This window comes from Pseudomonas sp. YuFO8, assembly GCF_035065025.1.
Lineage (GTDB): Bacteria > Pseudomonadota > Gammaproteobacteria > Pseudomonadales > Pseudomonadaceae > Aquipseudomonas > Aquipseudomonas putida_AE.
Genome location: NZ_JAXDEQ010000047.1, coordinates 1 through 45,768, shown reverse-complemented (window position 1 = coordinate 45,768; position 45,768 = coordinate 1). Strand labels below are relative to the sequence as shown.

Sequence of the window (45,768 nt, the reverse complement as noted above, 5' to 3'; positions counted from 1 at the left end):
CGAAGCGGTAGGTGGTGTTTTTACCGGAGCAATCCTGGAAGCGTTCGACCTGGGCCAGGGAGTTCCACCACAGGTATTTGGACTTGCCGGTTGCATCGATGATGGTGTGTGGCAGGCCGTCGTCGCCATTGAGGTATTCGGTGACATGCCCGAGGGCGTCTACTTCGGCGATGAGGTTGCCCATGTCGTCGTAGCGGGCTTGCCAGGTGCTGCCGTCGGGGTAGTCCACCTGCGTGACCAGCGGGGTCAGGTGGTGATAGCGGTATTTGATCGAGCGCCCGAGCGGGTCGGTCTCTTCGAGCAGGCGCGAGTATTCGTCGTACTTGAGGGTGATCCTGTTGCCGTCAGGTAACGTCAGGCCGGTCATGTTGCCCTTGTCATCGATGTCGATGACGTAGTGCTCGCCACCGAAGTCGCGACTGGCGATCACGCGGTGATCGGTGTTGTAGTGAATCTCGGCTTCGCGCCCGAGCACGTCGGTGACTCGTGTGGTGCGCGCCTTGATGTCGTAGCGGAAGTGGAAACGTTCGCCATCGCTGGTCCAGTGCTCCACTACCCGGTGCTGGCCGTCGATGGATTCCCAGCGGTAGTTGCAGGTCAGGCCCAGGGCGTTGCTGTGGCTGGCCATTACCCCGTCGATGTAGCTGAAGCGGCGCACGGAATCGCCGTTGCGGTTGATCACCTCGGCGAGTTGGCCATTGTCGTCATAGCGATACTGCACCAGGGTTTCAACGGCTTCGTTGTCGACCACGCGCCTGACGTCGGTCAGGCGGCCCAGCGGGTTGTCGTAATGCAGGTGCACGCGCACGCCACCGGTGGCGCTGATGTCGGTGAGCGAACCTTGGGCGGTGCGGGTGAAATGCAGGAAGTGGCCCAGGGCGTTTTCGATGCGTTGCAGCGGCACCGGGTTGTTGTCGTCCGCGACTTCGCCGAAGTAGAAAAAGGTGTTGTCGAGGGTTTGCAGCAGGTAGTGGCCGCCTTCGGTGCAGACCAGATAGACCTGTTCATGGGGGTTGTAGATGCGCTCCCCCGGTTGCACGTCCACGAATGGAACGCTGCGCCCCTGATTGTCGGTGAGATAAACGAAGGCGCCACTGCGACGCAGGCTTTGCTCCCAGGGCAGGACCCAGCCCTTGCCGAGCACGCTGTCGACGCTCAGGTCGCTGGCATAAAACCGCGACCATTGGATCGGCATCAGGCCCGGCAAACTGAAGTCGGTTTCGTCGGTTATGACCTTGCGGCCGGTGGTGGCGTCGACGGGGTTGCCGATCAGGCCACCCACCGCTCGCTCGATGGCCGGCCCCACGACATAACGTGAGGCCACCTCACCGGCGACAAACCCGGCGGTGAATTTCAGTGCGCAAGGCATGATGGCTTTCATGCCGGCCTGGGTCCCGGCCTTGATCAATTGGGCGATACCACCCGCTGCGCCGGCGACCGCCATGAGGATGTCGACCGTGGTCCGCAACCAACCCGGGATCTCGTCGTCCACCGGCAGGTAGCGATGGGTACCGCCACCGATGAAGACATTGTCCGAGCCGCTGGAGAGTGTCGCGCCGCAAGTCATCTTGTCGCCCTTGCGGGCGGCCGCCGTGCCGTTGATGAAGACGTTGGTCGAGCCTTCGGCGACCTTCACCGGGCCGGGATGCTTGTCGCAGGCTCCCGTGCTTTTTTCGACATGGGCGGCCTTGCGGCTATTGATGAACACGTTGGGCGACGCGGTGACGATGGTCCCCGCGGGTGAAGAAAACATACTGCCGATTTTCTCCCCGGCCGCGGTGAGCAGGCTACCTCCGACGCCTGCGACCAAACCCGCCAACAAAGCCACGCCAAACCCACAGGTGAACGTCGCGATCGCCACCGTGGCGACCAGCGCAATGCCGAGCGCTGCGCCGATGAGAAACCCACCCAGGGCGCTGGTGTGCGACAGTTCATCGCCAAACCTTGCGGCTTCAAACATGACCGTTACTCCTGTGTGCTGGAGTCGGTCTTGGTGCCGCCGGGCTGGCGAGGCTGAAAGCTGGCCAGCAGGTCATTCCAGTTCTGATTCTGCTCGCTGCTGAAATCAGCCTGGGCTGTGGTGGAAAAAATCAGCGCGCGTCCAGGCTCGATCAGGAACGCCGCCTGGCGCTGGTAGAAAGGTCGGCCATCGGTCATGTAATACGCATCGATCTGCACGCCGTCGATCGGTGCCGACGTCGACAGCGCAACGGCCTTCTTGCCCAACAGCGTATAGCCACGCAGCTTGGACGCGAGCATCTTGACCTGACGCTCGACGTAGGCCTTGAGCGCCTCACCGGGCAGCAATGTGTCTCGGGAAACGGTGATGCTCAACGGTGCCGGAATGCTTGCCCCCAGCACGAACATGTTCACCGTGCGGTCCTGGAACCCTTGCGGCAGCGCGATGCTGCCTTCCTGCAACTCATAATCCATTCTGGGTAACTTCCTTGAATCAAAAAAATGTGGCGTTCAGCGCACGGCAAGGCCGTCGAGCATGCCGTCAAAATCAACCAGCCAGAGACTGAGAGCGGGCCGGGCCGGATCGATCTCGCAAGCGATACTCAGCCACTGGCCATCGTCACGCCCGGCGACGGGCACCAGGGCACCCACCAGGCGCGCGTGACGATCGGCATGACCGCACTTGAAATGCAGATCCACCGACTTCGCCGCACTGCCGGCCAAGCTGACATCGCGCTGGCGGATGATGCGCACGTCCGGGTGCTCCCGGCGAAACGCCTGCACCGAGGCTTCGAATAACTGATCCAGCGTCTGTCCCTGTTGCACGTCACGACGCTTGATCGTCAGGCTGATCGGCTCGCCCTGGTGCTCGAGGGTGGTCTGGACCTCACGGAAATTGAAGCCCGCCGGAAAAGCCAGGTTGAAACCCCCGAAGGAGAAACTGCTGGGCGTGTCTTGCAGCGCCAACACAGGCTCGGGCTCGAGTTCCGGCTCGGGCTCAGGCTGCACGAGGAGCGCGTTCTGTTGAGCCAGGCGTTCGGCTTCCTCCCGCGCAATACGCTTTTCGGAAATGCGATCGTAGAGACTGACCCTGGTCATGACACCGTTACCTCAGTCATTGACCCTGACCTCGGAACCGGTGATCTGGGTCGTGCCGGTGCTGGTGGTGGTGATCGCCTTGCCTTTGATCTCGATGCCGTCCGGCGTGAGGGTGATGCTGCTGTCCCCCACCTGGAGAATGATGTGCTGGTTGGCGCTGACCTGAATGAACTGGTTGTCGACCTGAATCGTCAGCGAGCCTTCCTGGATATTCATCACCGTGTCTTTCTTGATGGTTTCGGTGTGCGTGCCACCGACCGTGATCGTGCGGTTGCTGCCGACACTGTGGGTCTCGTCGACCTCGATCTCGGTGTCCATGTTGCGCTCGGCATGCATGATGATCTGCTCGGCGCCGGACTTGTCTTCGAAGCGGAAGAAGTTCGCCGTACCGCCGTCGCCCTTCATCGACCGCGTCAGGAACCCGCTCTGGGTCTTGTTTGCCGGCAACGACCACGGCGGGGTGTTCTGGCTGTTGTAGAGGCTGCCCATGACCAATGGGCGGTCGGGGTTGCCATCGAGGAACACCACCACGACTTCATCGCCCACACGGGGAATCTGGATGCTGCCGAAACCGCCGCTGGCGCCGGCCTGGGCAACGCGGACCCAGCAGGAGCTCTTGTCGTTGTGCTCGCCCTTGCGGTCCCAGTGGAACTGCACCTTCACGCGGCCGAGTTCGTCGGTGAATATTTCCTCCCCCGGCGGGCCGACGATGATCGCGGTTTGCGGGCCGGAGATGGTCGGTCGCGGGGTGGTGAGCTGAGGGCGGAAGACGATCTTTTTGCGCACGCAGGAGAAGGTGTTGTAGTAGCTCGCCTGCTGCCCGCTGAGGTAGTTGTTGTGGCCTTCGCTCTCGACGCTCATCAGCAGGAACTGACGATCATCGGCGGGGCCTTGATCATGATCGTAATGCTGCAGCAGTTCGAAGGTGTAGCCGGGTTTCATCGCGCGGCAGTTGCTGGCGCCATGAAAACTCTTGCCCTTGAGCTCTAGCGCTTCGACCCGCAACCGTAGCAGCGCCTCGCCTTCGTCATAGGTACCGTGGGTGTATTGGCCGGGGAAGTCGTAGATTTCAAACTCGTCGACATCGCCCTGCTTGTTCAGGCTCTTCATGGCGACCGGTAAGCGATTGGACGGCTGACGATAATCGAAGGTCTGGACCGCGATTTTCCCCGACTGCAACTGGCGGTTGCCGCTCCATTGGGTAATGGAGTCGGCGGTCTCGGTGACCGATGCCGTGTGGAAGCGGATCTGCGGTTGCTCAGGCAACGGCACCAGCGTGCTGGAGTCGTCGCAGATGATCATGGTGTGGCCTTCGGCGGTGTGCTCGAAGTAGTAGAACATCCCCTCTTCTTCCAGCAGGCGCTGGACAAAGTTGAAGTCCGATTCGCGGTACTGGGTGATGTAGGTGTAATGCTTGAGCGGCTTGCTCAGACGGAATTCGTGCCGGGAAAACGCGGTGCACAGGGCAAACACCTGGGTGACGACATCCTCGACTGTGCAACCCTGGAAAATGCGCGTGTCGAAGCGGTTCTTCAGCATGGAGAACCAGGGGTTCAGCGTCGCCGTATAGCGGGCCATGCCGCCGTCGCTGCCGATGCTGGCAAACCGCGTCAGGTAGCCTGCCAGGTAGCGAGGCGTGGCGTCTGCCAGTTCGATTTCCAGGACCACGTGCTGGCCCATCATCGACTTCAACTCGACGCCGGAGTCCTGGCACACCAGCAGCAATTCAAAGTTGTACGCGCGGGACAGACCTTCGGTCCCCTTGAAGGACTCAAGCAACAATTGCTGTTCGGGGTTGGCGAAGTTCTTGAACTTGAACAGGCGCCGATTCTGCGGGGAAAGCATTGCGGCAAGGTCCATCAACATGTGTATCTCCTTGAAAACAGTGGAAAGCTACCGCCCTCTCTCAACCACTGCGCACGAATCAGATAAAAGGGTCAAAACCCTGTTTGCCGCAACTATGAATTCTTGATTTTCATCGATTTTTTAAACACCGAATGAAATCCATTACACACCATTGTGCGTCAGGAACTGCGACCGCAAGGCAGTATGAAAGTGCCATTACCCGGCTAAATAATTGAGAAATTTGTCACACTTTTACGAATATCACAGGTACTCGAACGCGGGAAGGAGACACGCATGTCATGCGCCCTGTCAAGTCGCAGGCAGTGCATGCGGGCGCTTCCACGCGCTTCGAACTCAGCGCCGGATAATCCTGAAAAATAATTATCGCCACGCTGGCCAACCAGAAACGCCGATATATCAAGGACAAACGGGAAGTTAAGCGCTGTCAATTAGCGGCTAATGCCTTATTGCCATCATTGCCGAATGTAACGCGAATAACAAAAAATGGGATCCATGTTGAAACTTTCAACTCGCCCCGCAGCCGGAAGTGCGGCCCATTGCCATCACTCAGGCAATGCTGTGAAGTCGGATAATCGACAGTTTCACTGCAGCAACAAGGAAGCGCCTTTCCCCCAAGGACAGTGATGAGTAAATGGATCTTTTAGCCAACGTGCCCAGCTGGGCCGATGTCGAACGCAACCTCGACCAGAAATTCAGCGAGCTGAACCAGGGCGTCAACGACGGCCTGCAGAGCGTTCACGACAACTGGAACGGCTTCACCCGGCGTGTCAGCAATGGCGCGAGCCAGGCCTATGGCTACATGGGCGGTCATCGCATCGATGCGGTGCATCAGGCGATGACCCTCTCCTACCCGATCATCCAGATGGACCTCAAGCGCAAGTGGGCCTCGATTGAAATCGAGCAGATCCTGCCGGTGCTGCTGCAACTGGTCAAAGAAGTCTCGATGATTCTCGGCGGCAGCGTGGCGATCGGCACCGTGGCCGGCGGCGCAGCGGGGGCCTTCGCATTTGGCGTCGGCGCTGGCCCTGGAGCAATGGTGGGCGGCGGAATCGGGTTACAAGTCGGCAACCTGATTCTCATGGCCCTGGGCCTGTCCGCCATCGCCGAATATTTTTACCAGGGCCTGCCCGCCTGCCTCTCGACCTTGCAGGAAGGCATCGCCACGGCCTGGCACGCCGAAGAAGGCCTCAAGCCGTCCGGCCTCGACCCCAGCGGCGGCTCCGCTGCACTGGTACAGGAGCGCGTCGAACGCGCGGCACGACAACTGGCTCGCGGGCAGGAGCAGCTTGTACTCCTGCTGCTCACCGCCATCGTCACCTACCTGACCCGGGGCCAGATGAAAGCCGGTGTGATGAACAGCATGGAAAGCATCGCGACCCGTAGCGCGAAGCTACAGGCGGAGATATCGAACAAGCAGTTGGCGGGTTGGCTGGCAAGGAATGAGCAGAAGTTGCTGGCTCGGGATGAGTTGCGGGTGAGGGAGCCGGCGCCTTTGGTCAAGGCTGAGCCAATAATGGATACTCCTTTTACCACTGCTCCAAAAACCAGCCAGATCCCTGAAAAAAAAGTCGATACATACCTCGGACAACTACGAAAATACTGGTCCAAGCCTCCCGTTGACTTTGAAGGCAACAAAGTGTTTCAGAGAGATGATCTGTTTGACCCAGATTTGATGACCACCTGGAGAGAGCGCGGAAAACTTGTGTCCGGTACCAATCTTGAGCGCATGGCAAGCGGACGAGCACCTATAGGCATCGATGGGAAATCAATCAACCTTCATCACATGATACAGACTCAAAACGGGGCAATAGCTGAGCTCACTCAAACATTCCATCAAAAATTTAGTTCTGTTATACATATAAACCCGAATACAATACCCTCTGGGATCGACAGATCTCTGTTTGATCGATGGAAAAGCGACTACTGGAACAATCGAGCACTAACCTACGCGAAAGGCAATTGAAAAACATGACACGCTCTCAGCTGGAAGACCTGATTAAAAAACATCCGGATATTGCTGCATTTGGATCCCCCGCTGACGCAGTGACTGATGATTGGTTAGTAAAGGCCGAGCAAAGAATCTGCCATAAACTACCTACGTCCTACAAATGGTTCCTTCAGAACTATGCAGGGGGAGAAGTCGGATCGGAGGAAATATATAGCATCTATGGAATGGACTTCGACGACATCAATGGTGGCGATATAGTTTTTCAGCACATTAATGGCCTCAAACATAAATCAACAACCGAAAAAAAAGTAGTTATCAGCGAAACCGACTTTGGCGAGGTTTTTTTCTTCGATTACGACACATATAACGGCGAGGAATGTCAGATCTTCGTTAGAATCCCTTCAGGGGAAAATTTATTGTACGCGAACAATTTTTACGAGTATCTCGCCAAGAGAATTAAAGCGCACTTGCCATAAGAGCACCTTTCTTCGGAGCGCTCCGCCAAGTGAAAAATTATCGAACTCAGTCAACACAAGCACAGCATGGAGCTAACAACGCCACTTGAGCATGTCGAAAAAACGATCATGCTCACAACTGATAGGCGTTAGATGCCCACAGCTCTCGGTCTATACAACATTACTCACCTGAGTGAGTTGAGTGTACAAAAGCGCATGACAAACTCAAACCTGACAGAACTGCTGATTACGTTCAAAGAAATCTTTCACAGTGAGAGCTGCTAGAACTTTGATTCAGGAATAAACACGATAATCCGCCTACTGTCCGTTGACCCTTTACCGGACAGTAATGAATGGGCACAAGCGACTTCAATGTATAGAACAATGGCAGGCAGTAAATCAGGTTTCTCCGACGTCTACATTGATCGAGGTACCGCGGAGCAGCGAATCGCAGCTAACGCAAGACTAGATACAATTCGACAGATGTTGTGGGACGCATTTGAACGAGTCTGAACTCAGATACATCGTGACAGATCATTGCCTGGTGCCAAGATGTTAAAAAACCTTATTGATCTCAGAAGCTCAAACGAAGCGCTCACCCAATACACCGAGCGTTACGACCACCTGCTCCCGCCGCCCTCTCCTCAACTACGTCAGCGCATGGATCCTATATTGCAGCCGGACGCACCCAGATTTCCGGTCAGGAAGCCAGAGTGGCTGACCTCAAGGCCTTGCACCGTCACTCAGGAGCAGGCGCTGGACCGCGCAAAGGGCTGCCTGCTGGGGCTCGCGATTGGCGACGCCGTGGGTACAACGCTCGAGTTTCTGCCCCGTGATCGTGAACATGTCAGTGACATGGTTGGCGGTGGCCCTTTCAAGCTGAAACCGGGAGAGTGGACTGACGATACGAGCATGGCACTGGCTCTCGCAGACACCTACGTGGCAAACAAGGAATTCGATTTCCGCGACTACACGCAGAGGCTTTGTCGCTGGTATAAAAATGGCGAAAACAGCCATAACGGAAAGTGCTTTGACATTGGCAACGCCACTCGTACCGCGCTTGAAGGTCGATTGGCGCAGGGCGTCGACTGGTACGGCAACGATCATCCATCCACAGCCGGCAACGGGTCGATCATCAGGCTGGCACCGACCGCCATTTACCGTCGCCACTCCTTGTCCGGTACCTGGCGGGAAAGCGCGGCACAAAGTCGTTGCACTCACAGGGCAGCAGAAGCCGTAAATTGCTGCGAACTGCTCGGCGCTCAACTGCACCTGGCCCTCAATGGCGCGGACAAGGAGGAAGCCTTGTCGTCAATGGTTCGCGCGTTATATCCCCGCCCCTTGATCATCAACGCTGGCGAATACAAACAAAAAACCCGCGATCAGATCCGCTCCTCCGGCTATGTTATCGATACGCTGGAAGCCGCTCTGTGGGCGGTCTGGAACACCGACAACTTCAAGGATGCAATCCTGTTGGCGGCCAATCTGGCGGACGACGCCGACAGCGTGGCAGCTACCGCCGGCCAGATAGCCGGGGCACTGTACGGGGTGACGGGCATGCCTGAAGAATGGGTCAAAACGATCGCCTGGTCAGAACACATTCAAGACCTGGCGCAAAAGCTATTCGAAAGCGCCCCACTCCATGACGAGATGGACGTAGTGATTTATGGGAATCGTTGAAACGACACGGATAAATACCCCAGCCACCAGATCAAGGACACGATGAAATTCAGTGACGTATTCACGTGCCGTGAACACATGTTTGCCTTAGGCGTCGAGGAGACTACAGGTCGCCTTTACCTGTCGATTCCGGTCAGCAACGGCATGGTCGACTACGAGGAGTATTACCAAATTGACCGGGCACGCTTCGATCTTTTCCAAACGGATCTTGATACAGCCCTGGCGTTTGCCATGAGATGTCGCCGCAGAGAGCTGGATGATCTGCTGATTGTGCAACCGGGGGCCAATAGAGGAACGGCTATCTAAGGCAAGCTCGTCACTTCGTCCCCGTGGACCGCTGCCCTCAAAATCAAAACCCTTGAACGGCTACCCCCATGTCAAAACTACTGCATCGTTTGAAAACCCTTTTCGGACAAAAGACCGCTCCTCCACCCGCCTCCACCGAGCAGGTTGTCGATGCAGCCCCCCAGACCGAAGTGGACAAGCCACTTTCCCGAGTGGAAAGGAACCTGTCCTGGCTACCGATCAATCGTGGGCCAGAAGTGTTTGTCCCGCTGATGCCCCCGGCCTGCCCGGACCTGACGCTTGTGGATGCCCTCCTGTTGCAGCGTTATCGGGTTTTCGTCATAGCGAATGACCCGGCCGACCGGACATCAGAGACTACGATAAACCGCGATTACGCCAGCCAACTGGCGAGTGACTTGTACGGCAAAGCGACAGATCTTGGTTATTGTCGAGGCACTGAGTCCTCGTTCGAGATCTATTGGCTCACGCAATGTGCGGCGATTGTTTCGCTGCTGTCCCATGGACCAGAATCAGAACAATTCCTGACCTATAGAAAACGCGTTGGTTATGATCGAGACTCTGCCCAGACCGGTGAGCAGGTTCGAATGTTTGATGAGTACGTAGCGTCGCGCAGCTATCAAACCGCTGGAGCCGGGAAGGACCGTCTTCTGAAAACGCCGACAACTGCCCTCGACTACATTGACAATGCGATAACCATCACCGCCCTGAGGTACAACGGCTGTCCAGAGTTCCAGATTTACTCAAGCTCGCTGATCCAATTGCAATTCATCAAGAACGTGTTGCTGGGCGTTGAAAAAGATAAAGCCCGGTTGCACCAATTGACCATCGGCGTTTGGGCCAGCAAAGAGTTTGAAGCCGACGATCCTGAACTTGCTGGCGTACTGGGGGATGCCTTCTACATAGGCATTCAGATCGCACGCGGCCTGAAGATTCAGCTGCCTAACGGGTTGCCACCGGAAAGTCTTCCTCGCACATGAAATTGCTGCGACTTCAGGGATAACGCTAGAGATAACGTCATGACCGAAACCTGGTACCACGTTGACAACGGCACCCTTTGGATAGCAGATCAATCCATTCACCTGCCTCACCCGGTCAAAGTCGCCTTGCAGCATGACGACAGGCTCGCGGTCCTGATCGAGTCCCCTTCAAATGTCATTTTCAACAAAAACATCCTTGCACTATCGAGGCATGGAAAGGTGGTTTGGTTCATCCAGGAAAGTCCCCACGGCACGCAAGCAGACAAGCCCTACATGAGTCTTCAGTGCGACAGAAACGGGGCGTTGATCGTTGGTAACTGGAATGGCCTCAGTTACTCGGTCGATTGGCACAATGGTTCCGTCAGCGTTGTGAACTTTGAGAAGTGATAAACCGAAAGCACGAAGGCTCAGGACTGTAGCCATGAAAGACCTCCACAATATCTCCTCGAACATCGCCCGAACGGCAGAACTGCTGAGGACATTCGGCCACCCGCAATGGGCGGACAGACTCGAGGAGTGCAGCCTTGCGCTGCCCCGGGATACGACGTACGCATTGTCTCGATTGATGTCGCTGTACGGCGGCATGGGCTCGATCAACGACGTTGTTCTGTATGAGAACGCAAAGCCCTTGCTGGACGAAAACAACGAACTGCAAGGGCTGCTATCAGATCTTCATCGGCTTTGCGCAGGGCGCCATTGAATCCGGCGCCCCACGCTTGCCAATGCTGAAAGCCTTCAGGCCTGCTCGAATCGCTGCTGCAGCAAGTGCCGCGCAGTGCCTGCATTCAGGTAGGTGCCAATCAGGTCCGCCAACTCCTGGTCCTTGAGTTTTTTGTCGTCGCGGCAGATTTGCAGCAAGTGCAGCTGGACCCAGCGCTTTTGCCTGTTGAGTTTCGCATCCGGCGAAAAGAACGAGCGCGAGGCCAACTCAGGCATCGGGGCGTCGTCTTCCAGCAACAGATTCAAGTGCACCCCCTGCCCCACTTGCAGACCAAAATCGGCGACGTGCCGGATCGGCAATGGCGCCTTGAAGTTGGCGAATACGAAGTGCTCGGGCGTCAGCAACAACGCGGTCTTGTTCGCCCGCGTGAGCATGCGCAAGGAGAGCGGCAGCAGGAACGCCATGCAGATCAAGAGCAGAATGCCAACCAACTTCATTGTGGAATTCGCGTCCACGAAAACCTGCGGCAGCAGGTACGGCAAGACCAGCAGGCCCAGACCCAACAGCATGAAGAACGAGAAGCAACCCAAGGTAATCCACCCGCGCAATCGTGCGCCTTCATGCAGTCGGACTTCCTCCGTGGCATTGCCGGCATGGCTACGCAACTCCTGCACAATCGCCGCATCCTGCTCCACGTAATGGCCGAGAAAGTCCTCGGTAATGCGCGCACGCAATGCCTGGGGATCGGCGAAATAGTGATCCATCGCGGCGCAGGCTTGTGCCGCGTTGATAGGACGGGTGCCGCGGCTCACGGCCTCTTTGACTGTGACTTGCAGGGACGCCAGCCGCTCGAGATTGGAGGGATGGGTGTCCGATGGATGCGGCAGGCTGGCTGCCATGTCCTCCTCGGGCAGGGTCAGCAGCTGCACGGCCAGCTCCTGCACCAGGCTGCCAGGCAAATCGCCGGTACGCACGTGTTCGGCGCTGGGGTTGGTCGCGCGGGCTACATGGGTCGATACACCCTGCTGCAACAAGGGGTCGATGGCAGCGATGCGCACCAACGCCGACGCGATGGCGATATTCCCCGCCAACTGCGCGCCCGCCGCGTCCGCCGCCAGTTCCCGCACGCGGCTCCAATGGTTCACCGCGTGATCGAAACGCTCCATGAAATACTCACCGAGCATGAACGCCGGCCACAGCGTCGTGCGTTGCAGCACATCGCTTTGCAGCATGGTTTCGGCAATCACGCCGAGACTGCGGCCGATACCCTCGTAGATCGGTACGAAACGCAGGCTGTACTCGGTATCGGCACCGGCGAAGTGGGCCAGTTCGTGACCGATGACCGCGCCGGTTTCCGCCGAATCGAGCAGGCCCAGGTACAGCGTCGGCACGTGCAGGGTGCGGCCCTTGAGCGCGGTGCCTGACGGCAGCAGGTTGACGTCGCTGGAGGTGACGTAAAAGCCTTCGGTCATGCCCAACACTATGTGCTCGGGTGCCAGCGCACCGAGTTGATCCGCCAGCTCGCGAACACGGGCCCACAGCGCAGGCGCCTGCTCCGGTGTGACAACTTGGCCGAGAACGCTCATCGGCGTGGACTGGAACATGTGCAGCATGACCGGCAGCTGTTTGCCCATCTGCCAGATCGAATACAGGAAACCGAGCATCAGCATCAGCACGACGAGCATCAGCTTGAATTCACCGGTGCTCATGTTCCCCATGTGCCACAGCCCCAGGCCTTCGAAACCGAGGATGGCCGCCACCGCTGCGCCCATGGCGACGATGTGCCCCACCAGCAGGTACGGCAACAGACGGCTCACCCGGCTGAAGGTGTGCAGCAATCGTTCACGGGAATGACTCGCGCGGGCGCCGGCCCAACGCAAACCCAGCAGCCCCAGCACGCCGACCAGCGAGGCCAGCAGGCCGAGGGCGATGGCGCCCTTGGCCAGGTTGTTCATCACGCCAGCCACCGGTTGCACGATGGTCAGTTCGTGTTCGGCCTGGGTAACCCGCGATAACGCCTCGTGGACACCCATGCGTTCGCCGTTGATATCGACCTTGGCCGAGCGTGAGAACGGCTTGGCAACCATCGCTTCGATTTCGACATGCATCTCGCTCAGTTCGGCCTTGATATCAGCGAACTCCTTGATGCTCTCGGTGCTGCGGTGTAACTCCCAGACACCAAACAAGCCAAGGAAAAGCGGCAGGAGAATCAGCACGGCAATGAGTTTCAACGTTCTCATGAGACAGGGCCTCAATAGTCGCGTCGCCTTGTATCCGTGGCGAGCATAAATTCCATTTAACGAAGGCCCGAAAGCCCTCACGCTAATGCACGGCCGACACATGAAAGTTGTGAGACGCAGTCGTACCTGGCGCGTTATACAGAAATAACGGCGATATGTAACTCCGTATTGCCCGAACACTCGTTCAACAGCGCAAGGTCGCCTTGTATATCCACGGATATCTCGGGGTGCCATCACTTCGTGCCAGTAATATGACACTTATCCTCCAATTTTTTCCTTACCGGATAATCAAGCGGGCATTAGGTGAACCGGTTCACCTTTTTTCAATTTTTTTTAGTTAAAAATTGGATCCATTTTCTTACGGAAACCATTGAATCCATTGGGTTTCAGGCACTTGAGCCATGGACATCCGGCAAATAGTGGCAAGCAGACATCATTGCGGCAGGTCACAAAAAAAAGAAAAAATCCGCGCCTCGTAGGAACTTTCCTACACATCCCGTTGCCATACACGACGTTACTGGCAACTCGATATCCATATGCCAGCATCGCACTCCCAATGATTCCTGGCAGTGTGATTTCTTGATGTCAAACATCAGCGATCACAACTGTGAACTGGTCGAGAAATTAGTCACTGCGCCCGTACTCCCCTGTATATCCGGGTAGTCGTCGCGAAGTGTTCAAGGACGAAGTTACCGATGACTCAGACGTTTTTTGATGTTGAAGCATTGATCAAGCTGCGAAGCCAGACCCGGGCCATTTCTGACGCGCTCAAGGCGCAGGCTTCGGACTACCTGGCGACCCTGGCTTTGCTGATCCGTCCGCAGACGTTTTTCGGTGAATACCTGCAAGGTGCGCAGCGCAGCAGCGGTCGTGAGACCCAGCACCATTTCAAGGAACTCAAGGCGCTCTACGACCGCATCGGCTCGGCCGCTCCGTTCCAGCTGGTCAACGAACTCGAAGTGCCCCTCAACCTGCTCAGTACCACCCCGCAACTGTTTGCGCTGGAGTACGACAAGGTGCTGTCCCAAAGCGGCCAGTCCATTCGCATCACCAGCCCCGTGCGCTGGGTGGTCGGGTTCAGTTCGTTCGACCTGGCCCGTTTTCGCACCGTCATCAACGACCCCAATCGCAGCAGCGCCGAGCTGTACCGCTTCGTGGTGCATTACCTGGTGCTGTTCTACTGCCTGAGCAAGTCCCCCGGCATCAGCCGCTTGCTTGAAGGCCTGCGTTTTCCCGTCACCTTCGAACGCTTGAAAGACTTCGGCGACCTGCCCTTCTGCGTCATCAGCTCGCCGGTGCGCTCGCAGTTGCCCGACGAGGCGGTGATCCGCAGCAGCACCCAGATCGCCGGCAACACCAGCTTCGAAGAATTGGTGGGACACGAAAACATCATGGAAATGAACGATGAAATTCGTCAGCGCCTGCTGCTGACGATCGAAGGAATGTAACGCGCTCGGCCACCCATTGAACCGACACGCAAACGACTTGCAGCGAATTGTTCGCACAGGAGATCACGATGGCGAAGAAGGAAAGTACCCAGCACAAACTCGACCGCGTTCGCGCGCCTCGGGTCCATATCACCTACGACGTGGACATCGGTGACGCTCAGGAAAAGAAAGAGCTGCCCTTTGTCGTCGGTGTGCTGGGCGATTTCTCCGGTAACCCGCTGGAGCCGCTGCCGAAGCTCAAGGACCGCAAGTTCATTTTCATCGACCGCGACAACTTCAACGGCGTGCTCAAGGGCATCAAGCCGCGCCTGACCTACCGCGTCGACAACACCCTGGCCAAGAACGGCACGCAGTTGGGTGTGGAGCTCAACTTCAACGCCCTCGAAGACTTCGAACCGCAGAACGTGGTCAAGCAGGTCGAACCGCTGCGCAAACTGCTGGAAGTGCGCAACAAGCTGGCGGACCTGCGCAACAAGATGGGCGGCAACGACAAGCTCGAAGAACTGCTGATGGACGTGCTGCAGAACACCGAGAAGCTGAAAACCCTGGGCAAGGAATTCGGTCGCGAAGCCGCCGTTCCAGCCACCGACGACAAAGCGTAGGAGCCTGACGATGAACGACAAGCAAACCGTGACTCAACAGGACAGCTCGCTGGTTGAAGTGGAAAGCTTCACCGCGCAATCCTCGTTGCTCGACAGCATCATTTCGCAAAGCCGCGTGGCCCGTTCCGAGACCGAACGGACCCGCACCCGCGACCTGATCGGTGAATTGGTCAACCAGATCCTGGAAGGCGAAATGACGCCGAGCAAGGACCTGATCGCCGTGCTCGACGCGCGCATCGCCGAGATCGACGCGATGCTCTCCGAGCAGATGAACGAGATCATGCACGCCAGTGAATTCCAGCAGCTGGAAGCGTCCTGGCGCGGCCTGAAGTATCAGGTCGACCAGACCGAGACCAGCACCACGCTGAAGATCCACCTGCTCAATGCGTCGAAGAAAGACCTGGTGCGCGACCTCAAGGCCGCTTCCGAATTCGACCAGAGCGCGCTGTTCAAGAAGATCTACGAAGAAGAATACGGCACCTTCGGTGGTGCACCGTTCGGCATGCTGCTGGGTGACTACGAGTTCAACCGCAGCCCGGAAGACATGTACCTGCTCGAAGAAATTTCCCACGTTGCTGCGGCTGCCCACGCTCCGTTCATTTCGGCGGCTTCGCCTGAGCTGTTCGGCTGGGATTCGTTCACCGACATGTCCGGCCCACGGGACCTGGCGAAGATTTTCGACACCGTCGAATACGCCAAGTGGAAGTCCTTCCGCGCCAGCGAAGACTCGCGTTACGTCGGCCTGACCCTGCCCCACGTGCTCGGTCGCCTGCCTTACGGCCCGGATACCACGCCGGTCGAGGAATTCAACTTCGTCGAAAGCGTCGATGGCCGCGACCACAACAAGTACCTGTGGATGAACGCCGCCTACGCGCTGGGCACCCGGGTCACCGATGCGTTTTCCCGCTACGGCTGGTGCGTGGCGATCCGTGGTGTCGAGGGTGGCGGTCTGGTGGAAGGCCTGCCAACGCATACGTTCAAGACCGATGACGGTGAAATCGCCCTCAAGTGCCCGACCGAAATCGCCATCACCGATCGCCGCGAGAAGGAGCTGTCGGACCTGGGCTTCATTCCGCTGGTGCACTGCAAAGGCACCGACTACGCGGCGTTCTTCGGCACTCAGTCGACGCAGAAGCAGAAGCAGTACAACACCGACATTGCCAACGCCAACGCCCGGCTTTCCGCGCAGTTGCAGTACATCTTCGCCACCTCGCGCATCGCCCACTACATGAAGGCGATCATGCGCGACAAGATCGGCAGCTTCGCTTCGCGCAAGGACGTCGAGCTGTTCCTCAACAAGTGGCTGTCGAGCTACGTGTTGCTGGACGATACCGCCAGCCAGGAAGCCAAGGCCAAGTTCCCGTTGCGCGAAGCCCGCGCCGAAGTGTTCGAAGTGCCGGGCAAGCCGGGGGTGTACAAGGCCGTGACCTACCTGCGCCCGCACTACCAACTGGACGAACTGACCGCTTCGTTGCGCCTGGTTGCCGAACTGCCGCAATCGACTCGCGCCTGATCGCCAACTTTGCCAGGGAGGCAACATGACCAGTCAACACAAGCTGTTGCCATCGCTGCTGGACCGATTGCTGGACGATCGTCCGCATCAGTCCATCGAAGCGTCATCGCAGCGCTTGTGTTCGCTGGCCGATTACAAGGCCAGCATCGTTCGCGACCTGGAAGTGCTGGTAAACACCCGCCAGTCCCTGATCGCCAACGAGCTGGAGGGTTTCGCCAACCTGAACGGCAGCATCCTCGACTATGGCATGCCGGACTTCACCAGTCGCAGCGTGCTTGATCCCAAGGATCGCCTGCTGATCCAGCGGCAATTGGAGAAGGCCATCACGGTCGGCGACCGGCGCTTTCGCAGCGTCAAGGTGCAACTGCTCGCCCAACAGACCGGCCAACGCATGCTGACCTTTCGCGTGGACGCGGTCCTGCGCCTGCAAGACGTCACCCGCCAGGTGTCCTTCGACGCGGTGCTGCAGGTCAATACCCAGGAATACAAAGTGCAGAACCTCAACTGATGCTCGACGATCTGCTGCCCTATTACGAAAAGGAACTGTCGCACCTGCGCTTTTTGGGCCAGGAGTTCGCCAGCCAGTATCCGAAAATCGCGTCGCGGTTGCTCATCGAGGGCGATAACTGCGAAGACCCGCACACCGAGCGCTTGATCGAAGCGTTCTCGTTTCTCTCTGCACGCGTGCACAAAAAGCTCGACGACGAGCTGCCGGAAATCGTCGAGTCGTTTCTCGAAGTGCTGTACCCGCACTATCTGCGCCCTACCCCGTCGATGTCGATCGTCGAGTTCAACCTGGGCAAGCAGGAAAAAGTCACCGAAGCGTTCCGTGTGCCCCGGCATACCGAACTCAGTGCCAACCCGATCGATGGCGTGGTGTGTAAATTCCGCACCTGCTACCCGGTCGAGCTGTGGCCGGTGGCGGTGCAACAGGCCTCGTTCATCGAGATGGAACGCTCGGCGTTCAACGGCCACAGCGCCGACTTGGTCGCGCGCTTGCGCATCGGCCTGGTGGCCACTTCCGATGTGAAGTTCGGCAAGCTGGAACTGGACAGCCTGCGGTTCTTCCTCGACGGCGAAAGCACGTTGATGCTGCAACTGTACGAGCTGCTGTTCAACAACCTGGCCAAGGCCACGCTGACCTTCGAAGATCAGGGGCGTTCGCGCGAGGTCGTGTTGCCGGCCAACGCGTTGAAAGCCGTCGGCTACAGCCTGGACGAAGGCCTGGTGGACTACTCCGAGCGTTCGTTCCTCGGCTATCGCCTGCTGCACGAATACTTCACCTTCCCCGACAAGTTCATGTTCTTCGACCTGTCGGGCTTTGCACGGATTCTGGCGGGCAAGGAGATCGAGAAAGTCGAGGTCAACTTCTACTTTTCCGACTACGACCTGAGCGACCGCCTGGCGCGCCTGACGCAGAACATCGGGCGCAATAACTTCAAGCTCAACTGCACGCCGATCATCAACCTGTTCCGCCAGCAGGCCGAGCCGATCAAGTTGACCCACGCCCAGCACGAGTACGCGGTGACGCCGGATGTGCGCCTGCAAGGCTCGGCCGAGGTGGTGTCCATCGACCGCGTACGACGGGTTCGCAAGGTCGGCGGTATCGATCAGGTCGGCACCTGTCATCCGTTTTTCGAACCCCGTGGCGATCAGGGCCCGGGGCAAAGTTTCTGGATGGCCCGGCGCCGTGCGGCACAGGGCGGCCAGCGCGATGGCTCGAACGTGTTTATCCGAATCGTGGATCGCGAGCTGGGCGTGATGGAGGCCAACAACGATGCGTTGAGCATCCGCCTGACCTGCAGCAACCGTGACCTGCCCCTGCTGTTGCCGTTCGGGGGTGAGCGCGGCGATTTCAATATCCCGGGCAACTCGGTGATCAAGGACATCCGCTGCCTGCGCAAGCCTACCGCCACCGCGCGCGTGCCCTTGGGCAACGGCGTGATCTGGCGGCTGATTTCGCACCTTTCGCTCAACCACATGTCGCTGGTGTCCCGTGGCCGCGAAGTGCTGCTGGAGCTGTTGTCGCTCTACAACTACCGCAATGTGTCGGCGATCCGCAAACAGATCAACGGCATCGTCTCGGTGAGCAGCGAGCCTGTGGTCGCGCGCATAGGCCACCCGCGCCCGAACTTCGTCCGTGGTGTTGGCATCACCCTCAACTTCGATGAAAGCCAATACACCGGCAGCGGTGTGTTTCTGTTCGGCATGGTGCTCGATCACTTCTTTGGTCAGTACTGCTCCATGAACAGCTTTACCCAATTAACCCTTCGCACCTTGCAGCGCGAAAAGAGAGTCGTCCAATGGCCACCGCGAACCGGCGATCAACCCCTGGTCTGATCGACCAGGCACGGGCTGAGCCGCACCGATTCGAGTTTTTCCAGTTGGTGCGCTTGCTTCGCCTGCATTACAGCAGGACCGGGCGCATGGACCTGCAGACCCGACCGCACGAAGACCCTTTGCGTTTTCGCTCGCAGCTGTCGCTCAACTTCCCGGCCAGTGAAGTCAGCGATCTGCAGTTCGAGCGTGAAGGCAAGGTGTCCGTGGCCGGCCTGCCGCTGTCCGAGATGCAAGTGACCTTCATGGGGCTGGTCGGGCCGTCGGGCGTATTGCCGCGCCCGTACACCGAGCTGTTGATCGAGCGGCACATCCAGTACCGGGATGACGCGGCCCACGCCTTCCTCGACATCTTTTCGCACCGCATGACCACGCTGTTCTACGAGGCCTGGCAAAAGTACAAGTTCTACATCGAGTACGAACGCAACGGCACCTCGGATTTCGATCGCTACCTGCTCAACCTGGTGGGTTTCGGCCCCGAGGCACAGAAGCAGAAATTCGACAGACAAGGCTCGCCCCTGCGCCGGGAATTGTTCAGCTATTTCTCCGGACTGTTCGCGCAGAAACCGCGCAACGCGCTGAACCTGGAAGCGATGCTGTCTTTCTATTTTTCGCTGCCGTTCAAGGTCAAGCCGTTTGCCGGTCGCTGGCTGAAACTCGACGCCAGCCAGTGCACGCAGCTGGGGCGCAAGAACGCCGTGCTCGGGCAAAGCGCCGTCGCCGGTAACCGGGTCTGGGACTACCAGTCGTGCGTGCGCATCGAGTTGGGCCCACTGGAGCTGGCCGACTATCAACGCTTCCAGCCAGGCACCGAGGACTACCAAAAACTGGTGGAACTGGTGCGTTTCTATGTCGGTGCGGAACTCGACTTCCAGTTGGCACCCAAGCTCAAACCCAAGGCCGTACCGCTCGCCCGCCTGGGCACCGTTTCCCTGGGCCGGCTCGGCTGGCTCAAGCGACCGGGCGTCGATGTTGAACCTTCCCGCTGCGCCCTCTTCCACATTCCTTTTGATGGGGTCTCCCTGTGAACCTGAAGTCCCTGTTTGCCAAGCTCAACGACACCAGCCGTGCCGCCACCGAAAGCGCTGCGGCCCTGTGCCTGTCGGAACACCACTACGATGTCGAGATCGAGCACCTGTTGTTGCAGTTGCTCGACAGCCACGACAACGACCTGCCGGCCATCCTGCGTCATTACGACGTGGTGCCTGAGCGCTTGCAGGCGCAATTGGTGACGGCACTGGGGACGTTCAAGAAAGGCAATACGCGCACCCCGGCGCTGTCGCCGCACCTGACCCGCCTGATCGAACAGGCGTGGGTCCTGGCCTCCATCGAGTTCGGCCAGGCGCAGATCCGCACCGGCCATCTGTTGCAGGCCTTGCTCGATGACGACGAACTGCGCCGGGTGGTGATCGCGGGTGCGGCTGAGCTTGAGAAAATCAACGCCGACGATCTGCGCGTGAACCTCAACGCGTTGGTGGAAGGCAGCGCCGAATCGGCCCTGGCCAAACCGCCGAGTGATGTCGCCAGCACGGTCAAGGGCAATGGCAAGACACCGGGCCTGGACCAATACACCATCAACCTCACGCAAAGCGCTCGCGAAGGCCGGATCGACCCGGTGCTCGGTCGCGAGTTCGAAGTGCGGCAGATGGTCGACATCCTCACCCGCCGCCGCCAGAACAACCCGATCCTCACCGGTGAAGCCGGCGTCGGCAAGACCGCCGTGGTCGAAGGCCTGGCCCTGCGCATCATCCAGGGTGACGTGCCGTCGGTGCTCAAGGGCGTCGCCATCCACACCCTCGACCTGGGCTTGTTGCAGGCCGGTGCCGGGGTGAAGGGCGAGTTCGAAAACCGCCTCAAGTCGGTGATCGAAGAAACCAAGCGCAGCCTGCACCCGATCATCCTGTTCATCGACGAAGCGCACACCCTGATCGGTTCGGGCGGCCAGGCCGGGCAGAACGATGCCGCCAACCTGCTCAAGCCAGCCTTGGCCCGGGGCGAGCTGCGCACCATCGCGGCAACCACCTGGGCCGAGTACAAGAAATACTTCGAGAAGGATGCCGCCCTGGCCCGCCGCTTCCAGGTGGTGAAGGTCGAAGAGCCAGACGAAGACAAGGCGATCCACATGCTGCGCGGCTTGCTGGCCAAGATGCAGGAGCACCACAAGGTCACGGTGATGGACGAAGCGCTGGTGCAGGCCGTGCGCCTGTCCAATCGTTACATCACCGGGCGCCAACTGCCGGACAAGGCCGTCAGCGTACTGGACACCGCCTGCGCCCGGGTCGCCCTGGGGCAATCGGCGCAGCCGGGGCCGCTGGAAGACTGCAAGCGCCAGATCGACAACCTGCAGGCGGAAATCTCGGTACTGCAGCAGGAAGCCGCCAAAGGCAGCGACCATGCCCGTCGCCTGGCCACCCTGAACGCCGAGTTGCTGACCGAACAGCAGACCCGCGATGCCCTCGAACAACAGTGGCAACGTGAGCTGCAACTGGTGGAACAGCTCGGCGCCCTCAGCCACCCGGACAATCAGGCACCGGATGCACAAGAAATTGCCGCAGTGCGCGCCGAACTGGCCAGCGTCCAGGGTGAGCAACCCCTGGTGCATGCCCTGGTGGATGGCGGCACCATCGGCGAAGTAATTTCCGGCTGGACCGGCATCCCCCTGGGCAAGATGCTGCGCGACGAAATCGACACCGTGCAGCGCCTGCCTGCGCTGCTGGGCGAGCGGGTGCTCGGCCAGGACCACGCGCTGCAGGAAATCGGCAAGCGCATCAAGATTTCCCGCGCCCGCATGGAAGACCCGAACAAGCCCATCGGCGTGTTCCTGTTGCTCGGCCCGAGCGGCGTCGGCAAGACCGAAACCGCATTGGCCCTGGCCGACACCCTGTACGGCGGCGAGCGTAACCTGATCACCATCAACATGTCCGAGTACCAGGAAGCCCATACCGTCTCCAGCCTCAAGGGTTCGCCACCGGGTTACGTCGGTTATGGCGAGGGCGGCGTGCTGACCGAAGCCGTGCGACGCAAGCCCTACAGCGTGGTGCTGCTCGATGAAGCGGAAAAGGCCCACCCGGACGTGCTCGAACTGTTTTTCCAGGTATTCGACAAAGGCGTGCTGGACGACGGTGAAGGTCGCGAGATCAACTTCCGCAACACCGTGATCATCCTCACGTCCAACACCGGAACCGAGCGCATCATGCAGTGGTGCCTGAACGCCCAGCCGCAAGCGCAGCCCGAAGAAATCGTTGAAGGCTTGCGTGACGATCTGAACCAGGTGTTCAAGCCGGCCTTCCTCGGCCGCCTGACCATCGTCCCCTACTACCCGGTCCAGGACGCGATCCTGGAGCGCATCGTTTCGCTCAAGCTTGCGCGCATTCGCCAGCGTTTCGAGCGCAATCATCAGGCCGTCCTCGGTTATGACGAGGCGCTGGTAAAAGCCATTGCCTCGCGCTGCACCGAGGTCGACAGCGGCGCTCGCAACATCGACAACATTTTGTCCAAGACCCTGATGCCGGAACTGGCGCAGCGGGTCCTTGAGCGCATGGCGCAGGACAAACCGATCCAGAGTCTGAACATCGAGTTGGGCAGCGACGGCGATTTCGCCTATCGCCTGTGCTGACCGGGCATCTACAGGTAGTGGTCATGGACAAGAAAAATTCAGGGAAGCGTCTCGAAAAGACGGCGTTGGCCAAATGCCTGACGGCGGTGGCGATGATGGCGGTACTGAGCGCCTGCGGCGTCACCGACCGGGTCGGCAAACGTGTCGACGACACCTGGGCGGGCGACATGCTGTTCGACGACCAGGAGAAGGTCATCCTCACCTCCGACGGCGGCAACCAGCTCAATCCCGACGAGTCCGGCCAACCGCTTTCGGTGGTGCTGCGCGTGTACCAGCTGACCTCACTGGAGCGCTTTGCGTCGGTCGACGCCGACACACTGTGGGACGACCCGCAAAAAGCCCTCGGCAATACCCTGATCGAGAACCGCGAAATCACCCTGCTGCCGGGCATGGGCCAGGTCGACAAGTGGCCGCTGAACAAGGCCACCGGCTATGTCGGCGTCGCCGCGTTTTTCCGCACCGACGAGAACAGCCGCTGGAAGGTCGCGTTTGACGCCAACTCCCTGCGCAAGGACGGCATCTGGTTCTCCTCCGACGGCCTGCGGGTGCTGGTGGACAACAACAAGGTGTCCGCCGTCAGTGGTGTCGACGTCCTGGACAAACCCAAGACCCAGGAGCAACTGGCCAAAGCCGCCGCCCTGCCCGACCAGCCGGCCGAGCCGACGCTGACCGAACGTGTGCAGGACGTCGTGGTGCAGAAGGCCCAGGACCAGGCCAGTGCCTCTGCGCAAAAAGCCGTGGACTCGAAATTGAATTCATTTTTGGAAGGCGCTCAATGAGTAAGCAAAGCCGGGTGATGTGGTCCGAAGGCATGTTCCTTTTGCCCCAGCATTTCCAGTATCAGGATGAGTTCCACCAGCATCAGCTGGCGCAGGCGACCCTGCGCAACACACCCTTTCACTGGGGCGTGCAGTTGCTGGAAGTGGACGAGGAAGCCCTCGCCACCGGCTCCCTGCAGCTCAAGCGGTTGAAACTGGTGTTTCCCGACGGCAGCCTGTTCGACGCGCCGCAGCACGATCCGCTGCCGGCCGCCCGCGACCTGAAGGACCTGCTCAAGGGTAACGACCTGAAGGTCTACGCCGCGCTGAAACTGCCGGAGCCCTTCGGCCTGAACTACGTCGAAGACGGCCAGGAGCAGAAGACCGGGCGACGTTTTCGCAAGCAGTTCGACACCTTGCCGGACCTCAACGAAGGCGACCTGGAAAACGAAATCACCAGCCTGCGCCTGAACGTGGTGATGCTGATCGACGGCGACAACCTCGATGGCTACACCTGGTGCCCGATCGCCCGGTTGTCACGCAACAACATCGGCGGCTTCAACCTCGACGGGCATTTCGTGCACCCGACGCTGCACCTGGGCACCCATGACACCCTGATCGGCCTGGGCAAGCGTTTGCTCGGTGCCCTGCAATCCAAGAGCAAGGCGCTGTCGGGTCGGCGTCGCGAGCGCGCCGACCAGATTGCCGAGTTCGGCTCGAGCGACGTCACCCTGTTCTGGCTGTTGAACACGGTGAACCGTGCCCACCCGGCCCTGGCGCACCTGCTCGCGCACCCGCGCCTGCACCCCGAGCGCCTGTATCTGTTCCTGGCTGAACTCGCCGGCGGCTTGCTGACGTTTTCGCTGGACACCCAGCTCAACGACATTCCCGAGTACGACCACCACGACCCGGCGGCCTCGCTGGTCAGGCTCGACGAGATGATTCGCGTGCTGCTCGACAACGTGGTGCCGAACCAGTGTGTGGTGATCAACCTCACCCAGACCAAACCCTCCTACTGGCAAGGGCAGCTGCACGATCCACGCCTGGCGGAAGCGGACTTCTACATTTCCGTGCACGCCGACATGCCGGGCGCGAGCCTGCTGGAACTGGTACCAAGGGCGTTCAAGGTCGGCTCGCCGGAAGACATCGAAGTGGTGGTCAACAGCGCCATGCCGGGCGTCACCCTCAATCATTCGACCCGCCTGCCCAATGCGATTCCGGTGCGACTGGACAATCACTACTTCTCCATCGAGCCCCATGGCCGGGTGTATGAGCGAATGATGAGTGCCCAGGCCATCTCTTTCTATGCGCCCAGCGCGTTCACCAACCTCAAGCTTGAACTGATGGCGGTACTCAAATGACCGAAGCCGTACTGCAAGGCGCCGTTGCGGCCGCCCGTGAAAAACCGACGCTCAAGGACCTGGTGCAGGACTTCATCAGCATGGCGCTGATCGTGCGCAAGGGTCGCCAGGTGACGTCGGTCAGCGCCTTCGAGGCGAGCGTTGACAGCTTCTTCAAGGCACTGGAGCTCGATGCCCGTGGCGCGAACTACAGCGTGGAACAGGTCAAGGACACCCAGTACGCCCTGTGTGCGTTCCTCGATGAAAGCGTGTTGCGCTCCGGGGACAACGAATTGCGTCGGCACTTTGAACTGCAACCCTTGCAGTTCCGCTATTTCGGCGTGCACCTGGCCGGTGAAGGCTTCTTCGAAAAGATCGATGCGCTGCGTGGTGACGTGAAACAGAACCTCGATGTGCTCGAGGTCTACCACCTGTGCCTGGCCCTGGGTTTCGAAGGCAAGTTCAGCCTCGGGCAAAAGGACCAGCTGCGCTACCTGGCCAATACCCTCGGCCAGGACATCGCACGCTTTCGCAAGACGCCCAAGGCCCTCTCGCCTGACTGGGCGTTGCCCGACCAGGTTTCGCAGATGCTGCGCCATGAAGTTCCCCTGTGGCTCTACCTGGCGCTGATTGCGCTGCTCTGCGCGGGTGTCTACCTGACGCTGGACTGGCTGCTGGGCAAAGACGTAGCCGCGTTGTCCGAACAAATCAGCCAGCTGTTCAGTGCCTGAGCACAGGTCAGGTAACCGAGTCAGGAAGACATGAAGACATTATTGCGTTCGTTGAAAAGTTTTTGGTTCCTCGTCCCCGTCCTGTGGCTGGCGAGCCTGGCGGTTTGCTGGTTCGTGGCCCCGCACGTGAGTTGGCTGCGCGGTTATGCGCTGGAGGCGATGGCACTGATCAGCGCCTTCTACCTGCTGGTCATTGTGCTGCGTCAGTACAAGCGCATCCGCGCCGAGCACAACCTTGAGAACCTGGTGCAGATCGAAGTCGATCGTTCGCTCAAATCCTCGGGTGAGTTCCGCGACCAGCACGTGCTGCGCGAACGCCTCAAGCACGCCATCGCGATGTTGCGCACAGATCGTTCGGCCGGTGGCGGCGGCTCGTCGGCACTTTACGATCTGCCGTGGTACCTGGTCATCGGCATGTCCGCGGCCGGCAAGACTTCGTTGCTGACCCGCTCGGGCCTGTCCGCCAGCATTGCCAGCAGCGCCAACGACACCGAAAGCGGCACCCAGCATTGCGATTGGTATTTCAGCCCCGAGGCCGTGATGATCGACACGGCTGGCCGTTACCTGCGAGACGACCCGTCGGCCAGTGAGTTCGCCGCCTTCCTGCGGCTGCTGAAAAAGCAGCGCAGCAAGGCCGCGGTCAACGGCCTGGTGCTGGTGGTGAGCCTGCCTGAACTGCTGGCGTGCACCACGGCCGAGCGCAACGAACTCGCCGCACAACTGGTGTCGCGCATCGAGGAATACAATGATTGCCTGGACGCCAATCCGCCGATCTACCTGATGCTGAGCAAGACCGATCAACTGCCCGGCTTCAGCCAGGCCTTTGAAGGCCTGGATTTGAACGAACGCCAGCAACCGCTGGGCATGACCTTCGGTTTGTCCGAGATCCGCAACCAGGGCCTGCGCCCGGTGCTGGATGCCAAGCTGGCAAACCTCCACGGTCATATCCGTCGCCACGTCGACGCCCAGATGATTGCCCTGGGTGCCGATGCCGACAGTGCGCTGCTGAACTTTCCGAACTATTTCGCCGAGCTGTCGGGGGTGCTGGAGCAGTTCCTCCAGCACTTCGCCGAAACCCGTCGCGGCGGTGCGCCACTGTTGCTGCGCGGGCTGTATTTCACCAGCGCCCTGCAGACCGACCAGCAACTGAGCCAGGTGTATGAAGACGACCTGGCCGAGTCGTTCGCCCTGCAAGCGGAGCCTGAGCAACCGCAGCAAAGCAGCGGCAGGAAAATCAGCGACCGCAGCTACTTCATCACTGACACGTTCCGTCGGGTGATCTTCCCCGATCGCGACCTGACCCTCTATCAGTCGCGCCTGGGCAAGAACAACTCCGCCAGCCCTGCCCTGCTGGGCCTGGCGGTATTGGCCGGGGTTGCGTTCATTGGCTGGCAAGCCCTGTCGTTCCAGAACAACCGTCAGTGGCTGGCTGCATTGCGCGAGCAACTGACCGAACTGCAACAGTCCCCGGACCGCGCCGGGTTGCTCGCCTCGGGCCAGGGCCTGGAGCTGCTGCGCGAGCAACTCACAGCCATCGAAAAGCACCGTGCCAACGGCGTGCCGCTGCAATTGAGCGCCGGTCTCTATCGTGGTGACGACATCTACCTCGTTGCGCAGACCGCTTACTTGCAGCAACTGCGCACCCAGGCGCTGGAACCCGTCACCTTGCAACTGCAATTGCAGATGCGTGCCTTCAATGAGTTCGCCCGGACCATGGATGCGCAAAACAGCTTTGCGCCCGCGCCAAACAAAGCCGACTCAACCAAAGCCCGCGCGGGCAACAAACTGCCGACCCGCTTGAACAACCTGCCGCGCAGTAGCGGTGATGTCGCCAGCCGCCTGACCGGTGCCGCCAAGGGTGCCGCGAACAAGGTACGGGGCGAAGCGCTGACGGCGCTGCGCAACCCTGCCACCGCGAGCGATGCCGCGGATTTGTCAGCGACCACCGGCGGGCTGTCGTTGTCCGAGGAAATGCTCGGTCGGCTGGATGAGCGACAAGTCGCGTCCATCATCGAGTCCTATAACGCGCTGAAGCTCTACCTGATGCTCACGCAACCGGCCACCCACCCGGACCCGGAATTCGTCGGCGCTGCATTGCCGGTGGCCTGGGCCAATACCGCCAGTGCCGACCATCCTGTCAGCATTGAGGTGATTGAGGAAAACTCGCCGGTCTACGTGCAGTTGCTCAAGAATGGCCAGGCACCCGCCTTGTCGCGTAACGAGCAGCTCATCAGCGAAACCCGCAACAGCCTGAAGTCCTTCATGATTTCCAGCTCGCTGGTGGACCGCGAATACCTGCGCCTGCAACTGGAATCCAGCCGCCAGTTCCCGGCCATCGGCCTGAGCGACCTGGTGCCGCTGCCTGGCCGTCAGTTGCTGTATGGCAGCGAAGCGGTCCCGGCGATTTTCACCCGCCAGGGCTGGGAGCAGTTCGTCAAGCCAGAGTTGATCAAGCTGGTGTCGGGCAACCTGCAAAACGAAACGGACTGGGTGCTCGATGGCGAAGGCGGCGACAGCATCGTGCAGAAAGCCAACTTCATCCGTGAGTTCATGACGCGCTACAAGCGCGACTACACCCAGGCCTGGTACAGCTTTGTCGACAGCGTTGGCGTGCGTCACTTCACCGACATGGCCAATGCTACCCAGCAACTGTCGCTGCTCAGCGACGTGCAGAACTCGCCGGTGAAAACCCTCCTGGCGGCGGTCAACGACAACACCCAATGGGACGTCCCTGCCCCACGCGAAACCCTGCCAGCAGGCAGCAAGCCCGATGACGGGTTCTGGAGCAGCGTCAGCGGGATCTTCGATGGCAAGAACACGGCACCAGGTGCGCTGGTATCGCCTCTGCCGGCGGTCGACGACGGCAGCCTGGCGAAGCGCTTCGAACCGGTATCGCGGGTGTTCGCCGTGCAAAACGCCGAGGGCGCCGACAGCACGATCATGGACCGCTACCTCGCGGCCTTGCGCAAGCTCAAGGTGCGGATGAACAACATCCAGCGCTCCCAGGACGTTGGCAAGAGCAGCAAGCAGCTGATCAGTGAAACCCTCGAAGGCCAGCCGAGCGAAGTGACCAGCGTGCGCAACTACGTCGAGACCACCGTCGACACCAGCCAGGGCAGCCTGTCCGATTCGCTGCAGGGTCTGTTCAGCCTGCCGATCCAGTTTGCCTGGGAAACCCTGCGCGACCCGGCCGGCCAACAGATTGCCAAAGCCTGGGCGCAGCAGATCGCCAAGCCCTGGGAGCAGGTCATGGCGCACCGTTACCCGATCGCGCCAGGTAGCCGCAATGAAGCCTCGGTCAAGGATCTGCAGCGTTTCGTCGACCCGGAATCCGGGCTGCTGCCGAACTTCAAGCGCAACGAGATCGGCAATCTGTCCGGTGGCGAAGGCCTGGGGATGAGCAGCAACAGCAAGGCAGCGCCGTTAGTCAACCCGAACATGGTCAACAGCATCGACAAGGCCAGTTCGTTGGGCCAGGTGATCGCCAGCCTGTCGGACCGCGAGAACGGCTTCGAGATCATGCTCGAACCTTCCGCCAACCTGACCGACATCATCTTCACCCTCGACGGCCAGGAGCAGCACTACCGAAACGGCAGGACCAGTTGGAGCCGTTTCTCGTGGCCGGGCACCACTAACACGCCGGGCGCACGCCTGGATGTGGTGACCCTGAGCGGCGAGCGCATCACGGTGTTCGACTACCCGGGCCGTTGGGGCCTGCTGCGCATGAACGACAGCGCCCGGGTCAGCGACCTGGACGGTATCCAGCAACGCTTCAGCTGGAACACCGGCAGTGGCCCGGTCAGCCTCGCCGTGCGCAACTACGGCGGCGTCAAGCTGACCGACCTGGCCAACGTCAAGGCGCTGAGCGCGCTCAATGGCGCAGAGGCTCGCCCGCTGTGAGCCGCCAGAACCTGAACCCGGGAAGCGGCCAATGATCGGCTGCTTCGGCAAGGTCCCCGCGAGCCCGGACTTCGTCAGCCTGCAAGGTGCGGGCGACGACGTCTGCGAGTTCGACGGCTGGCTGCAAGGCGCACTGGCCGCCCTGCAGCATCGCGAAGACTGGCGCGAGCTGTTCGACGCCTTGCCGCTGTGCTTTTTCAGCTACCGCGCACGCAGCGGCAACTGGTTGCTGGGCGGGCTGATCAGCTCCCGGGATTCGAGTGGGCGACGCTATCCGTTTTTCATTTTCCAGACCCTCAAGGCCAGCGAAGCCGAGCCGCTGGTCAATCCGTTCACCCTGGGCGAATTGTTCAGCGGGCAGATCAGGCCGCTGCTGCACATGGCCGTCCAGGGCGAAAGCACTTCGGCGCTGTTCGAGCGCATCAAGGCCCTGCGCCCGCTGCAAGGCCAGGACTTCGAGTTGTTCCGGCGCGTGCATGACAAGTTCCTGGTGAACTTCAACCTGCGCGATATCAGTACCGCGCTCGAAGGCGCCTACCCGGAGTTCGTCACCAACGCCGTGCTGACCCGGCTGCTGGCCCTGAAAAAGCACCTCGACCAGGCAACGCCGATCGGCATCGCCCTGCCCTTGCCGGCGGAAAGGGGCTTGAAAAACCCCACCGCCGATCTGTGGGTCACCTGGCTGACGCACATGACCCCGGAGCGCGCCGTGCCGCAAATCAGCCTCTTGGCGGACGATTTCATGCGCCCCCGACTGATCTGCTTTGCCTCACGCAGTACCTGCGATGCCTATCGCCTGCTGACCGGTATCGGTGAGCGCTCGCAGAGCTATGACGTGCTGGCGTCTTTCGATGCCTTTGACGAGCACCACCGCCAACACACCTTTGCCGAAATCGACCGCCCGTTGGGTGACGTTATCGACCGTTTTGTCGATGCCCTGGATTCGAAGCCCGTATGAACAAGATCAAGTATTACTTCTTGCGCTATCAACCCTACATCCTGGGGGTGTGCTTTTTCCTCACGATCTTCGTGGTGTGGGGCATCGGGCGTGCGTTCGACTTCAGTTCACTCAACAGCCTGCTGACCGGCATCGGCGTGTTCCTGCTGCTGTCCGCCGGTTATGTGCTGCTGCTCTATCGGGGCGTGTCCCGGCATCACAACCTCGAAGGGCTGCTGCGCGAGGATGCCGACCAGGCCGTGTTGAACGCGAGCCCGGCGGATCGCGAGGAAGTCAGCCTGTTGCGCGAGCGGTTGTTGCAGAGCATCGAGCGCTTGCACAGCAACAAGCCAAGGGGCAGCAATCCAAAGGATGCGCTGTATGCCCTGCCCTGGTACCTGGTGGTCGGCCAGCCGGCGGCAGGCAAGAGCACCATGCTCTACCAGTCGGGCCTCAATTTCCCTTACGCCGAGCGCGAGGGCGTGCGAGTCGCAGGCCTGGGTGGTACGCGCAACTGCGACTGGTTCTTCAGCTCCGAGGCCGTCCTGCTGGACACCGCCGGGCGCTACATGAACAACCAGGAAGAGGCCGGCAAATGGCGCGCGTTCCTGCAGCTGCTGCGCCAGCACCGTCAGCGCCGGCCACTCAACGGCCTGATCGTCACCGTCAGCATCCACGACATCCTGCAGACCTCGCTGGAAGATCAGGAGCGCATCGCCAAGCGCCTGCGCGAACGCATCCAGGAAACCCATGCCCTGCTGGAAGTGCGCCTGCCGGTCTACCTGGTGTTCACCAAGTGCGATCTGGTGCCGGGTTTCACCCCCTTCTATCGCCAACTGGACGAAACCGCCCGCGGCGAAGTGATGGGCAAGACCTTCTCCCACAAAGGTTACGAGCAAGCCGACTGGGGCCAGCGCTTCGGCGCGGCGATGGATGAACTGGTCAGCTATTGGCAACAGGTGGCGAGCCAGCAGCTGGTCACGCAGGATATCCAGATCACCCGGCAGGATTCGGCGGTGTATCGCTTCCCGCTGGAACTGGCGGCCCTCAAACCACGGCTGCAATTGTTCGTCGACGCCCTGTTGCGAGCCAACCCTTATCAGAATGCTGAACTGCTGCGCGGCTTCTATTTCACCAGTGCCCTCGATGCCGACCAGCCGGAATCGGGCGGGCACGCGCGGCAGGTGACCGAACGCTTCTCGCTGGAAGGTGAGCGGGAGTTCGCCAACGGCAACGCGCAACCGCGCCCGCTGTTCATCAACAGCCTGTTCCGCAAAGTCATCATTCCAGACCAGCACCTGGTGGCGCTGTACACCACCAACCACCGCGAACGTCGGCGCAAAGCGACCTGGATCGGCGCTGCCGCACTGGTCGCGGTGCTGCTGTGCAGCCTGTTGGGCTGGTCGTATGTGAACAACCGGAACACCTTGCACAGCCTCTCGGCAGAACTGACCCGGGCGGCCGCCGATGACCGCTCCGCCACCGGGCAATACACCGCCTGGCAAACCCTCGATCGCCTGCGTTTCTGGACCGCGCATTACTACGCCCAGCACCACGACGAAGGTGTGCCACTGCGCATGCGCCTGGGGCTTTATCAAGGCCACAAGGTAGAACCACTGGTGCGCAGCCGCTACTTCGACCGGCTGGAAAGTGTGATGCTCAAGCCCACGGCCGACAACCTGACCCGCTCGTTGTACTTGCTGACCACCCTCAAGGTCTATCAGCGCAATGCCAAGGAATTGATGCCGGTGACCGGCGTGGACAGCGTCGAACCCAAGGCGCTGCCCAATGACAACCGGGCGCAATCCATTGCGCAGTTCGGCAAGGCGACACTGGACACCTACGTCATGCTCTCGCGTGCCCAGCGTGAAAAGGCCGACCCTGCATTCCTGAAAGCGAAGATCCCGGACTACTGGTACCCGGCGATTGCCCGCCAGGTCGGCAACGCCGGTGTCGCCGCCGCGGACTATGAGTTCGCCAGCCGCCAGATCAACTTCTACAGCGACCAGATTCACGAGCCCGACGTGCCGCGAATCCTCGACAACGCGTTCCTGGTCTCCAGCTCGCGCAACTACATCAACAGCCTGCTGACCCAGTCGCTGCGCTCGATCGAAACCATCACGCTGGAGTCGGACACCTTGTTCGCCTTTGGCCGAGCCGACTTCCAGAGCCTGAAGAATGAAGGTCAAGGCCAGCTCAGTGCGATCGCCGGCAAGCTGCTGAGCACCCCCAATGTCGGGAAAATCATCATCGCCGGGCACGCCGATCAACTCGGCGATCCCCAGGGCAACCTGCAGGTTTCCAGGCAGCGGGCGCAAACCATCAAGACCTATCTGGTGGGCAAAGGCGTACCGGGCGAACTGGTCGAGGCCGTCGGCGAAGGCAGCACCCGGCCCCTGGTCAAGTGCGACATGCAACAGCCAAGAGCCCAGCTGATCCGCTGCCTGGAGCCTAACCGACGGGTAGAAATCGAGGTGCGGGCGCTCAACTGAAACGCCGCACTCAATGAAGAAATACCGCTGCCCGGGTCGAAACCGGGTTGGCGCAACAAGCCTCTGTTGATCGATTCAAAGAGGTTAAAGCGAAGGGCTGTGATCTGTTTGCAGGTGACATCCTTTTTAATGAAGGTAAGGAGAAAGTAAAAATGGCATTTGACGCATACATCCAGATCGACGGCATTCCAGGCGAAGTACTGGACGACAAGCACAAGGATTGGATCGAGGTGCTGGGCTACGAGTACGGCGCCACCCAGGCGACCTCCGCGACTGCCAGCTCTTCGGGCGGTGCTTCGTCGGAGCGTGTGGCATTGAGCGACTTCAGCATCCGCAAAGCCGTGGACAAGGCTTCCGCCAAGCTGTTCGAAGCCTGCTGCAAAGGCACGCACATCGCCAAGATCCAGTTGAACGTCAACCGCGCCGGTGGCGACAAGGTGACCTACCTGACCATCAACCTGGAAGAAGTCGTGGTGTCGTCCGTGAAAGCGGTCGCTGGCGGTAGCCAGGGCGGCGAAGACAAAGCGGTGGGCGACCTGCCGATCGAAGAAATCAGCTTCAACTTCGCTCGCATCAAGACCACCTACACCCAGCAGAGCCGTGCCGACGGCCAGGGCGGCGGTAACGTCACCGGTGGTTGGGATCGCACTGCCAACAAGGTTTTCGCGTAAACCCTGGGCAATAACGGACCGCGAGAGCGGTCCGGTTTCAGCACTGCGCCCGCGAAAGCGGGCACGGTGTTCTCTTATTCCGATCCGAGTTGCCTATGTCTGAATTTCTCAACGACCTTTCGCTGGCCGAACTGACAGCGCCCATCCACGGCGGGAGCGGCGAAGACCTGAGCTTTTCCACCCTGTTCGATCAGGTGAAAGAAGCGCGGCGAGCAGACCCCGATTATCTGACCCAGGGTGACTGGCAAACGGACCTGAAGTCTTCCGACTGGGACCTGACCCTCACCCTGGCTGCCCAGGGCCTGGCTCGACAGAGCAAGGACCTGATGCTCGTCGCCTGGCTCAGCGAAGCCCTGGCGCACAAGCACCATTTCACCGGCATCACCTTTGGCCTGACCCTGGCCGAACGCCTGCTGGACAATTTCTGGGCCGGCCTCTTCCCTTCCCTCGAGGATGGGGTCGATGAACGCGCGGCCCGCCTGGCGTGGATGAAAACCACCCTGGCGGATGTGGTGGGTGGGCTGCCCATCACCCAGGGCCAAGCGTACGGCCTGCTGCGCTATGACGAATCCCGGCACGTCGAAAACCTCGCGTTGCAGAACCCCCAGGCCATGCGTGCAGCCCTTGATGAAGGCAAGATCAACGCCGAGGTGTTCCAGCGTTCGGTGGTGCTGACCGACTCCGACCACCTGCGCCACAAAGCCGCTGAAATCGCCGCCAGCCTCAATGCCTGCGAGCAACTGCAGAGCACCGCCGACAGGCTGTTCGGCCAGGATGCGCCGAGTTTTGCCGGGCTCCACTACGTGTTGTCCCGCGCCGGCCAACTGGCCGAGAAACTGCTCAAGGATCGCGGTATCGATCTACACCCGGCCCCTGTCGCGCCCACCGCGGTCGTCGGCGAAAGCGCTGGCGCACAACCTGAAGGTGCAGCAATGACCCAGACCCAGCAAGACATTCCCGTCACGCCGCTGCGCACCACACCGCAAACCCGCGACGAGGCATTCACCCTGCTGGCGGGTATCGCGCAGTACTTCAAGCAGACCGAGCCCCAGAGCCCTGTCCCCTACCTGATCGAACGCGCGATCAAATGGGGCAACATGCCGCTGGAGGGCTGGCTGAGCGATGTGATCAAGGACAGCAATGTGGTGGATAACATCCGCGATGTGCTGGGGACGAAGTCTTGATGACAGGCCGGAAAAACTGCAGGCAAAAAAAATCCCGGGCAGCTGATGGACGCCCGGGACTTAAAAATGCATAAACCGTGGTGGTGAACGCGGGGCGCATATTACGCAATGTTTCGCCCTGTAACAAGATATTTTCGTTAACCGGTCAGTTACTAAACTCTCTAAGCCTTTATATATCCTGATATTTTTTACGGTTAACCTCGAAACAACCTTAACTACAGGAACCAGCGGTACTCGCGGGCGCTGATGTCATTCAGGAATGCCAGGTGGTCCTGGCGCTTGTTCTCGCAATACACATGGACGAATTCCGCGCCCAAACCTTCACGCAATTTTTGATGGCTTTGCATGGACTGCACCGCTTCGAGCATTTCCAGCGGGAAGTCGATGCCACTGTTGCGATCTTCGTTGAGCGGGGCGATCGGTTCGCGAGCCTGTTCGAGGCCTTGTTCCATTCCCACCAGGATTGCGGCGAGCACCAGATAAGGGTTGGCGTCGGCGCCGGCGAGGCGATGTTCGACCCGCAGGTTTCTCGCGTCCGACTCCGGCACCCGCAGGCACGCGTCCCGATCCTCGAAACCCCAACTGGCGCGCGAAGCGACGTTCACCGTGGCGCTCAAGCGTCGCATTGCGTTGTGGTTCGGCGCGAAGATCGGCATGCAGTGCGGCAACACATCCAGGCAACCGGCTACCGCATGGCGCAACGCTTGTTGCCCGTTCGCCGCCAGCAGGTTGGTGCCCGCCTCGTCGTACAGGCTCACGTGCACATGCATGCCGCTGCCGGGGTGCTGCAGGTAAGGCTTGGCCATGAAACTGGCGCGGTAGTCGTGCTTGAGGGCCACGCCGCGCGTGCTGCGGCAGAACAAGGCGGCCCAGTCGGCGGCGCGCAGGCCATCGTCGAGATGACCGAAATTGATTTCGAACTGACCGGGGCCCAATTCGGCGGTGATCACCGTGGCATCAATGCCTTGGGCGCGCGCGGTCTCGACCATTTCATCGAGCACCGGGGCAAAGCGCGATAGGCGTTCGATGTGCATGTTCGGCTGGTCATCGGCATCGCCGGTCAGCGGGTCGCGGGCAAACTGCGGCAAGCCATCACGCAACTGGCTATCGAACAGATAGAACTCCAGCTCGAACGCCACCACCGGAAAAATGCCTTTGCGAGCGAGCCGCTGAAGGACCTGCGCCAACACTTCGCGCGGCTCGAAGACGATCGGTTTTTCCGTGCCGTCGGAGGTGATCAACATTTGCCCCAAGGGTTGCTTCTCCCAGCTCACCAGCTTGAGCGTGCCCGGCACCAGGCGCCGCAGCGCATCCGGATCGCCGTCGTTGAAGCAGTAGTCGCCGATCTTGAACAGCCCGCCCTGGGTGCCGAGCAGCACGCAGTTCTGCGGCAACTTGAGGGCACTGCCGGCGGCGACTTTTTCGAGCATTTCGATCGGGTAGCGCTTGCCGTAGAAATGCCCGGGAATGTCCAGGGAAATCAGGTCGACGTAGCGCACCTCGGGGTAGCGCTGACGAAACCCACGCACTTCGGCCAGCAGATCAGAGCACACAGCATCCATCGTTTTGTTCCTTGCTTGTTTTTATCAGGTGTAGACCCAGAGCACGCGGGTCAATTGGGCCGAGAGGTTGCCGTAGCGGCAGTGGGCATGGCTGGCCAGTTGAAAGCTGTCGCCGGTGCGTAGGGTCACCGGGTCGTTGTCATCCAGCCACAGCGTCAGCTCCCCTTCCAGGACGTAACCGCCCTGCTCCGAGCTGTCCTTCATGTGCCGGTCGCCGCTGCTCGCACCGGGTTCCAGCTGGCTTTCAAGCATGGAAAAGGACGCGCGCATTTTTGGCGAGACCAGGATGTCGGTGATGCCATCGGCGTAGTACAGGGTGCGGCGCTCATCCGGCCGGGTCACCCAGGGCAGCGCCATGGGTTTGGGCAGGCTGTAGAAATAGGTGGTCGGCACGCCGAGGGTCTCGCTGATGGCGGTCAAGTCCGCCACCGTCGGGCGGGACAAGCCGCGCTCGACCTGGGATAGAAACCCCACGGAGCGGCCGATCTTGTCGGCTAGGTCCTTCAAGGTGTACTTCTTGTGCTTGCGCAGGTCCTGGATCAGGATCGCCAGCGCCGAAATCTCTTCTTGCATGTCCATCTAAAGGCTTCCAGAAGTGGCCGATTCAAATGCTGTCGCGCAGCCGGTACCAGGCTTTGCCGATGGCTTCCAAGGGTGCTGCCATGTATTTTCCGCCGGGAAAGCTGCCATTGGTCAAACCTTGGTACAACGCCAACTCATCCGGCTGGCCGAGAATGGCGTCGGACACCGCCCGGGCTCCGGCAAGGGTCGGCAGCACGCCGTGCCCGGAGTAGCCCTGCAACCAGTAGAGGTCGCCGCGTCGACCGATGTCGGGCGTGCGCTTGAGCGTCAGGTCAATGTGCCCGCCCCAGGCGAACTCCAGTTCAATGCCCTTCAATTGGGGGAACACCCTTTCCAGGCACGGCCGGGTGGCACCGGCAATGTCCTTGGGCATGCCCCCCAGATAGGTGCAGCCGCCGCCGAACAGCAGCCGGTTGTCCGGCGTGCGGCGGAAATAATCGAGCACGAACTGGTTGTCGGTGACGCAGACATTGCCCGGTAGCAGCGCGGTGGCCTGGGCCTCGGACATCGGCGCCGTGGCCACTTGATAGGTGCCCACGGGCAATACGCAACTCGCTAGCTGCGGGTCGAGTCGGTCCAGGTAGGCATTGCAGGCCAATACCAGGACATCGGCGCGGATGCGACCGCGGTCGGTGGTGACCACGTAGCCGTTTTCGTCCTCGCGATATTTCAACGCCTTGCTTTGTTCATGAATCACGCCGCCCGCCTTCTCGATCGCGGCGGCCAGCCCCAATGCCAGCTTCAAGGGGTTGAGGTGCCCGCCTTCGGGGTCGTACAAGCCGGCCTGATAGCGCTCGCTGGCCACCCACTCGGGCAACTGGGCGCGCTCGATGAAGCGCAAACCGTCATGCCCCCATTTGTGGCTGGCTTCGTGTTGCCATTCGGTCAAGAGGCTGACCCGGCGTGGCATCACGGAAGTCCATAGGTGGCCGGGGCGGTAGTCGCAATCGAAGCCATGGCGTTCGGGCAGCTCGCGCAACTCCCGTGCAGCCCAGCGCATGCCGTCCCACAGCCGCCGGGCGCGTTCGTGACCCAGCGCGGCTTCCAGCGGTGGCATGTCACAGGACCATCCGAGAATGGCCTGGCCGCCGTTACGTCCCGATGCGGCCCAGGCGACGCGACTGGCTTCCAGCAAGGTGACGCGTTTGCCGGCCTGGGCCAGGCGCAGTGCCGTGTGCAAGCCGCTGAAGCCGGCGCCGATGATCAGCACGTCGGTGTTTTGCTCGCCTTCCAATGCCGCTCGATTGACCAGGCGGTCGGCGCAGGTGTGGGCGTAGTAGCTGGCGACATGCTGGGTGGATTGCTGAAACATTTACCGGCTCCATGAAATTTTATAGTTTTAATTTCATGAAAAAATACAGGTTTAATTTCATGCGTGCAAGGTTGGTATCCTTAGGGGCTGACTTGGCGGCCTGACATATGCCCCCTCTCCCACGGCCGCCCCCGATCCACTGTAGGAGCTGGCTTGCCAGCGATGGTCGTCAACGATGACGCGGGGAGCCTGATACCCCGCGTAATCGTTGACCTCCATCGCGAGCAAGCTTGCTCCTACAGGTAAGGGTGAAACCATAGTTGGCCGTTACCGCAGGAATGGATATGGACATAGTCAATAAAATCCAGATGGGCTGTCAGGCCGCCATCGCCAGCATGGCGGCTCCTGCAAACTAGCGCCTACAGGCATTTCAACAACACGTTGCTCAGCCAATAAATTTCCCACCAGTTAAAAAACTTTCACAAAAACCTCTGGACGCGCCCCCAGCATTCCCCTTATAAAGCCACCAACAGGAATATTTTATTCCCACCAAGAAAATGCGCTCAAGGAATGAGCCTCGCTGTCCGCTGACATTTTTTCGCTATGCGATGAGCTGCCGCCATCATCCCGAGGACGTGTCATGCAACACGAGAAAAACCATTTCATCATCAAGATCACCTGTCCCGCGGTGTCCGGCATTGTCGCGGCCGTCACCACTTACCTCGCGGACAACGGTTGCTACATCGGGGAGATGGCGCAATTCGATGACGATTTCAGCGGCCGCTTTTTCATGCGCGCGGTGTTCCGTTTCAACGATGGCCACGCCGGGGATATCCAGCAGATCAAGGACGGTTTCAGCGACGTCGCCCAGGCCTTCGACATGGACTGGGAACTGCATGACACCCGCGAGCCCATGCGCGTGCTGCTGATGGTCAGCAAATTCGACCACTGCCTGACCGACCTGCTCTACCGCTACCACAAGGGCGAGATGGACATGACCATCACCGCCATCGTCTCCAACCACCTCGACCTGCGGCCCATGGCTGAGCGCGAGGGCATTCGTTTCATCTACCTGCCGGTCACCAAGGACACCAAGGCCCGCCAGGAAGCCGAGCTGATGAAGGTGGTCGACGACACCGGCACCGAACTAGTGGTGCTGGCGCGCTACATGCAAATCCTCTCCGACGACCTGTGCAAACAACTTTCCGGTCGGGCGATCAACATTCACCATTCGTTCCTGCCCGGCTTCAAGGGTGCCAAGCCCTATCACCAGGCTTATCAACGCGGCGTGAAGTTGATCGGCGCCACCGCCCACTACGTCACCAGCGATCTCGATGAGGGGCCGATCATCGAGCAGGAAGTGCAGCGGGTCGATCACGTCTATTTGCCGGACGACCTGGTGGCCACCGGCCGTGACACCGAGACCGTGGCCCTGTCCAAGGCGGTCAAGTACCACCTGGAACACCGGGTATTCCTCAACCAGGACCGAACGGTGATCTTCCGGTGAACACTCCCCGACTGATTGACGGCAAAGCCGCCGCCGCCCGGGTGTTGATCGAGGTCCGCAAGGACGTCGACGGTCTGCGCGCGAGAGACATCCAGCCAGCCCTGGCGGTAATCCTGGTCGGCAGCGACCCGGCCAGCCAGGTCTATGTGCGCAACAAGATCCTGCGCGCCGAAGAGGTCGGCATTCGCTCCCTGGAACATCGCCTGCCCGCCGACACCAGCACCGAACAACTGCTCGACCTGATCGCCCGCCTGAATGCGGATCACGGGATCCACGGCATTCTCCTGCAACTGCCTTTGCCTGCCCATGTCGATGAACTGCGGGCACTGCAAGCCATCGATCCAGGCAAGGACGTCGACGGTTTTCACAGTGAAAACGTCGGTGGCCTCAGCCAGGGCCGTCCGGTGCTCGCGCCCTGCACGCCCAGCGGCTGCCTGTACCTGCTGGAACAGACCTGCGGCGATCTGCGCGGCAAGCACGCGGTGGTAATCGGCCGTTCGAACATCGTCGGCAAGCCCATGGTCGCGCTGTTGCTCAAGGCCGACTGCTCGGTGACCGTGCTGCACTCGCGCAGCCCGGACCCACAAGCCCTCTGCCGCCAGGCCGACATCGTCATCGCCGCGGTGGGTCGTCCGCGCCTGATCGACGCCAGTTGGCTCAAGCCTGGCGCGGTGGTGATCGACGTCGGCATCAATCGCATCGACGACGCCGGTCGCAGCCGCCTGGTCGGCGATGTCGACTTCGACAGTGCCCTGCTCCAGGTCGCGGCCATCACCCCGGTACCCGGGGGTGTCGGGCCGATGACCATTGCCTTCCTGATGAAAAACACCGTGACCGCGACCCTTATGCAACACCACAGCCAATCGGAGGCCGTATGCCCTTCAATCTCTTGAAGTACGGGTTGAGTTCGGAATACCCGGTGGACGTGGATTTGCCGCCACCAAAGGAACTGAAATCAAGCTACGACGTGGTGATCATCGGCGCCGGCGGCCATGGCCTGGCCACCGCTTATTACCTGTCCAGGTACCACGGCATCAACAACATCGCGGTGCTGGAAAAGTCCTATCTGGGCGGTGGCAATACCGCGCGCAACACGGCGGTGATCCGCTCCAACTACCTGACCAGCGAAGGCGTGCGTTTCTATGCCGAGTCGGTGCGGATGTTCCAGGGCCTTTCCAACGAATTCGATTTCAACATCATGTACTCCGAGCGCGGCCAGCTGACCCTGGCCCACACCGATGCCACCGTGCGTTCGTTCCGCCAGCGCGCAGAGGTCAACAAGCACTTCGGCGGGCGCACTGAAATGATCGACCGCCAGCAGATCCGCGAACTGGTGCCCAGCCTCAACCTCGACCCCGGCCACCTGCCGGTGATCGCCGGCCTCTGGCACATCGACGGCGCCACCGCGCGCCACGACGCCGTGGCCTGGGGCTACGCCAAGCAGGCAGCCAAGCGTGGCGTGGAGATCCACCAGCTCACCGAAGTGCAGGACCTGATCATCGAGAACGGTGCAATCACCGCCGTGAAGACCAACCGCGGCACCATCAAGTGCGGCTGTGCGGTGCAGGCGATCGCCGGGCACAGCTCCTTGCTGATGGCCAAGGCCGGGATTCGTTCGCCGATCCAGACCTTCCCGCTGCAAGCCATGGTCACCCAGCCGTTCAAGCCGTTTCTCGATCCGCTGGTGAGCTCCTCGGCGCTGCACTGCTACGTGCAACAGACCAGCCGCGGCGAAGTGGTGTTCGGCGGTGGCTCCGATCCCTACCCGCTGTTCAACACCCGTTCGACGCTGGACCTCAAGGAAAGCCTGCTGGCCCACGCCATCGAGATGTTCCCGTTCCTGGCCAACGCCAAGCTGATGCGCCAGTGGGCCGGGATCACCGACATGACCCCGGACTACAGCCCGATCATGGGCCTGTCGCCGGTGAAAAATTACTACCTGGACGCCGGTTGGGGCACCTGGGGTTTCAAGGCCACGCCCATCTGCGGCAAGACCATGGCCGAACTGGTGGCCAGCGGCGGCAAGGTCCCGGAGCTGATCAAGCCCTTCGGCCTGGAGCGCTTCTCGACCTTCCGGCAAGTCAACGAAATGGGCGCCACGGCGGCCAGTCACTGAGGGAGAGCGGACCATGAAAATCATCAATTGCCCGCTCAACGGGCCACGCAATATCAGCGAGTTCACCTATGGCGGTGAATTCAAACCCATGCCGGATCCAGTGACCTGCAGCGATGCCGAGTGGGCCGACTACGTGTTCAACACCGACAACCTCGCCGGTGTGGTGCGCGAATGGTGGATGCACACGCCATCGAGCTACTGGTTTCTCGCGGAACGTCACACCGTGACCGACGAAATCCTGCGCACTTTCGACCCTAAAGAACTTTTCACCGCCCGCGTCGACTTCAACGCCGCCCAGGAGATCGCCGGATGAACCGCCTACCCGCCCCGATGGGCCTGCTGATCGACCGTGACCAGCCGCTCGATTTCAGCTTCGATGGCCAACCCTACCAGGGCCTGCAAGGCGACAGCATCGCCAGCGCCCTGCTCGCCAACGGCCGCTTCCTGATTTCCCGCTCGTTCAAATACCATCGCCCGCGTGGCCCGCTGACCATGACCGGGCAGGACGCCAACAGCCTGGTGCAACTGCCCCAGGAACCCAACGTCCTGGCCGATGCCCACGCGCTGGCGGCCGGTTTGCAGGTGACGGCGCAGAACGTCAACGGCTCGCTGGACAACGACCGCGATGCGTACCTGGGCAAGTTCTCGAAATTCATGCCGGTGGGCTTCTACTACCGCTCGTTCTACAAGCCCAAGGGCATGTGGAAAGTCTGGGAACCGATCATTCGCAAGAAGGCCGGCCTGGGCGTACTGGACCTGAAGTTCCAGCCCGAATACTACGACAAGGCCTATCTGTTCACGGACGTTGCGGTGATCGGCGCCGGTCCCGCCGGGCTGCACGCCGCACTGACCGCGGCCAATGCCGGGGCCAAGGTGCTGCTCATCGAGCAACAGCCGGTGCTCGGCGGTTCGCTGACCTATGCGCGCTTCGACATCGCGGGTACACGCGCCGACGCCTTGCGCTGCGAACTGCTGACGGCGGTGCAGCAGCACGCCAATATCCGCATCCTCACCGAGGCGACCTGCAACGCCTGGTTCACCGACAACTATCTGCCGGTGATCCAGGGTAAACGGATGTACAAGGTGCGCGCCCGCCAGTGCCTGGTGTGCAGCGGTGCGTTCGACCAGCCGGTGGTGTTTCGCAACAACGACTTGCCCGGGGTGATGCTGACCAGCGCCGCACAGCGCCTGATGAAGCTCTACGCAGTCAAGCCGGGCAAGCGCGCCGTGGTGCTGACGGGCAACGATGACGGTTACCTCGCCGCCCTGGATTTGTTCGATCAGGGCGTGGAAGTCGCCGCGGTGGTGGACCTGCGCCATGGCCCGGGCGATGAAGCCCTGCTTGGCGCGCTGGCGCAACGCAAGATCCCCTGCCTGCGCAACAGCACCGTGTATGAAGCCCTGCACGAAAAAGGCCTGCGCCATGTCAACGGCGTCGACGTGCGCCAGATCACCGCCCAGGGCCAGGTCGCCGAGAGCGGGCAGCGCCTGGCCTGCGACTTGCTGTGCATGTCCGCCGGCTACATGCCGGTTTATCAACTGCTGTGCCAGGCCGGTGGCAAGCTGGCCTACGACGATCAGCGCGCCGAATTCACCCTCAGCGGGCTGCCGCAGAACCTCGCGGTCGCAGGCTCGGTCAATGGCCGTCACCGCCTCGACAACGTGATCGCCGACGGTGTCAATGCCGGTGCCGACGCCGCCGCTGCGCTAGGACTTGCGGTCGGTGTGCACCGGACGCCCCTGGGCAGCGAGGTGCGGGTCAACTTCAACTGGCCGATCTTCCCGCACCCCAAGGGCAAGGACTTCGTCGATTTCGACGAGGACCTGCAAGTGGCGGACATCGTCAATGCCACGCGCATCGGCTATCGCGACGTGCAACTGGTCAAGCGTTATTCCACCGTTGGCATGGGCCCCTCGCAAGGCCGTCACTCGGCGCTGCCGACCGCGCGCCTGGTCGCCTGGGCGACCCAGCGCAACATCAGCGAAACCGGGGTGACCACCGCGCGCCCGCCCTTTGTCGCGGAAAAACTGGCCCACGTCGCCGGTCGCGCGTTCGATCCGTATCGGCAAACCCCGATGCATGCCCGGCACCTGCAAGCCGGGGCGAAGATGATGCCGGCAGGCATCTGGCAGCGCCCGGCCTACTACGGCCATGCCAAGGACCGCGAGGCGTGCATGCAGGCCGAAGCCCTGCATGTGCGCAACAAGGTCGGCATCATCGACGTCTCGACCCTGGGCGGCCTGGACGTGCGCGGCCCGGACGCCGCCGAGCTGCTCAACCGCATGTACACCTTTGCCTTCCTCAAGCAGCCGATCGGTCGATCCCGTTACGCGCTGATGACCAATGAACACGGGGTGGTGATCGACGACGGCGTCTGCGCGCGGTTCGCCGAAAACCACTTCTATGTCACCGCCACCACCAGCGGTGTGGATCGCATCTACCAGCAGATGCTCAAGTGGAACGCGCAATGGCGACTGGACGTGGACGTCGCCAACGTCACGGCTGCGATCTGCGCGGTCAATGTCGCCGGCCCCGACTCGCGCAAAGTGCTGGAAAAAGTTTGCACAGACCTCAACCTGAGCGCTGCGGCGTTCCCCTACCTCGGCGTGCGCCAGGGCACCGTGGCCGGCATCAAGGCCCGGTTGTTGCGCGTCGGTTTTGTCGGCGAACTGGGTTATGAAATTCACGTACCGGCGCGCCATGGCCTCAAGTTGTGGGACGCACTGATGGAGGCCGGCAAGGCCCATGACATCCGCCCTTTCGGCGTGGAGACCCAGCGTTTGCTGCGCCTGGAAAAAGGCCACGTGATCATCAGCCAGGACACCGATGGCATGACTCATCCGGGGGAAATCGACATGGGCTGGGCGGTCAGTCGCAACAAGCCGTTCTTCGTCGGACGGCGCTCGGTGGACATCCTCGAAGCCCAGCCGCAAACCCGCAAACTGGTGGGTTTCACCTTGCCCAGGGACAGCGCGCAACCACTGGAAGGTCACCTGGTGCTCAACGGCCCGGACATCAGCGGCAACGTCACGTCCTGCGAGTACTCGGCGAGCCTGGGCAAGATCATCGGCCTGGCCTACGCCGGCATCGACCAGAGCACACCCGGGCAACGCATCCCGATCCGCGTCGAAGGTGGCCGCGTGGTGCAGGCCGAAGTCGTGTCGCTACCCTTTTTCGATCCCGCCAACCTGCGCCAGGAGCTTTGAGCCATGACCAGCCTGACACAACAACACAGCGCCGGTCAGCCGGCCCTCGCCCTCCTGTCCAGCTGTGCGCTGACCGACTTTACCGACCTGCCCCGGGTCGGCTTTCGCGGCGCCGGCAGCGCGCACTATTTGCAGAGTCGGGACTTCGTGCTGCCGGAAGCGCCCAACCGTGCTGTCAACCAGGTTGATGGCAGCTGGGTGGTGCGTCTGTCCCAGACCGAATACCTGCTGCTGGGCAGCGCCCAGGACCTGGGTGAACGCATTGCCGACGAAGAAGCTCGCTGGGAGATGGACCATCAAGCCAACTACCTGCTGCCGCGCCAGGACAGCCATGCCTGGTTCCAGCTCAGCGGCGAGCATTTGCCTGAGGTCATGGCAAAACTCTGCGGCGTGGACCTGAGCGCGCAGGTGTTCGGGCCCGGTGCCGTGGCGCAGACTTCGGCTGCGCGGATCAATGTGATCGTGATCAACGCCACGTCTGCGCAACAGCCGAGGTTTTATATCCTCTGTGACCGGGCATCGATGGCTTATTTTCAGGAGGCGTTGCTGGATGCGATGGAGGAGTTTTCGGGCATGGCATAAAAGATTAATACATACGCTCACGATCAGGCCGGCCGGGCGGCGGGCCCCTGTGGAGGCGAGCCTGCTCGCGAAAAACCTGAGAGCACCGCGGGGGGTCAGGCTTCACGCGTCAGCGTTGACCTCCATCGCTGGCAAGCCAGCTCCTACAGTGTGATTGGGGCCGTACGCAGCTTTCGTGTGCGCTGTGGAACCTGTAGGAGCTGGCTTGCCAGCGAAGAGGCCGGCACATCCAGCATCACGG

Annotated in this window: 36 protein-coding genes; 28 read left to right on the top strand and 8 right to left on the bottom strand. The window is 60.6% G+C overall.

Features of this window, described 5'->3' with window-relative positions:
- The 4 genes from SOP95_RS27500 to SOP95_RS27485 all read right to left on the bottom strand — a co-directional run.
- The coding region (locus SOP95_RS27500; protein WP_323608983.1) for a DUF6531 domain-containing protein at window positions 1-1,960 on the bottom strand (1,960 nt) is incomplete at its 3' end.
- A 5-nt stretch (window positions 1,961-1,965) separates the two neighbouring features.
- Window positions 1,966-2,433, bottom strand: coding sequence for a DUF1795 domain-containing protein (locus tag SOP95_RS27495; RefSeq protein ID WP_323608982.1), 468 nt, complete (start codon window positions 2,431-2,433; stop codon window positions 1,966-1,968).
- 36 nt (window positions 2,434-2,469) lie between these two features.
- The gene (locus SOP95_RS27490; protein ID WP_323608981.1) at window positions 2,470-3,057 is read right to left on the bottom strand and encodes a hypothetical protein; all 588 of its coding nucleotides are present in this window, start codon (window positions 3,055-3,057) and stop codon (window positions 2,470-2,472) included.
- Window positions 3,058-3,069: 12 nt separating this feature from the next.
- Window positions 3,070-4,923 (bottom strand): type VI secretion system Vgr family protein, encoded by a 1,854-nt coding sequence (locus tag SOP95_RS27485; RefSeq protein ID WP_046820291.1) that lies wholly within the window; start codon window positions 4,921-4,923, stop codon window positions 3,070-3,072.
- A 631-nt stretch (window positions 4,924-5,554) separates the two neighbouring features.
- On the opposite strand from SOP95_RS27485, the gene SOP95_RS27480 reads away from it, so the two are divergent.
- The 7 genes from SOP95_RS27480 to SOP95_RS27450 all read left to right on the top strand — a co-directional run bounded on the left by SOP95_RS27480 (window position 5,555) and on the right by SOP95_RS27450 (window position 10,989).
- A complete protein-coding gene (locus SOP95_RS27480; protein WP_274077518.1) occupies window positions 5,555-6,886 on the top strand; it encodes an HNH/ENDO VII family nuclease in 1,332 nt (443 codons plus the stop codon).
- A 5-nt stretch (window positions 6,887-6,891) separates the two neighbouring features.
- A complete protein-coding gene (locus tag SOP95_RS27475) occupies window positions 6,892-7,347 on the top strand; it encodes an SMI1/KNR4 family protein (protein WP_442967779.1) in 456 nt (151 codons plus the stop codon).
- 531 nt (window positions 7,348-7,878) lie between these two features.
- Entirely contained in the window at window positions 7,879-9,006 is a 1,128-nt protein-coding gene (gene tri1 / locus SOP95_RS27470; RefSeq protein WP_323608979.1) for an ADP-ribosylarginine hydrolase Tri1, read from the top strand.
- A gap of 42 nt (window positions 9,007-9,048) precedes the next feature.
- The gene (locus SOP95_RS27465; protein ID WP_274077521.1) at window positions 9,049-9,312 is read left to right on the top strand and encodes a hypothetical protein; all 264 of its coding nucleotides are present in this window, start codon (window positions 9,049-9,051) and stop codon (window positions 9,310-9,312) included.
- 68 nt (window positions 9,313-9,380) lie between these two features.
- Window positions 9,381-10,289, top strand: a complete 909-nt coding sequence (locus tag SOP95_RS27460) for an immunity protein Tsi6 family protein (protein ID WP_323608978.1) — start codon at window positions 9,381-9,383, stop codon at window positions 10,287-10,289.
- A gap of 39 nt (window positions 10,290-10,328) precedes the next feature.
- Window positions 10,329-10,676: a hypothetical protein gene (locus tag SOP95_RS27455; protein ID WP_323608977.1), complete on the top strand. Its 348-nt coding sequence runs from the start codon at window positions 10,329-10,331 to the stop codon at window positions 10,674-10,676.
- 34 nt (window positions 10,677-10,710) lie between these two features.
- Window positions 10,711-10,989 carry a DUF6966 domain-containing protein gene (locus SOP95_RS27450; protein ID WP_323608976.1) on the top strand — a complete coding sequence of 93 codons (279 nt, stop codon included), beginning with the start codon at window positions 10,711-10,713 and terminating at the stop codon, window positions 10,987-10,989.
- A 35-nt stretch (window positions 10,990-11,024) separates the two neighbouring features.
- Here SOP95_RS27450 and SOP95_RS27445 read toward each other — a convergent pair whose 3' ends face one another.
- On the bottom strand, window positions 11,025-13,190 hold the full coding sequence (locus tag SOP95_RS27445) for a M48 family metallopeptidase (protein ID WP_323608975.1): 2,166 nt from the start codon (window positions 13,188-13,190) through the stop codon (window positions 11,025-11,027).
- 695 nt (window positions 13,191-13,885) lie between these two features.
- Between SOP95_RS27445 and SOP95_RS27440 the strand changes: the two genes are divergently transcribed.
- The 15 genes from SOP95_RS27440 (at window position 13,886) to tssA (ending at window position 34,719) form a co-directional block, all read left to right on the top strand.
- Window positions 13,886-14,638 (top strand): hypothetical protein, encoded by a 753-nt coding sequence (locus SOP95_RS27440; RefSeq protein ID WP_323608974.1) that lies wholly within the window; start codon window positions 13,886-13,888, stop codon window positions 14,636-14,638.
- A 68-nt stretch (window positions 14,639-14,706) separates the two neighbouring features.
- The gene (tssB, locus tag SOP95_RS27435) at window positions 14,707-15,240 is read left to right on the top strand and encodes a type VI secretion system contractile sheath small subunit (protein ID WP_046820303.1); all 534 of its coding nucleotides are present in this window, start codon (window positions 14,707-14,709) and stop codon (window positions 15,238-15,240) included.
- A 10-nt stretch (window positions 15,241-15,250) separates the two neighbouring features.
- Window positions 15,251-16,753, top strand: a complete 1,503-nt coding sequence (tssC, locus tag SOP95_RS27430; protein ID WP_274077526.1) for a type VI secretion system contractile sheath large subunit — start codon at window positions 15,251-15,253, stop codon at window positions 16,751-16,753.
- 25 nt (window positions 16,754-16,778) lie between these two features.
- Window positions 16,779-17,261, top strand: a complete 483-nt coding sequence (tssE, locus tag SOP95_RS27425) for a type VI secretion system baseplate subunit TssE (RefSeq protein WP_323608973.1) — start codon at window positions 16,779-16,781, stop codon at window positions 17,259-17,261.
- On the top strand, window positions 17,261-19,093 hold the full coding sequence (gene tssF, locus SOP95_RS27420) for a type VI secretion system baseplate subunit TssF (RefSeq protein ID WP_323608972.1): 1,833 nt from the start codon (window positions 17,261-17,263) through the stop codon (window positions 19,091-19,093). Before tssE ends, tssF begins: the two co-directional genes overlap by 1 nt.
- Window positions 19,057-20,118 carry a type VI secretion system baseplate subunit TssG gene (tssG, locus tag SOP95_RS27415; protein WP_166620569.1) on the top strand — a complete coding sequence of 354 codons (1,062 nt, stop codon included), beginning with the start codon at window positions 19,057-19,059 and terminating at the stop codon, window positions 20,116-20,118. The genes tssF and tssG overlap by 37 nt, the downstream gene beginning before the upstream one ends.
- Window positions 20,115-22,706, top strand: coding sequence for a type VI secretion system ATPase TssH (tssH, locus tag SOP95_RS27410; protein WP_323608971.1), 2,592 nt, complete (start codon window positions 20,115-20,117; stop codon window positions 22,704-22,706). The genes tssG and tssH overlap by 4 nt, the downstream gene beginning before the upstream one ends.
- A 23-nt stretch (window positions 22,707-22,729) precedes the next feature.
- Complete coding sequence (gene tssJ, locus SOP95_RS27405) at window positions 22,730-23,485, top strand: type VI secretion system lipoprotein TssJ (protein ID WP_323608970.1); 756 nt, start codon at window positions 22,730-22,732, stop codon at window positions 23,483-23,485.
- Window positions 23,482-24,825 carry a type VI secretion system baseplate subunit TssK gene (gene tssK / locus SOP95_RS27400; protein ID WP_274077531.1) on the top strand — a complete coding sequence of 448 codons (1,344 nt, stop codon included), beginning with the start codon at window positions 23,482-23,484 and terminating at the stop codon, window positions 24,823-24,825. Before tssJ ends, tssK begins: the two co-directional genes overlap by 4 nt.
- Window positions 24,822-25,535: a type IVB secretion system protein IcmH/DotU gene (gene icmH / locus SOP95_RS27395; protein ID WP_274077532.1), complete on the top strand. Its 714-nt coding sequence runs from the start codon at window positions 24,822-24,824 to the stop codon at window positions 25,533-25,535. Before tssK ends, icmH begins: the two co-directional genes overlap by 4 nt.
- A gap of 30 nt (window positions 25,536-25,565) precedes the next feature.
- Window positions 25,566-29,435 (top strand): type VI secretion protein IcmF/TssM N-terminal domain-containing protein, encoded by a 3,870-nt coding sequence (locus SOP95_RS27390; RefSeq protein ID WP_323608969.1) that lies wholly within the window; start codon window positions 25,566-25,568, stop codon window positions 29,433-29,435.
- 31 nt (window positions 29,436-29,466) lie between these two features.
- Window positions 29,467-30,393, top strand: a complete 927-nt coding sequence (gene tagF / locus SOP95_RS27385) for a type VI secretion system-associated protein TagF (RefSeq protein WP_323608968.1) — start codon at window positions 29,467-29,469, stop codon at window positions 30,391-30,393.
- The gene (tssM, locus tag SOP95_RS27380; protein WP_323608967.1) at window positions 30,390-32,864 is read left to right on the top strand and encodes a type VI secretion system membrane subunit TssM; all 2,475 of its coding nucleotides are present in this window, start codon (window positions 30,390-30,392) and stop codon (window positions 32,862-32,864) included. The genes tagF and tssM overlap by 4 nt, the downstream gene beginning before the upstream one ends.
- Before the next feature lie 152 nt (window positions 32,865-33,016).
- On the top strand, window positions 33,017-33,535 hold the full coding sequence (locus tag SOP95_RS27375; protein WP_077183092.1) for an Hcp family type VI secretion system effector: 519 nt from the start codon (window positions 33,017-33,019) through the stop codon (window positions 33,533-33,535).
- A 95-nt stretch (window positions 33,536-33,630) separates the two neighbouring features.
- Window positions 33,631-34,719, top strand: a complete 1,089-nt coding sequence (gene tssA / locus SOP95_RS27370) for a type VI secretion system protein TssA (protein WP_323608966.1) — start codon at window positions 33,631-33,633, stop codon at window positions 34,717-34,719.
- 215 nt (window positions 34,720-34,934) lie between these two features.
- Here the strand turns inward: tssA and SOP95_RS27365 are convergent, their stop codons facing one another.
- Genes SOP95_RS27365 through SOP95_RS27355 form a run of 3 tightly spaced genes read right to left on the bottom strand, consistent with a single transcriptional unit; the run spans window position 34,935 to window position 38,175 of the window.
- Entirely contained in the window at window positions 34,935-36,281 is a 1,347-nt protein-coding gene (locus SOP95_RS27365; RefSeq protein ID WP_323608965.1) for a glutamine synthetase family protein, read from the bottom strand.
- A gap of 24 nt (window positions 36,282-36,305) precedes the next feature.
- Complete coding sequence (locus tag SOP95_RS27360; protein WP_166620560.1) at window positions 36,306-36,860, bottom strand: helix-turn-helix domain-containing protein; 555 nt, start codon at window positions 36,858-36,860, stop codon at window positions 36,306-36,308.
- 25 nt (window positions 36,861-36,885) lie between these two features.
- Window positions 36,886-38,175, bottom strand: coding sequence for an NAD(P)/FAD-dependent oxidoreductase (locus SOP95_RS27355; RefSeq protein WP_323608964.1), 1,290 nt, complete (start codon window positions 38,173-38,175; stop codon window positions 36,886-36,888).
- 580 nt (window positions 38,176-38,755) lie between these two features.
- Here SOP95_RS27355 and purU point away from each other — a divergent pair.
- From purU to SOP95_RS27325, 6 genes are read left to right on the top strand one after another with little or no spacing between them, the layout of a single operon-like run.
- On the top strand, window positions 38,756-39,622 hold the full coding sequence (gene purU / locus SOP95_RS27350; protein ID WP_274077539.1) for a formyltetrahydrofolate deformylase: 867 nt from the start codon (window positions 38,756-38,758) through the stop codon (window positions 39,620-39,622).
- A complete protein-coding gene (folD, locus tag SOP95_RS27345) occupies window positions 39,619-40,515 on the top strand; it encodes a bifunctional methylenetetrahydrofolate dehydrogenase/methenyltetrahydrofolate cyclohydrolase FolD (RefSeq protein WP_323608963.1) in 897 nt (298 codons plus the stop codon). Before purU ends, folD begins: the two co-directional genes overlap by 4 nt.
- A complete protein-coding gene (locus SOP95_RS27340; protein WP_166620558.1) occupies window positions 40,497-41,738 on the top strand; it encodes an FAD-dependent oxidoreductase in 1,242 nt (413 codons plus the stop codon). Before folD ends, SOP95_RS27340 begins: the two co-directional genes overlap by 19 nt.
- 13 nt (window positions 41,739-41,751) lie before the next feature.
- A complete protein-coding gene (locus SOP95_RS27335) occupies window positions 41,752-42,051 on the top strand; it encodes a sarcosine oxidase subunit delta (RefSeq protein WP_274077542.1) in 300 nt (99 codons plus the stop codon).
- The gene (locus SOP95_RS27330; protein ID WP_323608962.1) at window positions 42,048-44,945 is read left to right on the top strand and encodes a 2Fe-2S iron-sulfur cluster-binding protein; all 2,898 of its coding nucleotides are present in this window, start codon (window positions 42,048-42,050) and stop codon (window positions 44,943-44,945) included. The genes SOP95_RS27335 and SOP95_RS27330 overlap by 4 nt, the downstream gene beginning before the upstream one ends.
- A 3-nt stretch (window positions 44,946-44,948) precedes the next feature.
- Complete coding sequence (locus SOP95_RS27325; RefSeq protein ID WP_323608961.1) at window positions 44,949-45,527, top strand: sarcosine oxidase subunit gamma; 579 nt, start codon at window positions 44,949-44,951, stop codon at window positions 45,525-45,527.
- Window positions 45,528-45,768: the final 241 nt, after the last annotated feature.

Excerpts from the sequence above, each read along its gene's own strand:
- SOP95_RS27390 (WP_323608969.1), top strand. The coding sequence starts at position 25,566 with ATGAAGACATTATTGCGTTCGTTGAAAAGTTTTTGGTTCCTCGTCCCC.
- SOP95_RS27325 (WP_323608961.1), top strand. The coding sequence starts at position 44,949 with ATGACCAGCCTGACACAACAACACAGCGCCGGTCAGCCGGCCCTCGCC.
- tssB (WP_046820303.1), top strand. The coding sequence starts at position 14,707 with ATGGCGAAGAAGGAAAGTACCCAGCACAAACTCGACCGCGTTCGCGCG.
- SOP95_RS27330 (WP_323608962.1), top strand. The coding sequence starts at position 42,048 with ATGAACCGCCTACCCGCCCCGATGGGCCTGCTGATCGACCGTGACCAG.
- tssK (WP_274077531.1), top strand. The coding sequence starts at position 23,482 with ATGAGTAAGCAAAGCCGGGTGATGTGGTCCGAAGGCATGTTCCTTTTG.
- SOP95_RS27445 (WP_323608975.1), bottom strand. The coding sequence starts at position 13,190 with ATGAGAACGTTGAAACTCATTGCCGTGCTGATTCTCCTGCCGCTTTTC.
- SOP95_RS27450 (WP_323608976.1), top strand. The coding sequence starts at position 10,711 with ATGAAAGACCTCCACAATATCTCCTCGAACATCGCCCGAACGGCAGAA.
- SOP95_RS27480 (WP_274077518.1), top strand. The coding sequence starts at position 5,555 with ATGGATCTTTTAGCCAACGTGCCCAGCTGGGCCGATGTCGAACGCAAC.
- SOP95_RS27475 (WP_442967779.1), top strand. The coding sequence starts at position 6,892 with ATGACACGCTCTCAGCTGGAAGACCTGATTAAAAAACATCCGGATATT.
- tssJ (WP_323608970.1), top strand. The coding sequence starts at position 22,730 with ATGGACAAGAAAAATTCAGGGAAGCGTCTCGAAAAGACGGCGTTGGCC.
- SOP95_RS27495 (WP_323608982.1), bottom strand. The coding sequence starts at position 2,433 with ATGGATTATGAGTTGCAGGAAGGCAGCATCGCGCTGCCGCAAGGGTTC.
- SOP95_RS27485 (WP_046820291.1), bottom strand. The coding sequence starts at position 4,923 with ATGTTGATGGACCTTGCCGCAATGCTTTCCCCGCAGAATCGGCGCCTG.
- SOP95_RS27365 (WP_323608965.1), bottom strand. The coding sequence starts at position 36,281 with ATGGATGCTGTGTGCTCTGATCTGCTGGCCGAAGTGCGTGGGTTTCGT.
- tssM (WP_323608967.1), top strand. The coding sequence starts at position 30,390 with ATGAACAAGATCAAGTATTACTTCTTGCGCTATCAACCCTACATCCTG.
- tagF (WP_323608968.1), top strand. The coding sequence starts at position 29,467 with ATGATCGGCTGCTTCGGCAAGGTCCCCGCGAGCCCGGACTTCGTCAGC.
- tssA (WP_323608966.1), top strand. The coding sequence starts at position 33,631 with ATGTCTGAATTTCTCAACGACCTTTCGCTGGCCGAACTGACAGCGCCC.
- SOP95_RS27455 (WP_323608977.1), top strand. The coding sequence starts at position 10,329 with ATGACCGAAACCTGGTACCACGTTGACAACGGCACCCTTTGGATAGCA.
- SOP95_RS27355 (WP_323608964.1), bottom strand. The coding sequence starts at position 38,175 with ATGTTTCAGCAATCCACCCAGCATGTCGCCAGCTACTACGCCCACACC.
- tssF (WP_323608972.1), top strand. The coding sequence starts at position 17,261 with ATGCTCGACGATCTGCTGCCCTATTACGAAAAGGAACTGTCGCACCTG.
- SOP95_RS27340 (WP_166620558.1), top strand. The coding sequence starts at position 40,497 with ATGCCCTTCAATCTCTTGAAGTACGGGTTGAGTTCGGAATACCCGGTG.
- SOP95_RS27465 (WP_274077521.1), top strand. The coding sequence starts at position 9,049 with ATGAAATTCAGTGACGTATTCACGTGCCGTGAACACATGTTTGCCTTA.
- tssE (WP_323608973.1), top strand. The coding sequence starts at position 16,779 with ATGACCAGTCAACACAAGCTGTTGCCATCGCTGCTGGACCGATTGCTG.
- SOP95_RS27375 (WP_077183092.1), top strand. The coding sequence starts at position 33,017 with ATGGCATTTGACGCATACATCCAGATCGACGGCATTCCAGGCGAAGTA.
- icmH (WP_274077532.1), top strand. The coding sequence starts at position 24,822 with ATGACCGAAGCCGTACTGCAAGGCGCCGTTGCGGCCGCCCGTGAAAAA.
- tssC (WP_274077526.1), top strand. The coding sequence starts at position 15,251 with ATGAACGACAAGCAAACCGTGACTCAACAGGACAGCTCGCTGGTTGAA.
- SOP95_RS27360 (WP_166620560.1), bottom strand. The coding sequence starts at position 36,860 with ATGGACATGCAAGAAGAGATTTCGGCGCTGGCGATCCTGATCCAGGAC.
- tri1 (WP_323608979.1), top strand. The coding sequence starts at position 7,879 with ATGTTAAAAAACCTTATTGATCTCAGAAGCTCAAACGAAGCGCTCACC.
- tssG (WP_166620569.1), top strand. The coding sequence starts at position 19,057 with ATGGCCACCGCGAACCGGCGATCAACCCCTGGTCTGATCGACCAGGCA.
- purU (WP_274077539.1), top strand. The coding sequence starts at position 38,756 with ATGCAACACGAGAAAAACCATTTCATCATCAAGATCACCTGTCCCGCG.
- SOP95_RS27460 (WP_323608978.1), top strand. The coding sequence starts at position 9,381 with ATGTCAAAACTACTGCATCGTTTGAAAACCCTTTTCGGACAAAAGACC.
- SOP95_RS27335 (WP_274077542.1), top strand. The coding sequence starts at position 41,752 with ATGAAAATCATCAATTGCCCGCTCAACGGGCCACGCAATATCAGCGAG.
- SOP95_RS27490 (WP_323608981.1), bottom strand. The coding sequence starts at position 3,057 with ATGACCAGGGTCAGTCTCTACGATCGCATTTCCGAAAAGCGTATTGCG.
- SOP95_RS27440 (WP_323608974.1), top strand. The coding sequence starts at position 13,886 with ATGACTCAGACGTTTTTTGATGTTGAAGCATTGATCAAGCTGCGAAGC.